Origin of the sequence: Flavobacterium sp. (assembly GCF_035299245.1) — a bacterium.
Lineage (GTDB): Bacteria > Bacteroidota > Bacteroidia > Flavobacteriales > Flavobacteriaceae > Flavobacterium.
Window position 1 is genome coordinate 1 of sequence record NZ_DATGWY010000009.1, and the last position, 57671, is coordinate 57671.

The following is a 57671-nucleotide window of genomic DNA, read 5'->3' on the forward strand; positions in this document are numbered from 1 at the left end:
GTTGTTCATGATTTATGTTGTAAGTTGTAAGTTGTAAGTTGTAAGTTGTAAGTTGTAAGTTGTAAGTTGTAAGTTGTAAGTTGTAAGTTGTAAGTTGTAAGTTGTAAGCTCGTTGTTGAACACAATGCAAATTTACAAAACAATAAGAGGAACAAGTGGTAAAGTAATGTTAAGTAAATGATTTACTTTTTGTAAAAATTATTATGATCTACGTATTCCCACACTTTATGAGGTAACATCGGCGCAACGTTCTTTTTGTTTTTGATGCTGTCGCGGATGAAGGTAGAAGAAAGTTCGATTACGGGTGCGCCAACGCGGTGAATTTTTGGATGATTGACGAATTGATTATCGATTTCACCTGAGTTCATACGAGGATAAACATAAATATCGTGGTATTCTAAAATCACTTCGTAGTTTTTCCACTTGTGGAGCGAGTTGAGGTTGTCTTCGCCCATGATTAACGCAAATTCATTTTTCGGATATTTGTCTTGCAAATGCGCTAAAGTAGTAACGGTATAATTGGGTTGCGGTAGTTTGAATTCGATGTCCGAAGCTTTGATTTTAGTATAATCCTCAGTAGCCAATTGCACCATGTACAAACGTTGGTAATCATCGAGTAGCGTATTCTTTTGTTTGTGCGGATTGTGCGGCGTTACAACCATCCAAATTTGATCCAAATCAGAATGTTCGGCCATGTGATTGGCAATGATCAAATGCCCAACGTGAATAGGGTTGAAAGTTCCGAAATAGAGGCCGATTTTCATCAATTGAAGTGATTAGTGAAAAGTAATTAGTGATTAGTTTTAAGCTTTACCTTTAGTTTTTGAGTGTTTTAGAAAATGAATTAATCATTTTAGATTCTTCGGTTATTAATGCTAAAATTTCGTTGTACAAATCAAAATCGGTAATGAATTCTAATTCTTTGGCAATAATAAGTTGAGTTTCCAATTCGTTTAATGATCCTCTTGAAATATCTAAAAAGTGGCTGAACGATTTATCTGTATTTCTGCCATAGCCTTCACTAATATTTGAAGGAATAGAAACTGCGGCTCTTTTTATTTGACTTGTTAAGGCATACAATTCTTCTTGAGGAAAGGTTTTAGCTAATCTATATACTCTTACGACTAAAACAATTCCTTTTTGCCAAATTATTAAATCTTTATATGAGTTTATGGCTCCCATTTTTGCTATTCACTTTTCACTATTTACTAATTACTCTTTTGAAACAAATTCTTTCACCAACTCATACGCTTCCGCTTTCGCTACATCCAAATCGTAATTTTTAATGATTTTGTCAAATTGTGGCGCTGTGGCCAATTCAACGTGGGCTTTGGCAATGCGCATATTGATTTTTTCATCGCTTTCGGTAGAGCGCTCTTTGAGTCGGCGTTTCAATTCATCTACACTTGGTGGTTTTACAAAAACAGCTAAGGTTTCTTCAGGAAATTTCGATTTGATGCGCAATCCACCAGCCACATCAATGTCGAAGATTACGTTTTTGCCTTTGGCCCAAATGCGTTCGACTTCGCTTTTTAAGGTTCCGTAGAAATTATCGCGGTAGACTTCTTCCCATTCGACAAAATCTTCTGCTTTGATGTGTTTTTTGAAATCGGCAATCGACATAAAATAATAGTCTTTTCCGTCTACTTCTTGTCCGCGTGGCTCGCGAGTTGCCGCCGAAACGGAGAATTCCAAATTCAAATCGGGTTGTGCTAATAAATGGCGTACTATGGTTGTTTTTCCCGAACCCGATGGTGCTGAAAAGACTAATAATTTTCCTTTGTTCATTGTAAATAGCTGTTAGCTGTTAGCTTATAGCTTGTAGCTTTTATAATACATTCAAAACTTGTTCCTTAATTTTCTCCAATTCATCCTTCATCATCACCACCAATTTTTGCATTTCAGAATGGTTTGATTTGGAACCCATCGTATTGATTTCTCTTCCCATTTCTTGAGTAATGAAACCTAATTTTCTACCATTGGCTTCGGTTCCTGCCAAAGTTTCGATGAAGTAATTGAGGTGATTTTCCAAACGGACTTTCTCTTCGGTGATGTCGTATTTTTCGAGGTAAAAAATCAATTCTTGCTCAAAACGATTTTCGTCAACGTTCATTTGAAGTTCGTCCAATGCAGTTCGTAAACGGTTTTTTACGGTATCAATTCGTTCAACATCATAAGCAACAGCATTGTTCATAAGTGTCATGATGTTGGCTATTCGATGTAAAAATTCTTTTTCCAATGAAACACCTTCATCAATTCGGAACTGAGCAATATTATCAATCGCTTCGTCAATTACAGCTTGAATCTGCTTCCATTCGTTTTCATCAATTTCGTCGCGTTCGGTTTTTAAAGCATCAGGCATTCGTACCGCCATTTTCATCAATTCAGTTTCATCGGCATTCGGAATTACCGCTTTCATTTGATTGATGTACCCTTTTACGATCGGAACATTTATTTTGGATGACGTTTCTTCGCCCGTAATTTCAATATAAAGTGAGAAATCAATTTTGCCGCGTTCCAGTCGTTGCGACAATTGATTGCGCAAGCCCAATTCCATTTCGCGATATATAGAAGGCATTCGGGTGTTTAAATCCAAACCTTTACTGTTGAGCGACTTGATTTCTACTGTAATTTTTTTGGTTGGTAATTGCAAACTTGCTTTCCCAAAACCCGTCATCGATTGTATCATTCGTGTATTTTAATTGACTTCAAATATATGAAATAGTGATTAGTGATTAGTAATTAGTGATTAGTAATTTAGGATTTTCAAAGCTAATTACTATTTACTATTCACTTTTTACTCTTTTCTGTGTTACTAAATAAACTCCAGTAAAGATCAAAATGGCCGAGAGTAATTTCACCCAACTCAGTTCGTCTTTTCCTAAACTGACAGCAAAAATAGTAGCGAATAAGGGTTGTAAATAAATAAAAACCGCCACAGTAGTTGGTTTTAATTCGCGCATGGAAACCAAATTGAGTAAATAGGTTAAGAATGTAGAAAAGATGACTACAAATCCTATTTTCCAGAAAATATCAGTGGGAATTTCGGGCCAATTTACGGCATTAAATTCACTCCATCCAAACGGCAATACCATCAAAAATCCAAAGGTGTAAATCCATTTTACAAAGGTGAATGCGTTGTATTTATCCATTAATTTTTTGACGATGATGAGGTAAAATCCATAGGAAATTGCATTGATGAACACCAACAAATTTCCTAAAGTAGCATTGGGTGCGTTGACCATCGATTTTCCGTATAAAATGAGTGTAATGGTTCCAGCCAAACCTAAAGCAATTCCGAGCACTTTGCGTTTTTGCATGCGCTCTTTCATGATAATCGACGATAAAATCAACACAATCATGGGTGTTGTTACCATCAAAACTGCACCCATGATGGGTGAAGTATAACTCAATCCTTTGAAGAAAGTCAGCATGTTCAACGCTACGCCAAAGAAAGCGGCGGCGATGATTCGTGGGAAATCCTGTAGTGAAATTTTTTCTTTCGGACCAAAGAAGGAAACCAACCAAAAAAGCAGCACCGAACCACCAACGCGCAACGAAATGAATCCAAAAGGTTCGATGTATTTTGGCATCACATCTTTGGCAATGGTAAACGTTACACCATAAATAATCGATACTAAAGTGGCGGCCAATAAAGCCCAATTTCTTTTCGACATTAACTCAACACTTTAATTACATCAGCTACATTTTTCTGACCATTTCCAATGTAAATTGTTCCATCAATGATAAAAACCGGTCGACTCAAAAAGGTATAATGTTCTAAAATGTATTTTTTGAAATCGGCTTCGGTCAATGATTTGTTTTTTAAATCCATTGACTTGTACAATTGTGCTTTTTTGCTGAACAATGCTTCGTAACTTCCCGATAATTGGTACATTTCTTCCAATTCCGCTTCTGTAATTGGGTTTTGACGAATGTCGTGGTATTCTAAATTCGCTGTTTTAGGTAACGATTTGATGATTTTTCTGCATGTGTCACATGATGCGAGATAGTATATTTTGTTGGCCATAATCATTGTTTTTTGCAAAAGTAAACTAATGAAACGAATATCTTTTGAAGCAATCGCTACTTTTCATGAAAATTGAGTTAAAGAAACTTTAATTTCTATAATCGATGGCGGTTTCATTTTTATTCTAATTAAATTTGACAAAAATTAACTACAATGAGCACGTTTACCCGAGAGATTTCGATTCGTTGGTCGGATTTAGATCCTAATTTTCACTTGCGACACAGCGCGTATTACGATTTTGGAGCGCAACACCGTATCGAGATTTTATCCCAGCAAGGATTGACAATGAAAATAATGCAAGAACAGCATTTTGGTCCGATTGCTTTTCGCGAAGAATGTGTTTTTAGAAAAGAAATTCACCTGAACGATACCATAACCATCACTACTAAAATTGGTAAAATGAGAGCCGATGCTTCGCGTTGGACGATTGTTCATGATTTTCATAATGCCGAAGGTGCTTTGTGCGCTAAAATCACTATTGACGGTGCGTGGATGGATACTCAACTTCGAAAATTAGCCGTTCCGACACCGCCAATTGCCTTACAAGTGATGGATTCCATTCCGAAAACCGATGATTTTATCTTATTATAATTATGGAAGCAACTTTTAAAATCTGGGAAACCAGTCGTAATGTGTACGCCAAATTTTTAGAGAAGTACACGTTAGAACAACTCAATACGATTCCAGAAGGTTTCAGCAATAACTTGGTGTGGAATTTAGGTCACATCATCGTAGTTCAACAAGCCTTAGTCTACCGATTATCGGGTTTGCCGATGAACATTTCAGATGAACTTTTTGAAACCTACAGAAACGGATCTAAACCAACAGGAACAACCACTCAAGCCGAAGTGGACGAACTCAGAACCCTTCTTTTTTCATTGGTAGAAAAAACCAAAGAAGATTACGCAGCAGGAAAGTTTGTATCGTATACTGATTACACTACCGGAACCGGATTTCACTTAGCTTCCACTAAAGAAGCTATGGAATTCAACAATTACCACGAAGCCATTCATTTAGGGTTTATGATGAATATTCGAAAATTCATTTAAGCATAAAAATAGAAACACCCCAAACCTAATTCCTATTTGGGGCGTTTCATTTCAAGAAGCAACCGATTCTTGTTTTTCTTTTTCAAGTCGGATGACCTGATTCAAGTTGAGTTTGATTATTTTTTTCTGATGCCAATACATTTTCAAGCGAAGTTTGGACAAGTCATAAATAATAATGACCACCAAAACCAAACTGGCCAGATAAAACATTTTGAAATTGAGATAGACATAAGTAAATCCAGCTGTAATCGCACCTATTAAATAGGAAGCGGTAATGTAAAGCAGCAGTTTTGCTCTTCCAATTAAGGCTTCGTTAGTGCGGAACTCTTTTTTGGTAAACATTGAAAACAGTATTCCCAAATCGGTTGTTGTACCAGTCAAGTGCGTGGTTTTGACCGAAAAATTAGAAATACTGGCAGTTAATCCGTTTTGTAAACCCATCGCAAACAACATTAAAGCCAGTAAAACATCGGTTTCTGCTAAGGTTTCTTTGTAGAACATTTCACCATAAACTCCAACACTAACCAAACAGATGATTTCCAATACCAATGGAATGGCATGAGCGAGGTAACTGTTTTTTTGGTTCATATGGATAACGAACAAATTGGATGTAAAGCTTCCTAGGAAGAAAAGTGCTATCCAAGAAAAAACAATGGCAATCTGATAGGCATTTCCTTTTACTATTTCAGAAGCTAAAATGGCATAGTGACCCGTGATATTGGACGAAAAAGCAAAGAAAAGCAACAGCGAACCAATATTTACCATGCCTGCAGCGAATGCCGACAAAGTTCCGAGTTTGATGTTGTCTGATAGTGATCGACTATTACTGTATTTCCTGAGCATATTAATTTATTTTTGTAAACGTTAGACGAGCAATTCCTCTGGTATGAGTGTCGGTGTCAAAGTTCAACACAAACCGATCGTCTGACAATTCGGTTAAACTGTAGTGTTCGGTATTGGAATCATCGTATTTGAGTTCGAGTATGTTTCCGCGACCTTTAATATTCCAAGCAATTTCTTTGGAATAGTTTTTTCCTTTAAGAATGAGTTTTCCATTGGGACAGAAAATCCATTTTTCGGCTTTGTGAATTACTAAATCCTGACCTACAACATCTTTTACATAATCAGTCACATTGTTGAAATCTTCTTTAGTTGTGTCGTTGATTTTATCAACCTTTTCATATTCCCAAACCAATTCTTTCCATTCACCTTCAAGGGTGATTTCGGGACTTTTGGCCATACTCAATAACGTAACGAACAAAAGAACCGCCAACCCAAAAAAGCTTGCATATCGAATTCCTATTTTCATGATTATTGTTTTTTATCCTATCGAAACTTGATTGATAAAGACTTCGGCAATTTTTCCTTTTTCTGGGATGGAAGGATGTAAACCCGAATCAATTTTGGTTACTTCTACTGCACATTTTTCGATGAATGGAACTAAATTGAAACTTCTTTTATTGGCAAAAGAGGGTTTTTGTTCCGATAGAAAAATGTGTTGCACTTTATTGCCTTCTAAATAATTATTGAAAGCCGACAGATTGTGACCTGTAAATAAATCTACACGCAATGAATTAATTTGAGAGTCAAATTTATTTTTTATCACTTCACACGCTTCCTCAAATTCAACATTGGTCAAAGAGTCAATTTGTTGCGATTTTGAATAAAAAAGCAAATCTCGGATGGAATCATTCAAATGAACACCGTGTGCCAGTATCACATCATAGGATTGTTGTGTGGTGCTGTTTGCTAATATGGATTTTAGCACATTTAATGATTGTACAGTAAAATCAGTTGGAATTAAAATCGTTGTTCTCATAGTTTTTATTTCTTTAATATTTACAGAAGCAAAACTATAAGTGCGAAATTAGAACCTTCTTAATTTAAGATTAGAATGTTATTAAAATAAACAGGCTGAGATTAAAATGAGATTAGAAAAGCTTAATAAAAGGTTAATTTACTGAAAAACAAGCTTATACTTCATCTGGTTTCCATGTGGGAATGGTTATTTGAACGGTTGTTCCTTGGTTTTGGATCGAGTTGACAAAAATTTTACCGTTGTGCATGCGGATGATGTTTCGAGTAAGCGGTAGACCAATTCCGTAGCCTTCGTAATTTTTGGTATTTGAAGCTCTAAAAAACGGATCGTAAATGTATTGAATTTCGTCTTCTGGAATTCCGATTCCGGTATCTTTTATAATGATGTACACAAAATCGTCAGACGCGCCAATCGAAACGGTTACAATTTTAAAATCAGAGTACTTACAACCATTACTTATGATGTTGCTGAACGCCAAATGAAGTAATTGAGTATTCCCAAAAACCTTCAGTTTCAAAGGGTTTTCAGGTAGTAATTCCATATCAAGATGAATTTTATTTTTGCTGTTCAAGCTTTCTAGGTTTTCTTTTACATCCCATAAGAGTTGATCAATTCTGACTTTTTCTTTCTTCTGAACCTTGCCATTAAAACCCGTTTGAGCGAGAAACAATAACGCTTTGGTTTTGTTATCTAGTTTTTCGGCTTCTTGTAAAATAATTTTTAGCGATTCAACGTAATCTTCTACTTGTCTGGGTTTTGACAGCACCACATCGGTTTCACCAATTATTGCAGTTAGCGGTGTTCGTAATTCGTGTGATGCATTACTGATAAAGTTGTTTTGTGTTTCAAACGAGGTTTCGATACGGTCCAACATATCGTTGAACGTCATGGTCAACTGATTGAGTTCGTCGTTGCTGTTGTTTTCATTCAAACGCAAGTGCAAATTTTCGGAACTGATTTCTTTTACTTTTTCGGTAATGACTGATATGGGTTTAAAAATGTTTTTGGTAAAATAAATAGCAATATACAATAATAGAATGGAGGCAATACCAATGGCAAAAAGCAATGTTTTAATAAGATTTTCGGCTTGATTGATTTCGAAATAGTTTTCAGCAGCGGTAATCACAATGAAATCGCCCGCTTTTGATTTGTAAAGAATGCCTTTGTATAAGTATTTTTCGGTAACAAACTCGGAACTTCCTTTTTGGATGGCTTCTCTAAAAAACGCTTCTTTTATGCCAATTTTTTTTGCTTCTTTGCTGATGTCGAGTTGTTGATTAATTGCAATAAAAAAATCCTTTTCGTGAGGCAATTTTTCAGACGATTCTTCAATTGGAATGGCGTTTTTATTATCTATTCTTTCCCGAGCGACTTTGTTGGCTCTGGCTTCTAATAATTTGAAAAGGTAGTTTTCGGAATAATTAGACACCGAATAATAGATGAACAAACTGAACAACAAAATGACCACCAAAAACGGAATAAGAAACAACAATGTGGTTCTCGAATTTCTCTTAATCTGCATAATTTATTCGTTTTCTTTCAAAACATATCCCATACCAATGATGGTGTGAATCATTTTTTCATCGGGTTTGGTGTCGATTTTTTTTCTGAGGTAATTCACATAAACATCAACTACATTGGTGCCTAAATCATAATTTACACCCCAAACCGCTTCAAGAATATCCATTCGAGAAAGTACTTTGTTTTTGTTTTTTATAAAGTAAAACAAAAGCTTGTATTCGGTAGAAGTAAGCGAAATTTCTTCATTGGCTCTGGTCACAGTTTTGGTGTAATCATTCAGTTCCAAATCACCAAAAACATAAGTGTTTTTATCTTTAGTATTGATTTCAGTACTGGTAATTTTTCCTTTAGATCTTCGAATGAGTGTTTTGATTCGAGCTACCAACTCGATGAATTTAAAGGGTTTAACAAGGTAATCATCAGCTCCATTTTCAAGTCCTAAAACAATGTTTTCTGATGTTCCAAGTGCGGTTAAAAAAAGTATGGGTACGAATTGATTTTCATCGCGAATGGCTTTGCAAACTTCCAAACCATTCATTTCAGGTAGCATGATGTCGAGTACAATTACATCAAAGGTGTTTTCTAAAGCCAATTGCAAGCCTGTTTTTCCCTCAAATGCTACAGTTACTTCAAAACCTTCTTCTGAAAGACCTTTTTTAATAAAAGAAACCACATGCGTTTCATCTTCAACCAAAAGTATTTTTTTCATGAATTAATTGAGCTATAAATTTCGAAAAGTAAGCCTGATACTGAATTTTAACATTAATCAATCCTGCAAATTAAAAAAAATCATTCGAAGTTAATACCTTTGTAACCTAATTTTAACTCAAAATGAAATTCAACACCAAAGTAATACACGGTGGGCAACACCACGAAAAAGTTACTGGAGCGGTAATGACTCCGGTTTTTCAAACATCAACGTATGCGCAATCTAGTCCAGGTCAGCCTGTTGGCGATTACGAGTATTCACGCGCCGCAAATCCAACACGTCAGGCATTAGAAGATGCTTTAGCTTCAATAGAAAATGGAGCACGTGGTTTGGCTTTTGCCTCGGGTTTGGCAGCCACCGATTGTTTGTTGCGTTTGTTCAAAGCGGGAGATGAAATCATTGCTATGGACGACTTATACGGTGGAACGTACCGTTTGTTTACGCGTTTATATAAAGACAGCGGTATCAAGTTCCACTTTGTGGATATGAACGATTTGGACAAGTTTCAGTCGCTCATTAACGAAAACACCAAATTGGTTTGGGTAGAAACGCCAACCAATCCGTTAATGAAATTGGCCGATATCGAAGCCATTGCTCAAATCACCAAAAAACACAATTTGCTTTTCGCTGTTGATAATACGTTTGCCACTCCGTATTTACAAAAGCCGTTAGATTTAGGTGCTGACATTGTTATGCATTCGGCTACAAAATATTTAGGTGGACATTCGGATGTAATTGCCGGAGCATTGATTATTAAAGACAAAGAGTTGGGTGATGAATTGCATTTCAAACAATTTGCAACTGGCGGAACACTTGGTCCAATGGACAGTTATTTGGTGTTACGCGGAATCAAAACCTTGCATTTACGTGTTCAAAGACATTGCGAAAACGGAATGAAAGTAGCCGAGTTTTTAAGCAATCATCCCGAAGTAGATCAAGTATTTTATCCGGGTTTGCCTAATCATCCGTTTCATGAAATTGCCAAAAAGCAAATGAAATCGTTTGGTGGAATGGTTTCTTTTACCTTCAAATCAGGACAAAAAGCAGATGCGATTTCTTTTTTAGAAAAATTAAAAGTATTCACATTGGCCGAATCACTTGGTGGAGTTGAATCGTTGGCCAATCATCCGGCTTTGATGACTCACGCTTCGATTCCGGAAGACAAACGCAAAGAAGTCGGAATCACAGACGATTTAGTTCGACTGAGCGTAGGTGTTGAAGATATTGACGATTTGCTTGCTGATTTAGAACAAGCCTTCAGATAAAAAAAATCCCGTTCGAGAAGAGCGGGATTTTTTGTTTTATTTTTTTATTTTAACTTTTAATTGATGTAGTAAATATAACCAAAATTCAACCAAACGTTCCAATCGTTGGCTTTGTTTTCGGTATAAATAGTTGGATCAGGATTCAAACCATCAACCCAGTTTGAAAAATAATACTGCCATCTTAAATCAACCATTAAATCAGATAATTCGGTTAATTTGTATCGTGTTCCAACACTTGATACCACTGACCAAGTTGAACTTCCATCGTTACGAACTGCATTAATGTATTTTGGATGCGTTACTGTAGGTAATGAACCCAAACCTGGACCCAATTCTGAATACGCTTCCGGATTGTAAAAACTAAACTGAGCTCCTAAACTAATAAATGGTGCCCAAGCTCCAATAGTTGCAGAGAAATCTCGAATACTGTAAGGGAAATACTCTAATTGCATTCCAATATTAGTAACAGAAGTACTACCTCTCATAGCTCTTAATTGTTGCGCTCCTAATGAGGTTTTAGAATCTTCAACCCATCTACCAAAATGTTGTAAATTGGTTTTATTATAAGAAAGTTCAGTTCTTAATTTGAAGTGATCGTTGAAATAAGTTTCAGGAGTATAACAGTTACACTCTGCTTTGTAGGAAAAGTTCAAGTAGTGAATTAATCCAATTCCATAACCCGTATTTCCTGCATTAGTAGACAAATCAGAACGTTCTCCGTAATCCGATTGAAAAGCTACTGGACCAATGATAGCTCCAACTTCGTGTGAAAAACCGAACTGAGCATTTACTTTATTTAGTGAGCTAAATAACAGTAAAAATAATACTATGATATATTTGGGCGTTTTCATATACTTATTTCATTTGCTGACAAATATATAAAAACATCATTCACTATTAAAATAATTTTAAAAATTACTTTAAAAACAGTAAAAAAAACTTTTTTCTAAATCAAACGCGTCTAAATTTTCACAATAGTTTAAAATTTCTTGTCAATCAAATAAAAATTTTGAGAAATTAAAAAAAATTATACTACTATTTTAATAAAATGTATATTTGTGCGATTTTACGAAAACGTTTTCTTAAACATTAAAAATATTATTTATGTCACAAAGTATTCATTCTTTTTTAGAGGCTGTATCTAAGAGAAATACAAATGAACCTGAGTTTTTACAAGCGGTAAAAGAAGTAGCTGAAACAGTTATTCCGTTTATCGAAGAAAATAAAAAATACCAAAACAAAATGCTTTTGGAGCGAATGGTTGAACCAGAAAGAGTAATCATGTTCAGAGTTACTTGGGTTGACGATGCAGGAAACACTCAAGTGAATAGAGGTTACAGAATCCAAATGAATTCAGCTATTGGTCCTTACAAAGGAGGAATTCGTTTCCATCCAACTGTAAATTTAAGTATTTTGAAATTCTTAGCTTTTGAACAAACTTTCAAAAATAGTTTGACTACTCTACCAATGGGCGGAGGAAAAGGAGGTTCTGATTTTGATCCTAAAGGAAAATCGGACAACGAAATCATGAAATTCTGTCAAAGTTTTATGACCGAATTATCGAAACATATCGGAGCAGATACTGACGTTCCTGCTGGAGATATCGGTGTTGGAGGAAGAGAAGTGGGTTATATGTTTGGTCAATACAAAAGATTGAGAAATGAATTTACTGGAGTTTTAACAGGAAAAGGAATCACTTTTGGAGGTTCATTAATTCGTCCAGAAGCAACAGGATACGGTGATGTATATTTTGCTCAAAGTATGTTGGCAACACGTGGTGATAGTTTCACCGGAAAAACGGTGGTTGTTTCGGGTTCAGGAAACGTGGCGCAATATGCTATTGAAAAAGCAACTCAATTGGGTGGAAAAGTAGTTACTGCTTCAGATTCATCAGGTTATATTTACGATGCAGATGGAATCAATGCGGAGAAATTGGCTTACATCATGGAAATTAAAAACGTAAACTACGGAAGAATTTCTGACTATGTGGCTAAATATCCAAGTGCTCAATTTGTTGCTGGAAAACGTCCTTGGGAAGTAAAATGTGATGTCGCATTACCGTGTGCTACTCAAAACGAATTAAACGGCGATGAAGCTAAAATGCTTGTTGACAACGGATGTTTTTGTGTAGCCGAAGGCGCTAATATGCCATCTACTCCAGAAGCAATTGAAGTATTCCACAAAGCAAAAATTTTATTTGCTCCAGGAAAAGCATCTAACGCTGGTGGTGTTGCTACTTCTGGTTTAGAAATGTCACAAAACTCGTTGCGTTTGAGCTGGACAAGAGAAGAAGTAGACGAAAGATTAAAAAGAATCATGTCTGACATTCACGAATCTTGCGTAAAATACGGTTCGGATGGTTCAGGTTACGTTGATTATGTAAAAGGCGCAAACGTAGCAGGTTTCGTAAAAGTAGCCGATGCAATGCTAGCACAAGGAATAGTGTAAACACGATTTACTTAAAATAGTAAAATCGCCTCAATAATTTTTGAGGCGATTTTTTTTGTTTAACAAAATAGTAAGGATGAATAACTCCGGGCTTTTACTATTTAAATTTCTATATATTTTTTAAAAGTATATGAAAAACCATTTAATTGCGTTTATACTATATTTGTACAATTATTTAATTTCCATGCTAAAAATTGCTAGAATTATTACTTTGTTATTGATTTCCATAGTAGGTTTTTCTCAAAAAAACCCACAATGGGAAGGCTATTTTTCGTATAATAACATCAAAGACATTTCCAATTCGTCAACTTCATTATATGCTGCCGCTGAAAATTCATTTTTTATAAAAAATTCGTCAACTAATACGCTCAGCACATTCAATTCAGTTGATGGATTTAAGCCCGACATTATTTCCTCTATTTATTACAGCGAACAAAAAAATATACTTTTTGTTGGGAATACTAATGGGTTGGTTTTGTTAGTTCTTTCAGATGGAAGAGTGCTGCAAAAAAGAGGAATTATCGATGAGGTTCCAGTAACTCCAACTCTCAAAAACATCAATAATTTCTACGAGTATCAAGATAAAATTTATATTTCTTGTGATTATGGAATTTCAGTTTTTGATTTGAATACTTTAGAATTTGGAGATACATTGATAATTGGCAATAATGGAAATTTTGCAAAAGTTTTTCAAACAACAGTAATTAATAATGAATTGTATGCTGTCACTCAATTTGATGGTCTAAAAAAAATAGACATTGCAAATCCCTTTATGGTTGATTACGATCAATGGCAAGTCTTTCATCCTGGTTTTTGGAATGGAATCGTAACGTTTCAGAATCAGTTGATAATTGCAAATTACGGGCTTTTATATCGATACGATGGTGCTCAGTTTATTTCTTTTTTAAATTCAAATGAAACCATAAATAAAGTTAGAATAAGTGGTAATTATCTTGTAATTCAAACCCTCAATAGGGTTTATGTATTTGATCAAACTTTGCAACAAATCGCTCAAGTTCAATCCAGTCAGATAACCGATTTGAATGTTACTTTTACTTCAGCAACTGTTTTGAATGAAACAATATACATTGGAACAGAAAATGATGGAGTAGTTGGTGTTCCCCTCAATAATCTTACTAGTTTTGAAATAGTAAAACCTGATGGACCCGAGCAAAATAATATTTTTAGAGTAAAAAAATCATCTACTGCACTATGGACGCTCTATGGTAAGTACAATCGAACCTATAATCCGTATTTTCCGCCTTTTGGTTTAGGACAATTTCCCATCAGTTTATACAAGAAAGAAGAAGGCTGGTCCATTTTACCTTACAACGATATTTTTCAAGCAAAATCACTCTCGTCTCTTGCATTCAATCCAAATAATGAAAACGAGGTTTATGTAAGTTCTTATTTTTCAGGATTGTTGAAAATAGAAAATGAAGAAGCAGACATTCTCTACAATACCACAAATACAGGGCAAAATGGTTTGCAATCGTTGACCTTAACACCACCGAATCCAACCTATATTGATATTAGAATAAATGGTCCCGTTTTCGACAAAAGTGGTAATCTTTGGATGACCAACAACATGGTTGATAAACCACTAAAAGTACTCCGTTCCAATGCACAATGGCAGTCGTATGATTTTACAGATATTATTCCAGAGGCAATAAACGAGAGTTATGCACCTTTAGTTATTGACAAAAATAACACCAAATGGTTGCCTTCATCTCGAAACGGTCTTATTGGTTTTAACGAAGGACTGAATAATAAATCAATAGTAATTAAAACGTCCACTGAAGGGAATTTACCAGATACTGACGTTCGTTGTGTAGCCATCGATGCCCGAAACCAATTGTGGATTGGTACAGCAAAAGGGCTTCGAATTATACAAAACGTTGATCAGTTTCTTTCTCAAGATGATATTCAAACTCGTTCCATAATCATTCTCGAAAATGATTTGGCTCAAGAGTTGTTTTATGAACAATTCATCTTAGATATAACTGTAGATGGCGCCAATAGAAAATGGGTTGCAATTGCCGATTCAGGTGTATATTTAGTCTCTTCAAACGGACAGGAAACCATTTATCATTTTACCAAAGAAGATTCTCCTTTACCTAGTAATAATGTTAACGATATAGAAATCGATTCGGTAACAGGTGAAGTTTTTTTTGCTACTGATAAAGGATTGGTCTCGTTCAAAGGATCAGCAACCAAACCAAGTGACGATTTAAGTGGAGTTTATGTATATCCAAATCCGGTTCGACCCGAATACGAAGGAACGGTAAAAATTAGCGGTTTGACTGATAAAGCCAATGTCAAGATCACCGATATTACAGGCAATTTGGTTCACGAAACCACAGCGCTTGGCGGAACCATCGAATGGGATACAACTGCTTTTGGGAAATACAAAGTAGCTTCGGGTGTGTACATGATTTTCATCGCCGCTCAAGACGGAATCGAAACCAAAGTTAAAAAAGTCATGATAGTACGTTAAATCAGTAAACTTCGTACTTCGCAAATCGTAAATTGTACTTCAAAAAATGTTGGTTAAAACAAAAGCAATCGTCATTTCTTCTCTCAAATACCAAGAAAAAAGTCTGATTGTAAAGTGTTTTACACAATCCGATGGACTCAAGAGCTATTTTGTACAAAGTGCCTTTTCATCCAAAAAAGCAACCCAAAAAATAGCTTATTTTCAGCCTTTAACCATTTTAGAAATTGAAGCCAGTCACAAAAATAAAGGTACTTTAGAGCATTTTAAAGAAATCAAATTAGCTGCGGCATATCAAACAATTAACACTGATATTGTAAAGAGTACCATCGTCATTTTTTTATCGGAAGTGCTTCATCATTCCATTCAAGAGGAAGAAAAAAACGAGCATTTATTTACCTTTTTAGAAACAGCGTTGCTTTGGCTCGATACGCATGAAGAAACAGCCAATTTTCACCTGATCTTATTATTAGAAATCACTAAATTTCTGGGTTTTTATCCTGATAATTCTGAAGTTGATTTTCCTTTTTTTGAAATGAATGAAGGGCAATTTTCTCCGCTTCACGGTATAAGTTGCCTATCGGAACACGAAACCCATTTGTTCAAAAAATTAATGAATCTCAAATTCGATTCTGATCAGAAGGTTTTTGCTGGAATCGAACGCCAAATTCTACTCAAAATCCTACTTGATTATTATTCTATTCACCTAGACGGATTCAAAAAACCAAAATCACTCGACGTTTTAAAGGAGGTTTTTTCTTAAAAACATAAAAAACACCCAAACTTTATCGATTTTTAGCAAAAGTCCATTCTCTTTATTCTATTTTCTATTCTCTTTTCTCAAAATTCATTACTTTCGCAAACTGATTTAAGAATACGACAAAATGAGTACAAAATTTACTGAATACAAAGGACTTGACTTGCCAACAGTTGCATCAGAAGTTCTTGATTTTTGGAAAAAAAACCACGTTTTTGAACAAAGTGTAACCTCACGCGAAGGCAATGAACCGTATGTGTTTTTCGAAGGACCACCATCAGCCAATGGTTTGCCCGGAATTCACCACGTAATGGCACGCGCGATTAAAGATATTTTTTGTCGTTATAAAACTCAAAAAGGCTACCAAGTAAAGCGTAAAGCAGGTTGGGATACGCATGGTCTGCCTGTTGAATTGGGAACCGAAAAAGAACTAGGCATCACCAAAGAAGACATCGGAAAAACCATCACTGTAGAAGAATACAACGAAGCGTGTAAACGAACCGTAATGCGCTACACTGATGTGTGGAACGACCTTACCGAAAAAATGGGTTATTGGGTGGATATGGAAGATCCATACGTAACCTACAAATCCAAATACATGGAAAGCGTTTGGTGGTTACTCAAACAAATCTACAACAAAGATTTGCTCTATAAAGGCTACACGATTCAACCGTATTCGCCTAAAGCAGGAACGGGTTTGTCTTCACACGAAGTCAATCAACCCGGAAGTTACCGTGATGTTACTGATACTACGGTTGTTGCTCAATTCAAAACTAAATCAGAAACGCTACCGAGCTTTTTGCGAGGTTTTGGTGATGTGCATATTTTGGCCTGGACGACAACTCCATGGACATTGCCAAGTAATACGGCTTTGACTGTTGGGCCCAAAATCGAGTATGTTTTAGTTAAAACCTTCAATCAATATACATTTGAACCTATAAATGTCATTTTGGCTAAAAATTTAGTCGGAAAACAATTCGGGAAAATCTTTTTTGAGTCGACAGAAGTGACTGATTATGAAAATTTCAAAGAAGGCGATAAAAAGATTCCGTTTCAAATTCTAACCGAATGCAAAGGTGCTGATTTAGTCGGAATCCGCTACGAACAATTGATGCCATTGGTGTTGCCGCATCAAAATCCAGAAAATGCTTTTAGAGTAATTTCGGGAGATTTCGTTACCACTGAAGACGGAACCGGAATTGTGCACACTGCTCCAACATTTGGTGCTGATGACGCCAAAGTAGCCAAGGAAGCCACACCTGAAGTTCCGCCCATGTTGGTGTTGGACGACAATGGTAATCCAGTTCCATTAGTTGATTTGCAAGGAAAATTCATTCAAGGTTTGGGCGATTTATCCGGAAAATATGTAAAGAATGAATATTATGATGCTGGAACTGCTCCTGAAAAATCAGTTGATGTTGAAATTGCAATTCGTTTAAAAGAAGAAAATAAAGCCTTTAAGGTAGAAAAATACGTTCACAGTTATCCTCACAGTTGGAGAACCGATGAGCCGCTTTTATATTATCCATTGGATTCATGGTTCATCAAAGTGACCGAAATCAAAGATCGTATGTTCGATTTGAATGATACCATCAACTGGAAGCCCAAAGCAACGGGTGAAGGTCGTTTCGGGAATTGGTTGAAAAACGCCAACGACTGGAATTTATCGCGTTCACGCTATTGGGGAATTCCGTTGCCTATCTGGCGAACAGAAGACAAAAATGAAGAGATTTTAATTGGTTCGGTAGAAGAATTATACAATGAAATCGAAAAGTCCATCGCAGCAGGTTTTCAAAATTCAAATCCGTTCCAAGGTTTTGAAATCGGAAACATGAGCGAGGAAAACTACGATTTGGTTGATTTACATAAAAATGTAGTTGATGCCATAACTTTAGTATCACCATCTGGAAAACCAATGAAGCGCGAAAGCGACTTGATTGATGTGTGGTTCGATTCGGGTGCGATGCCTTACGCTCAATGGCATTATCCGTTTGAAAACAAGGATAAGATTGATGAAAATAAAGATTTTCCGGCTGATTTTATTGCCGAAGGTGTGGATCAAACACGCGGTTGGTTTTACACTTTACACGCTATCGGAACTTTAGTTTTTGATAAAATTGCCTACAAAAATGTAGTGTCAAACGGTTTGGTTTTGGATAAAAACGGACAAAAAATGTCCAAACGTTTGGGCAATGCTGTTGATCCTTTCGAGACTTTAAAAGAATACGGTCCGGATGCAACGCGTTGGTACATGATTTCCAATGCCAATCCTTGGGACAATTTAAAATTTGATATCGAAGGTGTAGCAGAAGTGCGTAGAAAATTCTTCGGAACGTTGTACAACACGTATTCATTCTTCGCCTTATACGCAAACATTGATAATTTCAATTATGCAGAAGCAGAAGTTCCGTTGAACGAACGACCCGAAATTGATCGTTGGATTTTATCCGAATTGCATACTTTGATTAAAGTAGTTGATGAAGCGTATGCCGATTACGAACCCACCAAAGCAGCTCGTGCGATTTCTGATTTCGTACAAGAAAACTTGAGTAACTGGTACGTTCGTTTGTGCCGCAGAAGATTCTGGAAAGGCGAATACGGAACCGATAAAATCGCAGCGTATCAAACTTTGTATACTTGTTTGCTGAATGTGGCGAAACTTTCCGCTCCAATTGCTCCATTCTTTATGGACAAATTGTATTGCGATTTAGTCAATGCTACTGGAAGCGAGAGTTTTACTAGTGTTCACTTGGCAAAATTCCCCGTTTCAGTTGAAAACTTTGTTGATAAATCGCTCGAGAGCAAAATGATGAAAGCACAAACGGTTTCATCCTTAGTTTTATCGCTTCGAAAAAAGGAAATGATAAAAGTACGTCAACCGTTGCAAAAGGTTATGATTCCTGTGCTTGACGAGGTTCAGCGTGCTGAAATTGAAGCAGTTTCTGACCTGATTAAAGCGGAAGTAAACGTCAAAGAAGTACAACTTTTAGACGATGCTTCGGGTGTTTTGGTGAAGCAAATCAAGCCTAATTTTAAGACCTTAGGGCCGCGTTTTGGTAAAGATATGGGATTGATTTCCAAAGAAATACAAAACTTTTCTCCGGAACAAATCAACGAAATTGACGCTAAAGGAGAGCTATCGCTTGTTATTTCAGGAAATAGTATAACTTTAACATCCCAAGACGTAGAAATCACTTCGCAGGATATTCCTGGATGGTTGGTAGCCAATGCAAACGGAATTACCGTAGCTTTGGACATCACTATTTCGGAAGAATTGAAACAAGAGGGAATTGCCAGAGAATTGGTCAACCGAATCCAAAACATCAGAAAAGATTCTGGATTTGAAGTAACGGATAAAATAAAAGTGCAACTTCAACGTAGCGGTGAATTAGAACAGGCAATTAAAAATAATGAACACTATATCATGTCGGAAACACTAACCCAGGAGTTGGTTTTTGAAGACGAAGTGAAAAATGGTATAGAAATTGAATTCGACGACATAAAAACAATGATATTAATCTCAAAATAGAAAAAAGATGGTAGAAGAAAAAATGAGATACTCTGATGCTGATTTAGCTGAGTTCAAAGAATTAATCCTAAAAAAAATTGAAAAGGCTCAAGCCGATTTGGAATTGATAAAAAGTGCCTATATGAATGATTTAAACAACGGAACAGACGATACGTCGCCAACGTTTAAAGCATTTGAAGAAGGCAGCGAAACTATGTCGAAAGAAGCGAATTCACAATTGGCTATTCGTCAAGAAAAATTCATCCGCGATTTGAAAAATGCTCTATTCCGTGTTGAAAATAAAACCTACGGAGTTTGCAAAGTAACGGGTAAATTGATTTCAAAAGAGCGTCTTAAAATAGTTCCTCATGCTACTATGAGTATTGAAGCCAAAAACATGCAACGATAATATTCTTAAATAATACATAAAACGCTCCTGTTTAGGAGCGTTTTTTTTAAAAATAATTCTATTTTTGCTCTCAAATTGTTAAAAAATGAAACTAAGACACGCAACACTCATAATTTTCATCATTCTTTTAATTGATCAGTTTTCCAAAATTTATGTGAAAACTAATTTTATTTATGAAGAAGAATTTGAGGTTTTTTCGTGGTTCAAATTGCATTTTATAGAAAATGAAGGAATGGCTTGGGGAACCGAAATTCCTGGAGATTATGGTAAATTAATACTAACTGTTTTTAGAATTTTTGCCGTGTTTGGAATTGCGTATTGGTTGTATGATTCGGTACAAAAAGAAAAATCCAATTTTCTAATCACTGCTATTTCCTTAATTTTTGCAGGCGCTTTCGGAAACATCATCGATTCTGTTTTGTATGGTGTAATGTTCAATGATAGTCACGGTCAATTGGCCACTTTTTTCCCACCTGATCATTATTCTACTTGGTTTCATGGAAAAGTAGTTGATATGTTTTATTTCCCAATTTGGGAAGGACAATTGCCTTCTTGGCTTCCGGGTTGGGGCGGACAAAATTTCCGCTTTTTTAACGCTATTTTCAATGTAGCCGATTTTGCTATTTCAGTAGGTGTCGGAATCTTAATTGTATTCAACAAAAAAGCATTCACACTACCAGAAACGAGTAGATCAAGAATTTATTCGGATAAATTAGATTAATTTAGAAGGTGTAATTTTTATTGGGAGTTACACAAAAATCCAACTTCACATCGTTTTCAGTGACGTCAGAAATGACTTCTTCCGCTTCAAAAAAGGAAAGTCCAATTTTGATGACATCATCATTGCATTTGGATAAGAATTTGTCGTAAAATCCTTTTCCATAACCTACACGATGTCCTTCAGAATCAAACGCTAAAAGCGGAACAAAAACTACTTCAATTTTATTTACAGGAACTTCCAAACCATTTACGGGTTCAGGAATGTGATACGAGTTGGTTCTGAATTTGGTATTGTCAGTCAATAAAAAGTGCGTCATTTCAAATGTGTCAAAATCGCTTTTTGAAACCACAATTTCTTTGTCTTTTCCCGCTAAAATTTGGAGAATGAATTCAGTATCAATTTCGCGTTGTTCTTCAATGGTCAAAAACAAATGATAATAGGTTTTCTCCCAAACGTTCAATTGCAACATTCGATTGGCAATCGCCAAACTTTTGTCTACAATTGCATCTTCAGACAGTTGACTTCGTAAGTCTTTGTACTTTTTTCGCAGGTCTTTTTTAAGCATAAATTCCTTCCTTCAATTCGGCTATAAAAGTAGTTAAATGTTCCACTTCCACGTGATTCATCAGTACAATTTTGTACCATTTATTTTCATGGTTGTGCGTTTCCGGAACTAAATGGTATTTTTCGGCAATTTCCTTCAGAATGTATTCGGCACGAATCGTCACTATATTCATAAAAGGTTCTCTAAAGTACTTGATGTTCATTTGATCTAATTCGTTGCACAAAAACTGAGTGCGCATTTGCAACACACTTATTTTTTCAAACCATTTGTGTGGTCCATACGTGAATAAAATCATCCAAACCGCAATAGCATTCGCACCCGAACGACTCCCACATAAAGTCAAATCCATTCCTTCTACGTATTGCGCTTCTTCGGTTAGCACGTTTTCAATCAATCCTTTTCTACAAATAAAAATTCCCGTTCCGTATGGTGCTTGAAGCATTTTATGCGCATCAATGGTAATCGAACTGATTTTAGGATTGCTAAAATTAATCCTCGAATTTTCATTGCTGAACGGATAGACAAATCCGCCGTACGCTCCATCAATATGAATCTTATACTCTAAATTATAGTGTTCCAAAATTGTGATGTAATCATCCGGATCATCAACCGAACCAAACATGGTGGTTCCCATATTCGAAACGACAATGAAGTATTTTTTGCTGTTGTTTTTGGCTTTGACGATTATTTCTTCCAAAGCGACCAAATCAATGCAACGGTATTCAAAATCAACCGGAATTTTCAACCATTCTAAGCTCAATAAATTAGCTGCTTTCGGAATCGAATAATGTGTGTCTTCTGAAGCTAAAATCGCAATTTCATCCCAACTAGCATCACGGTTATATTTATAAAAGTTGCGGTACATCCAAATGGCTTGAATGTTGGCTTCGGTTCCACCAGGCGAAATATAACCGTCAAATGAATTGGGTTGGGCTTTAAAAACATCAACTGCCAAAACATTTAAGACTTCTTTTTCCAATTCATGCGTGCCTTTAAAAGCACTTTCTGAATTGCCCAACGTATGGCAACCAATGTGATTCGGATTGGATACAAAGGTTTGCAAAACGGGAGCATCTTTCAAAAAGTCGGCATCATAAAATACTTTCCCATCCAATTTTGACGCAGGATAACCCAAGGTTGAGTCTTTCGCAAAATTCACATTTTCGCTCAACGCACTTTGGATTTTATTTTTTCGTTCTTCTTTCGGTAATTTTTTCCAGTACATACTTCATCAATTTTCGGCAAAACTACTGTAACTGTCTAATTGAAAACATGATAAATGTTAGTTGCACTAATCAATTCCCGAATTTGGTTAATGAAGAATTTAAAGTTAAATTTGTTTAGAAAATAGTCTGTTAAAATCTGTTCAATCCGTTTAATCTGTGGCTGATTTTCAATATCATTCGCCTAGGCGAACAATATCAATCTCAAAAGACCGATAACTGATAACCGACAACCGTAATGACCATTCCATCACTAGAACTTCAACTGCAAACCTTGCCCGATAATCCGGGTGTGTATCAGTATTACGATAAAGATGGAAAAATCCTCTACGTAGGTAAAGCCAAAAACCTTAAAAAACGTGTTTCTTCTTACTTTAATAAAATCCATGACAACGGGAAAACCAATGTTTTGGTGAAGAAGATAGTCGAAATCAAACACATTGTGGTTTCTTCTGAACAAGATGCGCTTTTGTTGGAAAACAACCTGATTAAAAAGCTACAACCGCGCTACAACATCAACCTTAAAGACGACAAGACCTATCCGTGGATTTGCATCAAAAAAGAACCATTTTCCCGCATTTTTCCTACTCGTAGAATGGTGAAAGACGGTTCGGAATATTTTGGTCCGTATACCAATTTCAAAACCATCAATACATTGTTGGACTTAATTAAAGAATTGTATCCGTTGCGTACCTGTAATTACGATTTGAAAGAAAGCAACATTCAATCGGGAAAGTTTAAAGTGTGTTTGGAATTCCACATTGGCAATTGCAAAGGTCCGTGTGAAGGTCATGAATTACTCGAAAACTACCAACGTCAAGTGGATGCGATTCGCCAAATTCTAAAAGGAAATTTCAAGGACAGTTTGCGTGATTTTAAGGCGAAAATGAACGAATTTGCTGCGAATATGCAATTTGAAGAAGCGCAGAAAATCAAAGAAAAAATAGAGGTTTTAGAGAATTATCAATCGCGTTCAACCGTGTTGAACCCGAAGATTTCCAATATTGATGTGTTTTCTATTGTTTCGGATGAATCAATGGCGTACGTTAATTTTCTGCAAATTGCTCACGGTGCAATCATTCGCTCGTATACGTTGGAAATGAAGAAAAAACTGGATGAAACCGATGAAGAATTACTCGAATTAGGCGTAGTTGAACTTCGCGAACGTTTTCATCTGAATACCAAAGAAATTATTTTGCCTTTTCCACTCGATTTAGGTGAAAATATAAAAATTACAGTTCCGCAATTGGGCGACAAAAAGCAAATTCTCGAATTGTCTGAGCGCAATGCCAAATACTATCGTTTGGATCAATTAAAACAAATTCAGATTGTAGATCCAGAGCGTCATACCAATCGGATTATGGCCCAGATGCAAAAAGATTTGCGTCTTTCGGTTGAGCCACGACACATCGAATGTTTTGATAATTCCAACATTCAAGGAACCAATCCGGTTTCGGCTTGCGTGGTTTTTAAAGACGGAAAGCCATCCAAAAAAGACTACCGACATTTCAATATCAAAACCGTCGAAGTTCCGAATGACTTTGCATCGATGGAAGAAGTAGTATACAGAAGATACAAAAGGCTTTTAGACGAAAATCTATCCTTGCCACAACTCATCATCATCGATGGAGGAAAAGGTCAGTTGTCATCGGCATTAAAAAGTATTGATGAATTAGGTTTGCGCGGAAAAGTCGCCATCATAGGCATAGCCAAACGATTGGAAGAATTGTTTTATCCGGGCGATTCGGTTCCGTTATACCTTGATAAAAAATCAGAAACACTCAAAATTATTCAACAATTACGCAACGAAGCGCACCGATTTGGAATTACCTTCCATCGGGATAAAAGAAGTAAATCAGCACTAAATTCATCCATAGAAACCATACCAGGAATTGGCGAAAAAACGATGTTAACACTCATAAAGCACTTCAAAAGTGTTAAAAGATTGAAATTAGCGACCGAAAAAGAAATTTCTGACGTAGTTGGTGTAGCAAAAGCCAAAAAAATTTCCGAATTTTACAAGGAAATCAAATGAATTTATTTTGAAGCGAATGTTTCGGGCATACTTGCCAACCATTTTCCCGCTTTTCTCTCCAAATTTTTTCTTTCCGAAAAAGAAAGAAAAAAGTTTTCCGTTTCAATCGGGGCTAGATAGCATTCGTCTTTTGTGTTTGCTTTCTGCCTTCTTACTTCTGCCTTCTGCTTCCTCTGCTCAAGACACCATCAAACGTCCCAAAATCGGTGTAGTTTTAAGTGGTGGTGGTGCCAAAGGATTTGCGCACATCGGAGTGTTAAAAGTTTTGGAACAAGCTGGTGTAAAGATTGATTACATTGGCGGAACCAGTATGGGAGCAGTGGTGGGCGGTTTATATGCTACAGGCTACAGCGCTACTCAAATCGATTCGATTTTCAAAGCCACCAATTTTGATGAATTACTGCAAGATTACATTCCACGTACATCTAAAAACTTCTACGAAAAGCAAAATGACGAGCGGTATGCTATTTCATTGCCTTTCAGAAAATTCAGTTTAGGCGTTCCAATTGCCTTATCAAAAGGAATGTACAATTACAACTTACTGGCAAAACTGACTCACAAGGTACGTCACGTTAGAGATTTTAATCAGTTGTCCATTCCGTTTGTTTGTATAGCGACCGATATTGAATCAGGAAAAGAAGTCATCATGCACTCGGGTTATTTGGCTCAAGCAATGTTGGCAAGTTCGGCATTTCCAACCTTGTTTTCTCCAGTGGAAATCAACGGAAGATTGTTGATTGATGGAGGTGTTTCGAATAATTATCCCGTTGAAGAAATCAGAAAAATGGGCGCTGATATTATTATTGGTGTTGATGTTCAGGACGATTTAAAAGACCGAAACGCACTTAATGATGCGACTCGAATTTTAGTTCAGATTTCCAATCTTCAAATGATTGAAAGTATGAAAGATAAAATTCTTAAAACCGATATGTACATCAAACCCGACATTTCGAAATTTACTGTGATTTCGTTTGATCAAGGTGAAGAAATCATCAAACGTGGTGAGGAAGCCGCTTTTGCTTGTTATGAAAAGATAAAATCCTATGCAAAAGGTAATTATCAATTGAATGGATTAAAAACACAGGTAGACAGCTTAAACATTAACAAGATAATTGTTAACGATTTAAAGAATTACACCGCTTCGTATGTAATTGGTACACTCGGTTTCAAACAAAATTCAAAAATTTGTTATGATGACTTAAAAAAAGGAATTAACACTCTGAATGCCACTCAAAACTTCAGTACGATTAGTTATACGATAGAAAAAAACGAAAATGGAGGTGACGATTTACACATTGATTTAACCGAAATCAAAACCAAATCGTTTTTAAAATTCGGACTACATTATGATGGTTTGTATAAAAGTGCCGTTTTAGTGAATTTGACGCAAAAAAAATCGCTGTTTCGAAACGACGTATTGTCTGTAGATTTTGCTTTAGGCGATAATTTTAGGTACGATTTGGATTACTATGTTGATAATGGATTTTATTTTAGTTTCGGAATAAAATCACGGTACAATCAATTCAACCGTAATGTTTCAACCGATTTTAATAACGGAAGTATATTGAATCAATTTGCCATCAACAGAATCAATATTGATTTTTCTGATTTGACCAATCAAGTGTATTTACAAACCTTATTTTTTCAAAAATTCTTAATTGGTGGCGGAGTTGAGTTGAAACACATATCGATAGAGTCTAGAACCTTGCAAGACAGTAAAACTGTTTTTGAAGACAGTGATTATCTCAGTCTTTTTGGTTGTGTCAAATACGATTCGTTCGACAATAAATACTTTCCCAAAAAAGGGTGGTTTTTTAATGGTGATATTCATACGTATTTGTATTCGACTAATTTCACCAATCAATTCAATCGGTTTTCAATAATGAAGGGTGAAGCAGGAATTACGCGAACATTTTATAAAAGATTCAATGTCAAATTCACTTCCGAAGCTGGGTTTTCATTTGGAGAAAGCAGTGTTCATTTTCTGGATTTTGTTTTGGGCGGTTACGGATTCAACCCTATCAACAATTTCAAGCATTTTTATGGCTATGATTTTATCAGTTTAGCTGGAGACAGTTATATAAAATCAGCTGCAACGGTTGATGTTGAATTTTATAAAAAAAACCACTTGAATTTTTCCGCCAATTATGCCAATGTTGAAAATAAACTCTTTAGTACAGGAAATTGGTTGTCAACGCCAACGTATTCAGGATATGCCGTTGGTTATGGTTTAGAAACTGTACTTGGACCAATAGAGCTAAAATATTCTTGGTCACCCGAATTACCCAAAGGCTTCACGTGGATTAGTGTAGGATTTTGGTTTTAGCAATCGTTTTTTTTGCGATATTTGTAATACATAATTTAAAAATAGAAAAATGTTTGGACTATTAGCGTTAATTATTGCTTTTGCAGCAGGTGTAATTGTGGGCAAAGTTTTGTCTAAAGATAAAAAACTGTAATGATTTTTTACGATAAGGCAATAGTAGATAAGTTTTTATACTCACTCATCAAGAGAAATCCTGAATGAGCACTACTTCTTTTTGATAAATAAAAAGTTATTACCAACTTTTAATCGTTGAATTTAAATAAAAAGAAAATGCCAATTTATCATAAATTAGGGAACATTCCACACAAACGCCATACACAATTCCGAAAACCCAACGGAGATTTGTATTATGAGCAGTTGTTTGGAACAGTTGGTTTTGACGGAATGTCAACCAATTCCTACCACGAACAGCGTCCGACTCAAGTAAAAGAAATCCGCTCGCAATACAGTGTAGCTCCAAAAATTGCTAAAACCAATAACATTCAATCGTATAAGTTGAGAGGTTTTGAAGTTGCACCACAAGATGATTTTTTAGAAAGCAGAAAAATCGTTTTGACCAATTCCGATTTACATATTGTTTTAGCGGCACCCAGAAAATCAACCACCGATTACTTTTATAAAAATACCGATTCGGATGAAATGATTTTCATTCATCAAGGTTCGGGAAAATTGAGAACCATCTACGGGAATCTCGATTTTAAATACGGTGATTATTTGATTGTTCCGCGCGGAATGATTTATAAAATCGATTTTGACACCGAAGACAATCGCTTGTTTATTGTTGAATCGCATTCACCAATTTATACTCCAAAACAATACCGAAACTGGTTCGGTCAATTATTAGAACATTCTCCGTTTTGCGAAAGAGACATTCGTCGCCCACAAGAATTGGAAACCTACAACGAAAAAGGAGAGTTCATCATTAAAGTTAAAAAGAAAGATGAAATTTTTGAAATGGTCTATGCGACGCATCCTTTTGATGTGATTGGATACGACGGTTTTAATTATCCGTATGCCTTTTCCATTCACGATTTCGAACCTATAACAGGTCGAATTCACCTTCCACCACCCGTTCATCAAACTTTTGAGGCAAAAACATTCGTAGTATGCTCATTTGTGCCAAGACTTTACGATTATCATCCGCTATCAATACCAGCGCCATACAATCATAGCAATATTGACTCTGATGAGGTTTTATACTATGTTGATGGTGATTTCATGAGCCGAAATGATGTAAAACCAGGAAATATTTCGTTGCATCCAGCTGGAATTCCACACGGACCACATCCTGGCGCGGCAGAACGCAGTATTGGTAAAAAAGAAACATTAGAATTAGCCGTAATGGTGGATACGTTCAAACCTTTAATGGTAACAGAAGAAGCAATGAAAATTGCTGATGAAACGTATTTTCAATCGTGGTTAGAAGAATAAATTAATAAATAAATTTAAAATGTATAAAAAATTATCCGCCGATCCCAACGCTCTTATATTTGGAATTATCAGTTTAGTGATTGTCTTTTTAGGATGCTGTTGTGGACTTTTTGTTATTGTGAGTTTCACCTTGTCAATAGTCGGTCTTGTGCTGGCTAATAAAAGTTTGAGAGAATACAACAACGCACCCGATCAATACAACTTTACTAGTAAAAACAATGTTTTTATAGCTAAAGTGCTCAATATTATTGCGTTGGTATTGTCGTCGTTGATTTTGGTGTTTTATGTTCTATATTTTGCTTTTTTTGGTACTCTTTTGTCGACAGCGGCAATGAAAGATATTTTTACTAAAGGGAAAATGGAAGAATTTAGACAAATGCAAGACAGCATAAGAGAAGTCACTTTAGACAGTATAAACGAGGAAAATGAGTTATACATTGACACTCTAAATGTAGAATCAGAAAAAGAATAAATTATGTCAAAAGAAATAAAATCCGTTGAATACGGACTCGAAAAAATATTTGAAGGAGCTCAAGATTTCCTTCCACTGTTAGGAACCGATTATGTAGAGTTTTATGTGGGAAATGCCAAACAATCTGCTCATTTCTACAAAACGGCGTTTGGTTTTCAATCACACGCTTACAAAGGACTTGAAACAGGTTCTAGAGATTCGGTTAGCTATGTGTTAAAACAAGACAAAATACGGTTGGTGTTAACAACACCATTAACCAGCAGTTCGCCAATCAATGATCACTTAAGAAAACACGGTGATGGGGTGAAAGTAATTGCTCTTTGGGTGGATGATGCTCATTCAGCTTGGGAAGAAACCACCAAACGCGGTGCTAAGTCATTTATGGAACCTACAGTAGAAAAAGACGAACATGGTGAAGTAGTGCGTTCCGGAATTTACACTTACGGAGAAACAGTGCACGTTTTTGTTGAAAGAAAAAATTACAATGGTGCCTTTTTACCCGGTTTTGTTGAATGGAAATCAGACTACAATCCTGAGCCACTCGGACTAAAATACATCGATCACATGGTAGGAAATGTAGGTTGGGGCGAAATGAACCAATGGGTAAAATGGTACGAAGACGTAATGGGATTTGAAAATTTCCTTTCGTTTGACGATACTCAAATCCACACCGAATATTCTGCTTTGATGAGTAAAGTAATGAGTAACGGAAACGGTCGAATTAAATTCCCAATTAACGAGCCAGCCAAAGGAAACAAAAAATCGCAGATTGAAGAATACATCGACTTTTATGAAGGTCCAGGAGTGCAACATTTAGCGGTTGCGACTGATGATATTATCACAACTGTTGCCGGATTAAAAGCACGTGGAGTAGAATTTTTACCACCACCACCGCAAGCCTATTACGATGACATTCCACGCAGATTAGGCGTTCATATGGACATGATGAAAGAAGACATCAAAGAATTACAAAAACTTTCCATTTTAGTTGATGCCGATGAAGACGGTTATTTATTGCAAATTTTTACAAAGCCAATTGAAGATCGTCCTACACTTTTCTTTGAAATAATTCAAAGAATGGGAGCTAAAGGATTCGGTGCGGGTAATTTTAAAGCGCTTTTTGAGTCTATTGAGCGAGAGCAAGCTTTGAGAGGAACGTTATAAAAAACCAAAAATATTAAACAAAAACCAAAATACAACGTTGTAGTAATGCAATTTTTGATAAAAATGTGTTAAAGTTTGTTTTTTGATGAGAATAATTCAAAAAGCGTTGTATATTTGCACCATCAAAAAGAGAAGGAGTGGTTTCCTTTAATTTTTATATAAGTTTTTCATAATTTATAGTTTTTGGTTGGTTAATAGCATAAAAACTCAGTCATTTTATTGACTGAGTTTTTTTGTTTTAATACATTTGGAACAAAAATTGTATTACAGTTATTAAATCAATAAATTTTAAAAATGAAAAAGATTATTTTAATAGGGTTGTTTTTTTTGACTGTAAGTTTTGACCAAGTTGATTTGGCGCAAAAACAGCCTGCTTTTGATACAGGAGAATATTTCAAATTCAGAATACATTATGGTTTAGTAACTGCTGGATACGCCACTTTGGAAGTAAAAGAAGGAACTAAAAACAATAAAAAAGTCTACCATGCAGTAGGGAAAGGCTATACTACAGGTATGACCAAGTTCTTTTTCAAAGTAGAAGATAATTACGAAAGTTATTTTGATAAAACAACTGGAAAACCTTATCAATACGTTAGAAAGATTGATGAAGGAGGTTATACAAAAAATCAAGAAGGATTTTTTAATCAAGACAAAAATACTATCTTAGTAAAAGATTATAAAAACAAAACGGAAAACTCATTTACAACACCTGAAAATGTTCAAGACATCGTTTCTACCTTTTATTATCTAAGAAATCATCCTAATATTGATAAACTAAAAGTGGGTGAATCAATCATGGTAGATATGTTTTTTGATGATGAGACATTTAAATTCAAGCTAAAATTTATTGGTACTGAAGATTTAAAAACTAAATTTGGAGTCGTAAAAAGCATGATTTTTAGACCACTTGTGCAATCAGGTAGGGTTTTTAAAGAAGAGGAAAGTTTAACAGTCTGGATATCAGACGATGAAAATAAAATCCCACTCAGAATCAAAGCTAGTTTAGCCGTTGGATCGCTAAAGGCAGATTTAGAATCATATAAAGGACTTAAAAATCCTTTCTATATAAAAGTACAAAAATAATGACCACCGAAACCAACCAACTATTAGAACAATTAGAACAAAAATTTGATGCCATAAATCAAAAAACAGATACACACTTAGAAGGACTACTTTGGTCTAAACCCATAACCTATTGGGATTATATTCAAACCGACGCCTTACTAAATTTACAAACCCAAAGAACCATTTTGCCCGACGAAATGGTTTTTATTATGTACCATCAGGTCAACGAATTGTTGTTTAAAATGATACTTTGGGAGATCAAACAAGTATGTTATTCAGAAACTATTAAAACTAAATTTTTTGCCGAACGGTTAACCCGAATTTCAAGGTATTTTGACATGCTCACCACATCTTTTGATATCATGGGCGACGGGATGGAAGTTGAACAGTACATGAAATTCAGAAACACCTTAACTCCAGCCAGTGGTTTTCAAAGTGCGCAATACCGAATGATCGAATTCGCTTCAACCGATTTGATTAATTTAATTGATTACCGTTTCCGCGCTACCATCGACAGAAACACACCGTACTCTCACGCTTTCGAACATTTGTATTGGCAAGCTGCTGGGAAAGATTATCATACAGGTGAAAAATCATTTTTAATTTTAGAATTCGAACGAAAATATAAAGACGAGTTTTTGCGTTTTATGGAAGAGTACAATACCATCAACATCTGGCAAAAATTCAAACAATTACCTCTTGAAGATCAAAAGAATACCGATTTAGTGGCTGCCATGCGTCATTACGACAAAACGGTAAACATCACTTGGGTTATGGGTCATTTAAATGCCGCAAAAAAATACATAGAAAGCGGACACGGATCAGGCGAAGCAACGGGCGGAAGCGATTGGAAAAAATACATGCATCCAAAATACCAACGACGCATTTTCTTCCCAGAATTATGGTCGGAAGAAGAATTAAAAAATTGGGGTGAAGACTGTTAAAAAAAGCACATTTGAAAAAACTGTCCATCTTATTACTATTATCATTAACTCTTTTTTCATGTAAAAAAGCGGAAGAAGAGGTTTGGGTTGACGAAATCGAACCAGTCAAACCCATAGTCGATTTTGGAATCAACTTTGCCGATTATAATGTAGACCAAGATACAGTTCAATACTATGATAATCTAACTCGAATTTTAACCCGACAAAATTTATCTTCTAAAAAAGTAAATCAGATTATTGAAAAAGTCAAAGATTCACTCAATCTGAAACTCATAAAAAGACACAAAGCCTTCACTTTTTTTCGTTCCAAAGACCGGTTCAACAAAGTACAACTATTTGTTTTTCAACCCGATCAACTCAATTATGTTTTGGTTGATTTAAGAGACTCAATAGTAGTTTATAAACGAACACGACCGCTTACTTTTAAAGTTCGAACTATAGCAGGTACATTGAGTAGTTCGCTGTCCGAAACACTGAAAAAAGAGAATATTGATATTTCTCTTAAAAAACGATTAATTAAAGTATACGCTTGGTCCATCGACTTTTTTAAATCCAAAAAAGGAGACAAATTTGCCGTCAGCTTTACCGAACGTTACATCAACGACACGATTTACGACGGAATTGATAGTTTGCGATGCGCCTTCTTTGAATATAAAGGCAAAAAAATCTATGCTTTCCCGTTCATTCAAGACAGTATTAAAGGAAAAACCGATTACTATGATGAACAAGGAAATGCACTGCGTAATTTTTTCTTGAAAGCTCCTTTGAAGGTAGTCAACATTACTTCAAAATACACTCTTAAGCGGTTTCATCCAGTACAACAAATCTGGAAACCACATTTTGGAACTGACTATGCAGCACCAACTGGAACACCTATTATGACAACCGCTACAGGTGTGGTTGAAATGGCAGGATACACCGCTGGAAATGGAAATTTCGTAAAGGTTAAACACGACAAAACCTATTCTACTCAATACCTTCACATGTCCAAAATTTTGGTAAAACGCGGGCAATCAGTCAAACAAGGTGACGTCATAGGGAAAGTAGGAAGTACTGGCTTGGCTTCTGGTCCGCACGTATGTTACCGATTCTGGAAAAACGGAAAGGAGGTAGATGCCTTAAAGCTAAAACTTCCTAATTCAGAACCAATGGATGCGCTTAACAAACCAAGATACATTAAATACATTACTCCATTAAAACGAGAATTGGATAGTGTTGCGGCGGTAAAATTCAACGAACCATTGCCGGCAAAAATTCAAAAACCAGCTCAAAAACCAGCTCAAAAACCAGCTCAACCCTCGGGTAAACCACAACCCAAAGCCAAAACTGTCGCAAAACCCAAAACAAAAAAGAAATAAAAACCACAGTTTTGTCGAGTTTTATTTTAATAACCTAAACAATAATGTAATTTTGCGGTTCAAAAAATAAAACCAATGGCACTTTCTAAAATAAACCCAACTACAACTTCTGCTTGGCAAAAATTAAATCTTCATTATGCAACAATGCAACATAATTCCATTAAAGATTTATTTGTAAATGATGTTAAAAGAGCCGAAAACTTTCACATTCAGTGGAATGATTTCCTAATTGATTATTCTAAAAATAATATCACTCAAGAAACGGTTGATTTGCTTTTAGAATTGGCTCAAGAAGTAGGTTTGAAACAAGCCATTTCCGACTATTTTAATGGTGAACGAATCAATCAAACCGAAGATAGAGCGGTGCTTCATACGGCTTTACGTTCGCCTGAAAATGCGACTGTTTTAGTGGATGGGAAGAATGTAATGCCCGAAGTTTTTGCCGTTAAAAATCAAATCAAAAAATTTTCAGAAGCGATTATCTCTGGTCAGAAAAAAGGATATACAGGTAAAAATTTTACTGATGTAGTAAATATTGGAATTGGAGGTTCAGATCTTGGCCCAGCGATGGTGGTTGAAGCTCTACAGTTTTATAAAAATCATTTGAACGTTCATTTTGTTTCCAATGTTGATGGTGATCATGTAAACGAAGTCATCAAAAAATTAAACCCCGAAACGACCTTATTTGTAATTGTTTCTAAAACATTTACTACTCAAGAAACGTTATCAAATTCAGAAACTATTCGTTCTTGGTTTTTGCAAACAGCAACTCAAAATGACGTTTCTAAACACTTTGTGGCAGTTTCAACCAATATTCAGAAAGTAACCGAATTCGGAATTGATGCTGAAAACATCTTTCCAATGTGGGATTGGGTTGGCGGACGGTTTTCGTTGTGGAGCGCAGTCGGACTTTCAATAAGCCTAGCTGTTGGATACGCTAATTTTGATGAATTATTGAGCGGCGCCAATGAAATGGACAATCATTTTAAAACGGCCGATTTTAATAAAAATGCACCAGTTGTTTTAGCCTTACTGAGCGTTTGGTACAATAATTTTTTTGGTGCTGAAAGTGAAGCCTTGATTCCGTATACTCAATATTTGCAAAAATTAGCGCCTTATCTTCAACAAGGAATCATGGAAAGCAACGGAAAAAGTGTTGGTCGTGATGGAAAAACCGTAAATTATCAAACCGGAACTATTATTTGGGGTGAGCCAGGAACCAATTCACAACATGCTTTTTTTCAGTTGATTCATCAAGGAACTAAATTAATTCCAACTGATTTTATTGGGTTTGTTGAGCCTTTGTACGGAAACGAAGACCATCATAACAAATTGATGTCTAACTTTTTCGCTCAAACCGAAGCATTGCTCAATGGTAAAACCGAGGCGCAAGTGAAGCAAGAATTTGAAAAACAAGGTGTTTCAAAAGTAAAAGCAGATTATCTCTTACCTTTCAAAGTATTTACTGGAAATAAACCAACCAATACTATTTTAATTCAAAAACTAACCCCAAGAACTCTTGGTGCATTGGTGGCGCTATACGAGCACAAAATCTTCGTACAAGGTATAATTTGGAATATTTTCAGTTATGACCAATGGGGAGTTGAATTGGGGAAACAATTAGCCAATTCAATTTTAAAAGAAATTGAATCAAACGAAGTTGGATCTCACGATAATTCGACGCAGTTTTTATTAAATTATTTCCTACAGTCAAAAAAATAATTTTTCCTCAAAGAATACAGTAAAGTAGCTGTTTTTGTTATATTGTTGAATAATTTTTAAAAAACAGCCGTATTTCTCTGATACATTGAGAATTGTTTAATATTTTTCCAATTGTTAACGTTTTCTTAACACTTGTCCGTCAATTTATTGAGAAATTTGCGGAAAATTTTAACGTAAACAAAAATGAAAAATTTAAGAACTAATTTACTAACAGGTTTGTTTTTTCTTATCACAACAATTGCCTTCTCTCAAGGGAAAATTAAAGGAGTTGTAGTAGATAGCGAATTAAACGGATCTTTACCAGGTGTAAACGTTGTAGTGAAAGGCTCAACCACTGGAACTACAACTGACATGGATGGAAAATTTACGATTAATTCTACATCTGCTTCAGGACAAATCGTTTTAACATACATCGGTTTCAAAACACAAACCATCAACTTTACAGTTAAAAATGGTGAAACAGTTGATTTGGGAACGATTACTCTATCTTCAGATTCTAATCAATTAGATGAAGTAGTTGTTAAAAGTACTGTTATTGACGTTGCTAAAGACAGAAAAACTCCAGTTGCAGTATCTACTATAAAAGCTTCAGAAATTGTACAAAAATTAGGTAACCAAGAGTTTCCAGAAATTTTAAACAACACACCTTCTGTATACGCTACAAAATCGGGTGGTGGTTTTGGTGATTCCAGAATTAATATTAGAGGTTTTTCTCAAGAGAATATTGCGGTTATGATTAACGGTATGCCAGTAAACGATATGGAAAACAGTCGTGTTTTCTGGAGTAACTGGGCAGGTTTATCAGATGTAACTTCATCTATGCAAGTACAAAGAGGTTTAGGTTCTTCTAAATTAGCAATTTCTTCTGTTGGAGGAACTATCAATATAGTAACTAAATCATCTGATTTGAAACAAGGAGGAACCATGTATGTGGGTACTGCAAATGATAATTACCTAAAAACTCAAATGTCGTATGCAACAGGTAAAATGAAAAACGGGTTTTCTGCGTCTTTCTTATTGAGCCAAACCAGAGGTGATGGTTATGTTGATGCTACTCGTTTTGAAAGTGCTAACTATTTTGTAGCTTTAGGATATGAAATCAATCCTAAAAACGACATTCAGTTTACTTTTACGGGTGCACCACAATGGCACGATCAACGTTCTACTGCTCCAACATTAAATCAATATTTGAATTACAGCAGCAACGGTGAGCCAAACATCAAATACAATTCAGATTGGGGTTATTTGAATGGAAGTGAGTTCAATTTTAGAACTAACTATTACCACAAACCAGTAATGTCGATTAACTGGGATTCTAAATTCTCAGATAAAATGAAACTTTCAACCGTAATCTATGGTTCTTGGGGAAGAGGTGGAGGAACTAATGGTGCTGGTGCAGTTAGAGGAAATCGTTTCTTTGCAGATAATCTTAGAACTTCTGATGGATACATTAATGTTGATTTAATTCAAGCTTGGAACTCAGGACAAACAGTTAGTATTCCCGGAACTACTGGAACTTCAACTAGAGGTTTGACCAACGGACAATACATCAGTAGTACTTCAACTTCAAATAATTTAACTAACGGTATTTCTAAAATATCTTCGATTAATTCACACAACTGGTACGGTGGTGTAACTAATTTAAATACGAAGTTAACCGATAGATTAACTTTAGATTTTGGATTGGATTTCAGAACCTACAGAGGTATTCACTATCAAAATGTGAACGAACTTTTAGGCTCAACAGGATTTTTAGATAATACTCCCATTGCTAACGGTATTGCTTCAAACGGAAACATCAATGATCCAGGAAGAATATTATACGGGACCTACGAAAGCAACCCAAGTTTCAATCCATTTTTCAATGTAGACCACCAACAAAAAGTATCGTACAATAACGATGGTTTAGTAAATTGGTACGGTGCATTTACTCAATTAGAATATTCTACAGAAAAATTAACTGCTTTTGTTCAAGGAGCTATTTCTCAACAAGGATTCAAAAGAGAAGATTACTTTAAATATTATGAGTCTGACCCATTAGCTTCTACCGATTATGAAAACATCTTAGGTGGAAACGTAAAATTAGGAGCTAACTACAACATCAACAAAAACCACAATGTTTTTGTAAACACAGGATTCTATTCAAAACAACCTTTCTTTAATGCTGTATATCCAAACAACGCTTCTAAAGTAAATGGAAATTTAGTAAATGAAAAAATCATGGGTATTGAATTAGGTTACGGTTTCCGTTCTTCAAAATTCAATGCTAATGTAAACTTATACCACACTTCTTGGAAAGACAGATACCAAAGATCTAATGATAATGCTACTGATAATCCTGGTGGATACTACGATTTCTCTGGAATTGAAGAAGTACACACAGGTATCGAAGTAGATATGAACGCCAAAGTAACTAACTTTATCAAAGTGAACGGTATGTTTTCTATTGGAGATTGGTCATACAAAGGAAATAGCGTAAGTAACCGCTACGATCAATTCAACACTCCAATTGTAGGTGGAACAGAAACTACATTATATTTAGATGGTGTAAAAGTAGGTGATGCAGCACAATTAACGGCTTCTGTAGGAACTACAATTGACGTTGTAAAAGGATTAAGTGTTGATGCGAACTACCGATTTGTAGATCGATTATACGCTTCAATTTCTCCAGGAAACTTTACTAACGAAATTAATAGAGGTTCGCTAGAATTACCAAATTATGGTTTAATGGATTCAGGTTTGACCTATACTATGAATGTTGGAAAAGGTAAATCAGATTCTGTAATTTTCAGATTAAATGTAAACAACGTTTTAGACGAAATTTATATTGCTGAAGCAAGAACAAATACTTTTGCAAGAACAAGAGAAACGTTTGCAACAGACGACGCTTACAACACTTATTTAACTAACGGTGTTTATGATGGCATCGACAGAACCAATCAAGTTTTCTTCGGTTTCGGTAGAACATGGAACTTCGGTGTAACATATAAGTTCTAATACAAGTTTAGTTTAAAATTAATTTTCAAAACCCTCATTCATTTCGGATGAGGGTTTTTTGTACTTTTTTACTATATTTGTTTCAATCAAATAAACTAATTCATGTACCATTTCATCCAAAAGTTTCATTCAGGTTGGGCGTATTTAGCTCTTTTACTTTTAGTTATCGCTGTTTTTAATTCCTTTTCAGGATGGTTTTCCAAAAGAGAATTTGCCTCAAAAGACAAAAAAATAGCCCTTTTTGCACTCATCGCCACTCACCTTCAGTTGGTTATTGGATTCCTATTGTACTTTGTTTCTCCAAAAGGATTGGATAGTCTTGGTTCTATGGAAGATTCAGCATTGCGACTTACCGCATTAGAACATCCGATAGTAAACATCTTAGCTATTGTTTTAATCACTATCGGTTGGTCTCGTCACAAAAAAGCAATAGCTAGTGATTTAAAGTTCAAATCTATTTTTGTATTCTACATGTTGGGACTCGTTTTAGTACTGGTTAGAATACCTTGGCAAGCTTGGTTCAGTATTTGATAAGTAAGTCCTGAAAAGGACTTTTTTTATCCCTTAAATACTATTTTTATGAAGAAAAAAAATATTTCAATCGTATCGTTTCTGTCTGTATTCATCATTGCAATGCTAATGATGAATCCAATTTTGGCACAGAAACCCAAAACCGACACTATAAAAAAGGCAACTGCTACAAAAATCATTGAAGTCACTACTGCCGATGATATTATTGACAGTTTGGTTGAGCCAAAACTCAAACTCAAATTACATAAAGAAAACGCAGTTGCATCCTATTATGCTGATAAATTCAACAACAGAAAAACAGCAAGTGGAGCCAAATACGATCACAACAAATTCACTGCAGCGCACAAAAAATTCCCATTCGGAACCAAGTTAAAAGTTACCAATCCTTCCAATAAAAAATCGGTAGTGGTGACAGTAAACGATCGCGGTCCATTTGTGAAAGGAAGGGAAATTGATTTGTCTAAAAAAGCATTCATGATGATTGCCTCAAACAAAGGCTCGGGAATTCAAAAAGTAACCATCGAAATCATCGAAGAATAATTACCAAGTAGTAAACGGACAATTACTCAAATAAGCATTGTAATAGCGTTGGTCATTTGTAACTTCTTTTCCTAGCCAATTGGGCTTTTCAAATGCTTCGTTTTCGTCACTAAGCTCTATTTCGGCCATTACCAAACCTTCGTTGACACCGTAAAAAACATCTACCTCAAACAAATGTTTACCCTTTTGTATATGGTAACGCGTTTTCTTAATCACACCATTTTCACACAACAAAAGCAATTGTTTCGCCTCATCAACTGCAATTTCTTTTTCCCATTCAAATCGTGATGCACCACTTTCACTCGATTTTCCTTTGATCGTCAGGAATCCTTTATTGCCTTTCACTCGAACTCGTACTGTGCGCTCCGGATTCGAATTCAAATACCCTTGAGCAATCTCAAATTGTACTTCTGATTCATCCCTAAAATCATTCGATGTAACCAAAAATTTACGTTCTATTTCTATCATTTTATTTTTTTGAAGCTATTTCCTGCCATTCGCTGTATCTCCGATTGGTAAAAACTACAGGCAAAGCCTTTTTTTTTTACCATCGGAGGATGCCGCTTCTGTCAGGGCTAGATATCCCAAATATAATTAAATTTGCAGTATGCAAGAACCTAAACTTCGTAAAATAATCCATGTAGATATGGACGCATTCTACGCTTCGGTCGAGCAAATGGACAATCCCGAACTCAAAGGAAAACCCATTGCTGTTGGCGGAAGTGAAGTGCGTGGAGTCGTTTCTGCAGCCAGTTACGAAGCCCGAAAATTTGGAGTCAGAAGTGCCGTCAGTGGAGTTCAAGCCAAAAAATTGTGTCCGGATTTAATTTTTGTTCGCCCGCGTTTTGATCGCTACAAAGAAATTTCGAAGAAAATCCGCAAAATTTTTCACGATTATACCGATTTAGTTGAACCGCTTTCACTTGATGAAGCGTATCTCGACGTTACGCAAAACAAAAAAGGAAATCCAAGTGCTTCATTGATAGCGCAAGAAATTCGACAACGTATTTTTGAAGAAGTCGGTCTAACCGCATCAGCCGGAATTTCCATCAATAAATTTGTGGCCAAAGTAGCCAGCGATTACAACAAACCCAACGGTCAAAAAACAGTAAGTCCAAACGAAGTTGAAGAATTTTTAGAAAACCTCGACGTTAAAAAATTCTATGGCATCGGAAAAGTCACTACTGAAAAAATGTACCAATTGGGCATTTTCACGGGCAAAGATCTAAAATCAAAAACCAAAGAATACCTCGAAGAACATTTCGGAAAAAGCGGCGGATTTTACTATTACATCGTGCGCGGCATTCACAATAGTGAAGTAAAACCCAATCGAACCACTAAATCAGTCGCAGCCGAGCATACCTTCAACGAAAATTTGACTTCGGAAATTTTCATGGAAAAAAAACTGGAACGAATCGCCGAAGAACTCGAAAAACGTCTCAAACGCTATTCCATTTCAGGGAAAACCGTCACCTTAAAAATAAAATACTCCGATTTTACACAACAAACCCGCAGTAAAACATTGCCGTATTTCATTTCGGATAAAGGCTTGCTATTTGAAACTGCCAAAGAATTACTCTACCAAGAACGATTAAAAGACTCGGTTCGATTACTCGGCATTTCGCTCAATAACCTCAATACCGAAGTAAAAAAAACTGTCGTAGTTCAGTTGAAGTTTGACTTTTAATTGGGAGTAAAACCCAATTTTATTCCGTACTTTTACCATCAATTTTTTATAATTCATGGAGAAGATAATTTCCTATCCTATTTCGGTAGTGTATTATTTGTGTTTCGGACTTTCATTAGTGATTTTTCACCCGATTCAATGGATTTGTTTTAATCTATTTGGCTATCAAGCACACAAAGTCAGCGTTGATTATCTGAATTTATTTTTGGTGCGTTGTACCAATATTTTGGGAACAACCTATTCGTTTAAAAATAAAGAAAGTATTCCCGAAAATGTTCCAATAATTTTTGTTGCCAATCACCAAAGCTTGTTTGATATCATCGGAATCATTTGGTATTTACGAAAACACCACGCCAAATTTGTCAGTAAAAAAGAGTTAGGAAAAGGAATTCCGAGTGTTTCATACAATTTACGGCATGGTGGTTCCGTTCTTATTGATAGAAAAGACCCAAAACAAGCCATTCCGGTCATCAAAGGTTTGGCTGAATACATAGAAAAGCACAAAAGAAGTGCGGTCATTTTTCCAGAAGGCACGCGAAGCAAAACAGGTAAACCCAAAGAATTTGCTCAAAGCGGATTGAAAATTCTTTGCAAATTTGCTCCATCAGCAGTGGTGGTGCCAATTACCATCAACAATTCATGGAAAATGGTAAAATTTGGCGCCTTTCCGATGGGATTGGGAACCAAAATGGAGTTCATCATTCACGAGGCTATTCCTGTGAAAGAATATTCTTTTGAAGAGTTGATGCAAAAAACAGAATCAGCAGTCGTACAATCACTAAAATATTAAAATGTATTTTCAAAGTGTATTCAAAATCTAAAATCTAAAATCTAAAGTCTAAAATTTAAACTATAATGTCTATAAAAAACATCCGTCTAGAAGTCATGCAATTTCTAGAAAAAAACGTCGATAGTTTTGTTGACCAATTTTTAATTCCAGTGGATAAAATTTGGCAACCTAGCGACTTACTGCCCAATTCTGAAAGTGAAAATTTTATTGAAGAAGTGAAAGAATTGCGCGAAATTGCCAAAGAATTACCTTATGATTTTTGGGTAGTTCTGGTGGGCGACACTATTACTGAAGAAGCACTTCCAACTTACGAATCATGGTTGATGGAAGTAGAAGGCGTAGATAACGAAGGAAGAAATGGTTGGTCGCGTTGGGTGCGTGAATGGACCGGAGAAGAAAACCGTCACGGCGATTTACTCAACAAGTATTTGTATTTATCAGGCCGCGTAAACATGCGCGAAGTAGAAGTGACTACACATCACTTAATCAATGATGGTTTTGACATCGGAACCGGAAAAGACCCGTATAAAAACTTTGTATATACGAGTTTTCAAGAATTAGCAACTTATGTTTCTCACAATCGTGTGTCGCAAATTGCTAAGGAATTTGGGGATAAGAAATTGTCAAAATTATGCAAGTTGATTGCAGGTGACGAAATGCGTCATCATCATGCATACAGTGAATTTGTAAATCAAATTTTCAAAGTAGATCCAAGCGAAATGATGTTGGCGTTTCAATACATGATGAAACAAAAAATTACAATGCCGGCGCATTTTTTAAGAGAATCAGGGCAAAAAATCAGTACTGCTTTTGAAGAATTTTCCAATTCTGCACAAAAAATAGGCGTTTATACCGCTAGCGATTATGTTGATATTCTTCAGAAATTAATTGATAAGTGGGACATTTCAAAAGTCAGCAATCTCACTGATGAAGCCGAAAAAGCACGTGATTATTTAATGAAATTGCCCTCGAGAATGGCGAAAATTTCAGAGCGATTAGTGCTTCCAGATGAAACTAAAATTTTCAAATGGGTAGAACCTGCTTTGATTAAGTAATTAAATAAAAAGAATAGAATACAAACCTAAATCCTTTCTGAAAAGAGAGGATTTTTTTAACTTCAAATTCATGTCATTGATTGATAACACCATAGTATTTGTAAAAGAAAAACTCCAAAATGCTGAGGCCGGACACGATTGGTTTCACATTGAACGAGTGTATAAAAACGCATTGCTCATTGCTTCAGACGAAGAATGCGATTTGACGATTGTAAAATTAGGAGCATTGCTTCATGACATTGCCGACAGTAAGTTCAATGACGGCGATGAAACGGTTGGGCCAAAAGTAGCGCGAGCGTTTTTAGAATCTCAAAATGCTTCAGAAGAAACAATTGTTCACGTAATCAGTATCATCGAAAATATATCGTTCAAAGGCGGTAATTTTGAAAAGAAATTTACGTCAAAAGAACTCGAAATTGTTCAAGATGCCGACCGTTTGGATGCGTTGGGTGCGATTGGAATTGCGCGAACGTTCAACTACGGCGGATTCAAAAATCGTCAGTTGTACAATCCAGCGATTCCTCCAAAATTAAACATGAGCAAGGAAGAATACAAAAACAGTGAATCGCCTACACTCAATCATTTTTACGAGAAGTTACTGTTGTTGAAAGACAAAATGAATACTCCAACGGGTAAAAAACTAGCCGAACAACGCCATAAGTTTATGGAGCATTTCTTGGCTCAGTTTTATGCCGAATGGGATGGAGAAATATAAAAAAAGGCACTTTAAAGAAGTGCCTTTTTTGTACATTATAATGTAACTTTAAGTAGTTGCTTTTTCTTTCCTTTTCGTCCTACAAAATAGACTGAGTTTCCAGAAATCGCTCCGTCAGAAACCATAAACGGAACTTCATTGTCTTTATCGTCTAACAATTCTTGGTAATCAAAATCACCATTCGGGGTAATTTTAATCACATTAAAGTTTGATTTTTTGGTACTTGTTTGTCCAAATTGAATACGATCTTTACTTAATTTTTTCACTTTTTCACCTGTGTTGATAAAGAAGAAAGTGTCATCGCCTTTTACAGTTGATGTATACGAAATGTACGATTCGTCTCCACTAGTAGCTTGTCTTTTGTTGATGTTTCTTGCCCAAACGATATCTCCTGCTGAACTGATTTTTGCACTTACAATGTCATCGTAATGATAAATGGTTCGTGTTTGCATGCCGCCATTTGGAGAAGAATAAGTGTGAACAGTAATGTAAAATTCTTCAGCATTGAAAACAATTTCGTTGTTAGGTGTAATCAATAATTGACGGAACGAAAGGTTTTTCAACTCTTTGTCTTTGTCTTTTCCGTATTTGTCAATCATGAATTGCTCGGTAAACGGATTGAATTTGGTTTTCTTAATTTCTAAGGTTTTTGGATCCAATTCGAAATAACTAATTCCTTTGTAACGGTTGTCATTTTTATCCGAATAAAAACCAATACAAGTTAGACGATCTTGAAAAATAATGGTTTTTAATGAACGAGAATAATGTTCTTCAGTATCAAAAACCTGAGTTTTCTCTGAATCTTTTGTGATTTGAGTCAACTCAAACTGATAGCGACCACCATCTTTTTTCTTTTTCTTTTCGTCGGTAAATACTTTCCCTAAAAGATACAAAGTGTTTCCGTCTTTAGACACATCAATGTTCTCGTAAATGAATTTTCTGTCCTTAATGTCTCTTTTAAAAGTATGGTCAATTTTTTTGTTTAAAGCAGAATCAAATAAATACAGTTTGTGAGTTTCACTTTTTTTGTCTTTAATATCCACCGTAACTGCAAAAGCAGTTTTATCTTCATTAATGATCATCGAAGCGCCCGAATCTTTGTCAAAACCGCCACCCGACAGAAAACTAAATTGTTTGATTTCTTCACTGTTCAATCGAAATAATTCTTTTGATTTGAAATTGAAATCATTCATGTTCGATGTCAAAGCACTACAAATGTACGCTCCTTGACTTTTATCGTAAACAAAATCAATTAAAGAAACATCGTTACCATTTGTAATCACTCCTATAACAGAACTTTGTTTAATGACTTCTGAGTATTTCATTTCATATTCAAATTCTTTAATCAGTTTTAAATTGGAATCGTAGTGTTCGAAGTAGTAGCCCATACCTGAAGAGAAAACGCCTCCGCGGTACCAACGAACAATGAAAACGCCACCGTTTCCATCTTCTTCAACCAAGACAATGTTAGAATATTTGTATTCGTCTTTGAATACTTCGCTTTTTGTGGTTTTACAATTTATTTCCTGAGCGGATGACACAACAGAAAAGAGCGCAACGAACAATGCCATTGCCAAAAATTTAATTTTCATTTAAAAGGGTTTTAGAGGTTATTAGTTTTTGTTTTTATTTTCCAGTGAAATTGGCTTTTCTTTTCTCTAAAAATGCCGTTGTTCCTTCTTTGAAATCTTCGGTACCAAAGCATTTTCCAAACGATTTGATTTCAGTTTTAAATCCGTCTACACCGTCTTTAAAATTGGCATTTACCGCTTTTATGGCTTGTCCGATAGCAACAGGAGAGTTTCGTAAAATTTTAGTAGCAATTCCCTTTGTGAATTCTAAAAGTTCAGCTTGCGGCACTACATGATTCACTAATCCATACGATTTTGCCGTTTCAGCATCGATCATTCCGGCGGTCATGATTAATTCCATTGCTCTTCCTTTTCCTACTAATTGTGGCAAACGTTGCGTTCCTCCGTAACCCGGAATAACACCTAAAGAAACTTCAGGTAATCCCATTTTGGCATTATCAGAAGCCACTCTAAAATGACACGACATAGCCAATTCCAATCCGCCACCCAATGCAAAACCATTTACAGCAGCTAGTACAGGTGTACGTAAATTTTCGACAAAATCAAATAATAATTCCTGACCTTGTTGTGCCAATTGCGCACCTTCTTCAACTGAAAAATGAGCAAATTCAGAAATATCCGCACCCGCAACAAATGCTTTTTCACCTTCGCCTGTGATGATGATTGCTCTAATCTCGGTGTTGGCATCCAATTGTTCAAAGGCGTTGTGCAATTCTTGGATGGTTGCTACATTCAAAGCATTTAATTTTGATGGACGATTGATAGTAATCTGTCCGATTCCGTTTTCAGAAGTTACGATGATGTTTTCGAAGCTCATGGTTTATTTTTCAATTAGCGGAATTGAAACGGTAAATGTAGTTCCTTTTCCGAGTTCAGTTTCAAAAGTAATAGTTCCTTTGTAATTTTCAATAATATTTTTGATAATTCCGAGACCTAATCCCATTCCACTTGTTTTGGTGGTGAATTTAGGCTCAAAAACATGTTCTCTGTTTTCAAATTCTATACCAGTTCCGTTGTCTTCAACTTGAATTAAAACATGTTCGTTTTCTTCCTTCACCGAAACTAAAACACGTTTAAATTCTTGGTTTTCGGGGATGGATTGGATAGCATTTTTTACCAAATTCGTAATGATTCGAATCAGTTGAGTACGATCTAATTTGGCAATAATTTCTTCTTTATTACTTTCAAACTGTATGAAATCTTCGTTGAAAATATCCAAAGCCAATTCGACTACATCCACTACATTCAAACTTTCATTTTGTTGTGCAGGCATTGAAGCAAAATTCGAAAACGCAGAAGCAACCGAACTCATGGTATCAATTTGCTGAATGAGTGTTTTGGTATAATCGTCTAGTTTTTGTTTCAGATTTGGATCCTCAGCATCAAATTTTCGTTGGAAACTTTGAACGGTCAGTCGCATTGGTGTCAGTGGGTTTTTAATTTCGTGTGCGACTTGTTTTGCCATTTCACGCCATGCTTGCTCGCGTTCGCTTTGAGCCAACATGGTGGCGCTTTCTTCTAATTTATCTACCATTGCATTATAAGCATTGATTAGCGAATTAATTTCTCGACTGTTGGCTTCTATAACAATTTTTTCGTTTTTCTGGTTCAAACTCGTTTCATTGATTTTATCCGAAATGGTTTTCAGTGATTTGGTGATGTAACTCGCCAAGAAATACGCCAAAGCAAAGGCTACAATCAACATGAATGAATATACTTGACTTAGGCGAATTAAAAATGCACGAAGTTCTTCTTCATAGTAATCATCGTCATCTACATAAGGCAAATTCAGAATTCCCAGCGGTTTGAATTTGTCGTCTTTAATTTGGCTGAACGAAGAGCGATTTTTGATTCCGTCTACGCTTTTTACATCAACATAACGCTTTTCAATTGAGGATTGAACGAGCTTTAAGATGTAATTCGGAATGGGCGGCGAAACACTGTCTACCGAAAAAGAGGCTTTGGAAGAAATAAGTAATTTACCTTTTAGGTTGTAAATATTGAGATTGAGATTGTGAATGTCGGCTAATTCGTGAATTTCGTCTTTAAAAATCAGCGGTAAATTGTTCTCAGTTAATGGATACGTGGTGTTGGAAAGCACATAGTTTATGTGTTCTTTAATGGCTGTTTCCTTGCGTTCCAATCGTTCTTGATGATAACCACGCGCTTCGTTTTTGAACTGAATAATCGAAATCGAAGCCATCAAAACCGAAGCGACTAATATCAAAACAATCATAGATAGGAAAATCCTAATTCGAAGAGATAGCGCTTTTATTTTGAAGAAGTTAAACATGTTTTGTAGTCTCAGTCTCAGTTTTTAGTCTCAGTTTTGAAAACGGCAACGGCGACTGAAAGCTTATTTTTTCTCACGTATTCGTTTGTAAAATTTAAATCCAAGCATTATCAAAATTGAAAATAAAATTATTCCAACAACACCATAAATCCAGTTGAATTCATTTTTTAAAATTACTAAAAAAACCACTGCAAACAATATAATTGTCGCACCTTCATTCCATAGGCGCATAAAATTGGACGAGTAGTTGAATTGGTCGTTTTGCAATTGCGAATAAATTTGATGGCATTTAAAGTGGTACAAAAACAACGCCAAAACGAATCCCAATTTTACATGCATCCACGGCATTTGTAGCCAACTTGGCATTAAAACTAACAACCAAACCGCAAAAAGTGTAGCCAAAACGGCACTTGGCCACGCAATGATGAACCACAGACGATACGTCATTATTTTGTATTGTTGAAGCAAAATTTCGCGTTCGGGCGATGGTTTTTCGTTGGCTTCAATTTGGTAGACAAACAAACGAACAATGTAAAACAAACCAGCAAACCATGTGATAACAAAGATGAGATGAAGTGATTTGATGTAGTTGTAGTATTCCATTAGTTGTTTTTAATTTTTCCTTCTAAAAAAAGAATTATTTTATCAAAGTGAACAGCTCCGACTTCTTCTTTATTCAAAAAGAAATTGCCAATTAAATTATCTCTTAACTCTAAAATTAAATCATTTTCAATAATTCTATATTTTGAAAAGGAACTCCAATTAATTTTTAAATCAAATTTGAAGTCGGAATAACAAAATTGTTCTTCTTTGAACTCCCAAACGCAAAGTTTGTTGTTTGAAGAATAGTTTAAAATATGCTTTTCAACATCAACATTAAAAAGAGTTTTGTTTTTTTTATAGTAACGATAGTTTGTGAAATATAAATAAAGCATCAGCAATCCAATCAATAAAAAGAAATAGCCGAGACTACTTTTGCCATAAATTATTGTTATTCCAATCAAAACAAATGGGATGATATAAAATAACCGTTTATTATTTTTTGATACAAAGTCATTCCAATACAGCTCAAAGTATTTCTTGGATTGTTCTCTTGATATCTTTTCATCGAATGTAATTTCAAAACGCATCGTGTAAAATCTATTTTTTCCAATCATTAATCCAATTAGCCACAACGCCACACCATTCGTCTTCATCATTCAAACACGGAACGGCAAAAAACTCTTCACCTCCATTTTCTTTGAATTCTTCGTTGGCACGCATGGCAATTTCTTCTAAAGTTTCCAGACAATCTGAAACGAAAGCCGGAGTAACAACAGCTAATTTTTTAATTCCTTTTTCGGGCATTTTATTGATTTCAACATCGGTGTAAGGTGTTAACCATTTGTCACCAGCCAATCGCGATTGAAACGTTTGACTGTACTTTCCTTCGGGAATTCCGAGTAATTCAACTACTTGTCGAGTGGTTTCGTAACATTGATGACGGTAACAAAATTCATGCGCTGGCGAAGCCGTTACACAACATTTTCCATCGATGGTACAATGTGATTTAGTCACATCGGTTTTGCGAATGTGGCGTTTTGGAATTCCGTGGTACGAAAACAATAAATGGTCGTATTCAAATCCTTCCAAGTGTTTTTTAATCGAATGGGCTAATGCTTGAATAAAGTCGGGTTTGTTATAAAACGCTGGAACTTTAGTGATGGTCATTTCTGGGAAATGTTTTTGTTGCAATTCATCAGCCAACGCCCAAATAGTAGTTGTTGAAGCCATTGCATATTGTGGATAAAGTGCCAAAAGCATTACTTCGGTTACGCCTTTATCTTTCAATTCTTGCAATCCTTTTTGGATGGTCATTGAGCCGTAACGCATCGCTAAAGCTACTGGAATGTCCACTTTTTGTGCCACTTTTTTGTGCATTTTCTTGGAAATGACAATCAGAGGCGAACCTTCATCCGTCCAGATTTGCGCATACGCATGAGCCGATTTTTTTGGACGCGTTTGCAAAATAATTCCGCGTACCAATAAAGCTCTTAATAAAAAAGGAACATCAATTACGTATTTATCCATTAAAAATTCATCTAAATACGGCTTTACATCTTTGGCAGTTGGACTTTCAGGCGAACCTAAATTTACGAGTAATACTCCTTTCATAGTTTGTGTTTTTTGTATTTTATCAACCCTCGAAGGGTTTCAAACCCTTCGAGGGTTGGGTTTGTAAAAGTAGTTAAACTTCTTTTTTGACTTATTGAGTTAACAATTTTTTATTTATTGTTGGATATACGAAATAAATTGAATTAGGTATTTGGATTCATCGACATCAAGTATTTTTTGGGTGTAGTGGCAAATTTTTTCTTGAATGCCGCAATAAAATGACTTCCGGTACTGTAGCCAATTTTGAGTCCGACCTCGTTTACATTATAAGAGCCACTGTCTAATAATTGGCGCGCATAATCCATTTTATAATCGAATAAAAACCCGTAGACTGTATCACCGTAAATTTGTTTGAAACCCATTTTTAGTTTTTTCAAACTCAAGCCTACTTGTTCGGCCAATTCTTCCAAACCTGGTGGTTCAGCCATATTGGCTATGATAATTTCTTTGGCTTTTTTGATTTTCATTACGTTGTCTTCGTCGATTAAAAACGGACATTGTTCGGCATTCGGATCTTCAGAACGATTGAAATACAAACTCAACAATTCGTAGCCTTTTCCTTTATAATATAAGTTTTTGATGGACGGATTTAGATTGTAATGAAACAATTGACTCAGTACAATGGCCATCGACGGACTAATATCAGACTCTTTATAGTACTTACGATCTTTGTTTTCTTCACTCAAAAACGGAATGTGTTCGGATTCGGTGGAAAATAATCCGTGGAATTTTTTTATCGATATTAATACCGAAATCACCCAAGTATTAGGAGCCAATTCTAAATCCAAAGGCAACTCTTTTTGCGGATTATAAAACAATAATGCTTTTTCATCACGCAAATCAATGGCATAATTTCCTTCATTAAAGACAAATTTTGTTTTTCCTTTGATGCCAAAATGAAATTGTATAAGTCCTTGATTTACGGGATGTTTCACGTGGAAATTTTCATTTCCATCGTTTTGAAAACGAATTAAAGTAAAATCATTTTCAATTGTTATAACTTCTTTAGAACCCATAGCGACATTTTTTCGTATATAAGTTGTGAGCAAGTGGTTTTTGTTATTTAGAATTAATCTACATAACATTGTTTCAAACACTTGATTTCATTACAAATTTATAACAAATAACGCTATAAAGTCAAATTCGATATAAAAAATCGCTCAGCGACACAAAAAGTACTTCTAGCGTTGTTTTTATAAAAAGGATAGTAATAGTTTTGTTGAACTTTTAGGAAAGAGCAAATATGGAAAATTTTAACATGCCAAAACACACTTCGTTTTATGCGTTGGGCTTAAGTTACAAAAAGGCGGATGCATCAATCAGAGGAAAATTCAGTTTAGACGCACAAGCGAAAGCCACTTTACTCATACAAGCCGAAGCCGAAGGAATCGAATCGTTAATCGTTACTTCTACCTGTAATCGAACTGAAATTTACGGTTTTGCTCAACATCCATACCAATTAATTAAACTTTTGTGTGCTAATAGTCAAGGAACTGTAGAAGAATTCCAAGAAGTAGCCTACATCTATAAAAATCAAGACGCGATTCACCATATGTTTCGTGTTGGAACAGGATTGGACAGTCAAATTTTAGGTGATTTTGAAATCATCAGCCAAATAAAAATGGCGTTCAATGAGAGTAAATCCAACGGTTTAGTAAACTCTTATATGGAGCGTTTGATAAATTCAGTTATTCAAGCCAGTAAAAGAATCAAAACAGAAACTGAGATTTCGTCAGGTGCCACTTCGGTTTCATTTGCATCGGTTCAATACATCATTAAAAATATCGAAAATATTTCTAATAAAAATATTTTACTTTTTGGAACTGGTAAAATCGGAAGAAACACCTGTGAAAATTTGGTAAAACACACCAAGCACGAGCAAATTACTTTGATCAATAGAACCAAAGATAAGGCAGAAAAATTAGCTCAAAAATTGGATTTGATTGTTAAAGATTATGCCGATTTACAACTCGAATTACAAAAAGCAGATGTAGTAGTGGTTGCAACTGGAGCACAAAACCCAACGGTTGACAAAACCATACTTAATCTAAAAAAACCACTTTTAATTTTAGATTTATCGATTCCGAGAAATGTAAACGAAAATGTTCGCGATATTGAAGGTGTTACCCTAATTCACCTTGATCATTTATCTCAGATTACGGATGAAACTTTAGAAAATCGCAAACTCTACATTCCACACGCTGAAGCAATTATTCATGAAATTCAAGAAGAATTTATCGCTTGGGCCAAAAACAGAAAATTTGCTCCGACCATTCAAGCTTTAAAAGAGAAGTTGAACTCCATCAAAGAAGGAGAATTGAACTTTCAACGCAAAAAAATGTCTAACTTTGACGAAGAGCAAGCCGAGTTAATCAGCAACCGAATCATTCAAAAAATCACCAATCATTTCGTGAATCACTTAAAAGACGGTGAATCAATGGAAGAAGGTATTGAATGGATTGAAAAAGTGTTTCAGTTAGAACAAGAGAAATCATTTTTCTAAAAACTTTGCGTTTCTGCGACTTAGCGAGAAATTAAAAATCCACAAACAAAGTGACCAAAAAAACAATACGTATTGGAACTCGTGATAGTGAACTCGCATTATGGCAAGCACACACTGTTCAAAAACAACTCAACGATTTAGGTTATACTACAGAGATTGTTGCGGTAAAATCACAAGGTGATATCATTTTAGACAAACCGCTTTACGAATTGGGTATTACGGGTATTTTTACCAAAACCTTAGACATCGCCATGATTAACGGTCAGGTTGATATCGCAGTTCATTCTATGAAAGACGTGCCCACTGCTTTACCTAACGGAATTGTTCAAGGTGCTGTTTTAGAACGTGCCAATGTTTTGGATATTTTAGTTCACAAAGGAAATTTAGATTTTCTTCAAACCGAAGCTACAATTGCAACCGGAAGTTTGCGTCGCCAAGCACAATGGTGGAACAAATTCCCAAATCATACAGTGGTTGATTTACGCGGAAATGTCAATACACGCATGCAAAAACTCAATGATAACGATTGGAACGGAGCCGTTTTTGCCGCTGCCGGATTGGAACGAATTAACCTGAAACCAGAGAATTATATCAATTTGGATTGGATGATTCCAGCGCCAGCTCAGGGTGCAATGGTAGTTGTGGCTATGGCTGATGATGAATTCACTTTAGACGCTTTGTCGCAACTCAATCACATCGAAACTGAAATTTGTACGTATATAGAGCGACAATTTTTAAAAACTCTGGAAGGCGGATGTACCGCTCCTATTGGTGCTATCGCAAAATACAACGAACAAGAAGACACCATTGATTTTAAAGGTGTTTTGCTTTCCATCGATGGAAAAGAAAAATTAGAAATTAATAAAGTGGTTGATTTATCCGAATGGAAAAAATTAGGATTTAATTCCGCTCAGGAAATTTTAAAGAAGGGTGGTGCCGAATTGATGATGAAAATTAAAAAGACCTTGAAAAAATAATGCCGCACAGAATCAAAATATTATCTACAAAAAAACTTTTGCCAGCTCAAAAACGACTTTTGGCTGAAGCACGATTTGCCCTTTCGCAATCGGATTTTATCGAAACTCGGCCGATTGATTTTAGTCTAGACCAAGTGAATGACAATCTTATTTTTACCAGTCAAAATGGTATACAAAGTGTTATTAATCATCCGAAATTTAATGAGATAAAAAATAAAAATGTTTTTTGCGTAGGTCAAAAGTCAAAAGAATTATTAGCTAAAAATGGATGTAATGTAATTGCCTATGCAGAAAATGCTGCCGATTTAGCCGAAGTTATTTCGTTAGTGTATTCGCATGAAAGTTTTACGTTTTTCAGCGGAAACCTTCGTCGGGATATCCTGCCATTGACACTCAAAAAAGCAAAAGTTGACTTCAACGAAATTCAAGTGTATGAAACAGTATTAACTCCCAAAAAGAACACTATTAAGCAACGCGGACTTTTATTTTTTAGTCCATCTGGAGTAGACAGTTATCTAAAAAAAAATACAATCACCGATGAAGTGTGTTTTTGTATTGGACAAACCACCGCAAAAGCATTAATTCAAAAAAGAGTAAATAGAATTGTAATGGCATCTCATCCCACAATTGAAGACCTTATTACAGTGGTAGTAGAATATTATCAACCCTAAAATTTTCATTAGGTTTAAAATAAAATATAAAAATGATTAAAAACGACTTATTTCTTCGCGCTTTAAATAACGAAACAGTTGAACGTCCACCCGTTTGGATGATGCGCCAAGCCGGAAGGTATTTACCCGAATTCAGAGCATTGCGTGACAAATACGACTTTTTCACTCGTTGTGAAACGCCCGAATTAGCAGCAGAAATTACAGTACAACCCATTCGAATTGTTCAACCGGATGCTGCAATTTTATTCTCAGACATTTTAGTTGTGCCACGCGCTATGGGCATTCACGTTGAATTAAAAGACAATCTTGGTCCAATTATTCCCAATCCAATTCGTACTATGGAACAAGTCAATCAAGTGTTTGTTCCAAATATTCAAGAAACTTTGGGTTATGTTATGGATGCGGTAAAATTGACCAAAGAAATGCTGAACGATGAGGTTCCATTGATTGGTTTTGCGGGTTCACCTTGGACGATTTTCTGTTATGCAGTAGAAGGAAAAGGTTCGAAAAGTTTTGATACCGCTAAAGGTTTTTGTTTTTCAAATCCAGTAGCAGCTCATACTTTATTACAAAAAATCACTGATACAACTATTTTATATCTAAAAGAGAAAGTAAAAGCAGGTTGCAACGCGATTCAGATTTTTGATTCGTGGGGCGGAATGCTTTCTCCTGTCGATTATCAAGAATTCTCATGGAACTACATCAACCAAATTGTAGAAGCTTTAGCGGAAGACACCAAGGTTATCGTTTTTGGAAAAGGATGTTGGTTTGCATTGAATGATATGGCCAAATCCAAAGCGTCTGCTTTAGGTGTAGATTGGACTTGTTCAGCCCGAAACGCACGTTATTTATCAGGAGGAAGAATTACATTACAAGGAAATTTCGATCCATCAAGATTATTATCTCCAATTCCTACCATCAAAAAAATGGTACACGAAATGATCAACGAATTCGGAAAAGACAATTATATCGTCAACTTAGGTCACGGAATTTTACCGAATATTCCTGTTGATCATGCTAAGGCATTTGTAGAGGCAGTTAAAGAGTATAAACAATAGCTGAGCTGACAGCTTTTAGCTAATAGCTTTTATGAAAGATAAATTTCTAACCTACATCCAAAACCTCCAGAATCAAATCACTTCTAAATTAGAGGAAGTCGATGGTGTGGCAAAATTCCGTGAAGACGTTTGGGAACGACCAGAAGGCGGTGGCGGACGAACTCGCGTCATCGAAAACGGAACTGTTTTTGAAAAAGGCGGAGTGAATATTTCGGCCGTTCATGGCAAATTACCCGATTCGATGCAGAAATTGTTCAACGTAGGTGAAGCCGATTTTTTTGCCTGCGGATTGAGTTTGGTCATTCATCCTAAAAGTCCGATGGTGCCAACCGTTCACGCCAATTGGCGCTATTTCGAAATGTACGATTACAACGGAAATGTAATCAACAGTTGGTTCGGTGGCGGACAAGATCTAACGCCGTATTATTTATTCGAAGAAGACGCACAACATTTTCACCAAACGTGTAAAACAGCTTGCGACAAACACAATCCCGAATTCTATCCAAAATTTAAAACACAATGCGATAACTATTTCTGGAATGCACACCGCAACGAAGCTCGAGGTATCGGCGGATTGTTCTTCGATTATTGCAAAGCCAGCGATGATTTTTCGATGGAAGATTGGTACAATTTTGTAACCGAAGTCGGCGATAGTTTTTTAGAAGCGTATGTCCCCATTGTAGAAAAAAGAAAAAAATTGCCTTATACAGAAGCTCAAAGAACTTGGCAAGAAATCCGTCGTGGTCGTTACGTGGAATTCAATTTGGTACACGATAAAGGAACCCTTTTCGGACTCAAAACCAACGGCCGAATCGAAAGTATATTGATGAGTTTACCGCCACATGTGCAATGGCATTATGATCATCATCCTTTAGAAGGAAGCGAAGAAGAAAAATTAATTCAAGTATTAGAAAAACCAGTTGATTGGCTTTAAGCCTTCAGCAATTAGCTATAAGCCATTAAAAATTATATAAGCCATGAGAGATTACAAAAAATTTACAGTATGGGAGAAATCACATAATTTGACATTACAAATATATAATGCAACCATTAAGTATCCCAAAGAAGAAATTTTTGGTTTAATTAGCCAAATGAAACGATCTTCAAGTTCAATACCAACAAATATTGCAGAAGGTTGTGGAAGAAACTCAGATAAAGATTTTTGCAGATTTTTATATTTTGCATATGGTTCAGCAAATGAACTAGAATATCAGTTATTGTTGAGTATTGATTTAAAGTTTATTGAAAATGAAGAAGGTCAAAAACTTTTGTTTCAAAACGAAGAAATAAAAAAAATGCTAAACGGATTAATAACAAAGCTACATGCTGACAGCTAATCGCTGAAAGCTAACCACTATTATAAAGTTAAAAATATGTTTCCATTACAAAGAAATCGTCGTTTAAGAGTCAACGAATCCATTCGTTCGTTGGTACGCGAAACTACATTAAGTCCGAGTGATTTTATGTTTCCAATGTTCATCGCAGAGGGCGAAAATATCAAAGTTGAAATTCCATCCATGCCCGGAATTTTCCGTCGTTCTATCGATTTAACTGTCGAAGAAGTAAAAGAACTTTTCGCACTCGGAATTCGAGCGGTAAACATCTACGTAAAAGTAGACGAAAGTCTCAAAGACAACACCGGAAAAGAAGCGTGGAATCCCAACGGACTCATGCAACGTGCCATCAAAGCAATTAAAGCCGCTTGTCCTGAAATGATTGTAATGCCCGACGTGGCACTCGATCCGTATTCGATTTACGGTCATGATGGAATAATAGAAAACGGTGACATTGCCAACGATGCCACCAACGACGCTCTGGTAAAAATGGCCATTTCTCACGCGCAAGCTGGAGCCGATTTTGTAGCGCCAAGCGACATGATGGACGGACGCGTTTTGCGTTTACGCCAAGGTTTAGACGCAGCAGGTTTTCACAATGTCGGAATCATGAGTTATTCAGCCAAATACGCATCTGCATTTTATGGACCGTTTCGTGATGCATTAGATTCTGCACCAAGAGAAGCCGATGTTGTGGTGCCAAAAGACAAAAAAACCTACCAAATGGATTTTGCTAATCGCATCGAAGCGGTAAAAGAAGCGTTAATGGATGTAGAAGAAGGCGCCGATATGGTCATGGTAAAACCCGGAATTGCCTATTTGGACATCGTTCGCGAAGTCAAAAATGCGGTAAATGTTCCCGTTACCGTTTTTCATGTTTCAGGTGAATACGCCATGATCAAAGCCGCTTCAGAAAGAGGTTGGCTCGACCACGACAAAATCATGATGGAACAACTCATGTGCATCAAAAGAGCGGGTGCGAGTTTAATTTCGACCTATTTTGCCAAAGAAGCAGCGATTCTTTTGAATCAGTAGCGAATGGCTTGGGCTTTTTTTGTAATCCATGTTCCTGCTGCCTTTCCAAAACTTTTTTAATTGCCACGGGTTAAAACCCATGGGAATTAAAAAAAGGTTTTTCCCTTGCATCAGGGCTAGAAAAACAACTTTAGGCTACTAAATCACTGATAAAAATCATAGTTAACCTTAAAATAGACTGCTACCTTTGGGTAGAATTTAAAAATAATACAATGAAAACGTCTTTTAAACTGTTCTTATTTTCTGCTTTTACATTTTTAGTAACGAGTTGCGGAGGCAAAAAAGAAGACCAAGATTTTGGAACAAAACCAACTACTAACGAAGAAAAAAGCACAACTGATGATGCTTTTCCATTAGCTGAAAAAGGGAAAGAGATTTTCGAAGGCAAAGGAACGTGCTTCACCTGTCACAAAAAAGACGTGAAAATTGTTGGACCCAGCATCCAAGACATTGTAAAAATATACAAAGAAAAAAACGGCAGTATAGTAACTTTCTTAAAAGGTGAAGCAGAACCTTTGGTTGATCCTTCTCAATACGAAGTGATGAAAGCCAATTTTGCCATCACCAAAACCATGACCGACGAAGAACTCCAATCGCTCGAGCAATACATGCAAAGCGAAGGAAAATAATACTTGTATTCACTTTAAAATCACAAAGACAGAAATTAGTTTTTTTGGCTTTGTGATTTTTTTTATCTTTCGGCA

55 protein-coding genes are annotated in these 57671 nt (G+C 35.7%); 33 read left to right on the forward strand and 22 right to left on the reverse strand.

The genetic code is table 11. The annotated features are described in order from the left end of the window. Positions 1-182: 182 nt before the first annotated feature. The 6 genes from nadD to VK161_RS06165 form a co-directional block, all read right to left on the reverse strand. On the reverse strand, positions 183-764 hold the full coding sequence (gene nadD, locus VK161_RS06140) for a nicotinate (nicotinamide) nucleotide adenylyltransferase (RefSeq protein WP_324213885.1): 582 nt from the start codon (positions 762-764) through the stop codon (positions 183-185). A 52-nt stretch (positions 765-816) separates the two neighbouring features. Next, on the reverse strand, positions 817-1182 hold the full coding sequence (locus VK161_RS06145) for a four helix bundle protein (RefSeq protein WP_324213886.1): 366 nt from the start codon (positions 1180-1182) through the stop codon (positions 817-819). A 30-nt stretch (positions 1183-1212) separates the two neighbouring features. Beyond that, positions 1213-1788 (reverse strand): guanylate kinase, encoded by a 576-nt coding sequence (gene gmk, locus VK161_RS06150; protein WP_324213887.1) that lies wholly within the window; start codon positions 1786-1788, stop codon positions 1213-1215. Between the two features lie 40 nt (positions 1789-1828). Continuing rightward, on the reverse strand, positions 1829-2689 hold the full coding sequence (locus tag VK161_RS06155; RefSeq protein WP_324213888.1) for a YicC/YloC family endoribonuclease: 861 nt from the start codon (positions 2687-2689) through the stop codon (positions 1829-1831). 97 nt (positions 2690-2786) lie between these two features. Beyond that, complete coding sequence (locus VK161_RS06160) at positions 2787-3677, reverse strand: DMT family transporter (RefSeq protein ID WP_324213889.1); 891 nt, start codon at positions 3675-3677, stop codon at positions 2787-2789. Continuing rightward, positions 3677-4030, reverse strand: coding sequence for an arsenate reductase family protein (locus VK161_RS06165; RefSeq protein WP_324213890.1), 354 nt, complete (start codon positions 4028-4030; stop codon positions 3677-3679). Before VK161_RS06165 ends, VK161_RS06160 begins: the two co-directional genes overlap by 1 nt. Positions 4031-4183: 153 nt before the next feature. Between VK161_RS06165 and VK161_RS06170 the strand changes: the two genes are divergently transcribed. Then, a complete protein-coding gene (locus VK161_RS06170; protein WP_324213891.1) occupies positions 4184-4621 on the forward strand; it encodes an acyl-CoA thioesterase in 438 nt (145 codons plus the stop codon). Between the two features lie 2 nt (positions 4622-4623). Then, positions 4624-5079 carry a DinB family protein gene (locus tag VK161_RS06175; protein ID WP_324213892.1) on the forward strand — a complete coding sequence of 152 codons (456 nt, stop codon included), beginning with the start codon at positions 4624-4626 and terminating at the stop codon, positions 5077-5079. A gap of 51 nt (positions 5080-5130) precedes the next feature. Here the strand turns inward: VK161_RS06175 and VK161_RS06180 are convergent, their stop codons facing one another. The 5 genes from VK161_RS06180 to VK161_RS06200 form a co-directional block, all read right to left on the reverse strand. Then, the gene (locus VK161_RS06180; RefSeq protein WP_324213893.1) at positions 5131-5922 is read right to left on the reverse strand and encodes a YoaK family protein; all 792 of its coding nucleotides are present in this window, start codon (positions 5920-5922) and stop codon (positions 5131-5133) included. A gap of 1 nt (position 5923) precedes the next feature. Continuing rightward, positions 5924-6388, reverse strand: coding sequence for a hypothetical protein (locus tag VK161_RS06185; RefSeq protein ID WP_324213894.1), 465 nt, complete (start codon positions 6386-6388; stop codon positions 5924-5926). Between the two features lie 12 nt (positions 6389-6400). After that, on the reverse strand, positions 6401-6898 hold the full coding sequence (locus VK161_RS06190; RefSeq protein ID WP_324213895.1) for a hypothetical protein: 498 nt from the start codon (positions 6896-6898) through the stop codon (positions 6401-6403). 154 nt (positions 6899-7052) lie between these two features. Further along, positions 7053-8420 (reverse strand): HAMP domain-containing sensor histidine kinase, encoded by a 1368-nt coding sequence (locus tag VK161_RS06195; RefSeq protein WP_324213896.1) that lies wholly within the window; start codon positions 8418-8420, stop codon positions 7053-7055. Between the two features lie 3 nt (positions 8421-8423). Beyond that, a complete protein-coding gene (locus VK161_RS06200) occupies positions 8424-9128 on the reverse strand; it encodes a response regulator transcription factor (RefSeq protein ID WP_324213897.1) in 705 nt (234 codons plus the stop codon). A 122-nt stretch (positions 9129-9250) separates the two neighbouring features. Between VK161_RS06200 and VK161_RS06205 the strand changes: the two genes are divergently transcribed. Further along, positions 9251-10393, forward strand: a complete 1143-nt coding sequence (locus tag VK161_RS06205) for a cystathionine gamma-synthase (protein ID WP_324213898.1) — start codon at positions 9251-9253, stop codon at positions 10391-10393. 56 nt (positions 10394-10449) lie between these two features. Here VK161_RS06205 and VK161_RS06210 read toward each other — a convergent pair whose 3' ends face one another. Further along, positions 10450-11244, reverse strand: a complete 795-nt coding sequence (locus tag VK161_RS06210) for a THC0290_0291 family protein (RefSeq protein ID WP_324213899.1) — start codon at positions 11242-11244, stop codon at positions 10450-10452. A gap of 253 nt (positions 11245-11497) precedes the next feature. On the opposite strand from VK161_RS06210, the gene gdhA reads away from it, so the two are divergent. The 6 genes from gdhA to VK161_RS06240 all read left to right on the forward strand — a co-directional run bounded on the left by gdhA (position 11498) and on the right by VK161_RS06240 (position 20730). Continuing rightward, a complete protein-coding gene (gene gdhA, locus VK161_RS06215; protein ID WP_324213900.1) occupies positions 11498-12841 on the forward strand; it encodes an NADP-specific glutamate dehydrogenase in 1344 nt (447 codons plus the stop codon). 130 nt (positions 12842-12971) lie between these two features. Then, on the forward strand, positions 12972-15338 hold the full coding sequence (locus tag VK161_RS06220; protein ID WP_324213901.1) for a T9SS type A sorting domain-containing protein: 2367 nt from the start codon (positions 12972-12974) through the stop codon (positions 15336-15338). A 46-nt stretch (positions 15339-15384) separates the two neighbouring features. Then, positions 15385-16098: a DNA repair protein RecO gene (recO, locus tag VK161_RS06225; protein ID WP_324213902.1), complete on the forward strand. Its 714-nt coding sequence runs from the start codon at positions 15385-15387 to the stop codon at positions 16096-16098. A 121-nt stretch (positions 16099-16219) separates the two neighbouring features. Beyond that, a complete protein-coding gene (ileS, locus tag VK161_RS06230) occupies positions 16220-19621 on the forward strand; it encodes an isoleucine--tRNA ligase (RefSeq protein WP_324213903.1) in 3402 nt (1133 codons plus the stop codon). A 7-nt stretch (positions 19622-19628) separates the two neighbouring features. Continuing rightward, the gene (locus tag VK161_RS06235) at positions 19629-20009 is read left to right on the forward strand and encodes a TraR/DksA family transcriptional regulator (protein ID WP_324213904.1); all 381 of its coding nucleotides are present in this window, start codon (positions 19629-19631) and stop codon (positions 20007-20009) included. 85 nt (positions 20010-20094) lie between these two features. Further along, positions 20095-20730, forward strand: a complete 636-nt coding sequence (locus VK161_RS06240) for a lipoprotein signal peptidase (protein ID WP_324213905.1) — start codon at positions 20095-20097, stop codon at positions 20728-20730. A gap of 1 nt (position 20731) precedes the next feature. Here VK161_RS06240 and VK161_RS06245 read toward each other — a convergent pair whose 3' ends face one another. Together VK161_RS06245 and VK161_RS06250 are read right to left on the reverse strand one after the other, a co-directional pair. Continuing rightward, on the reverse strand, positions 20732-21295 hold the full coding sequence (locus tag VK161_RS06245; protein ID WP_324213906.1) for a 5-formyltetrahydrofolate cyclo-ligase: 564 nt from the start codon (positions 21293-21295) through the stop codon (positions 20732-20734). Further along, positions 21288-22520, reverse strand: a complete 1233-nt coding sequence (locus VK161_RS06250) for a pyridoxal phosphate-dependent decarboxylase family protein (protein ID WP_324213907.1) — start codon at positions 22518-22520, stop codon at positions 21288-21290. The genes VK161_RS06245 and VK161_RS06250 overlap by 8 nt, the downstream gene beginning before the upstream one ends. A gap of 236 nt (positions 22521-22756) precedes the next feature. Here VK161_RS06250 and uvrC point away from each other — a divergent pair, with 236 nt between their 5' ends. The 12 genes from uvrC to VK161_RS06310 all read left to right on the forward strand — a co-directional run bounded on the left by uvrC (position 22757) and on the right by VK161_RS06310 (position 39103). Beyond that, a complete protein-coding gene (gene uvrC / locus VK161_RS06255; RefSeq protein WP_324213908.1) occupies positions 22757-24553 on the forward strand; it encodes an excinuclease ABC subunit UvrC in 1797 nt (598 codons plus the stop codon). 16 nt (positions 24554-24569) lie between these two features. Then, a complete protein-coding gene (locus VK161_RS06260) occupies positions 24570-26879 on the forward strand; it encodes a patatin-like phospholipase family protein (protein WP_324213909.1) in 2310 nt (769 codons plus the stop codon). A gap of 270 nt (positions 26880-27149) precedes the next feature. Continuing rightward, positions 27150-28310 carry a homogentisate 1,2-dioxygenase gene (locus VK161_RS06265; RefSeq protein WP_324213910.1) on the forward strand — a complete coding sequence of 387 codons (1161 nt, stop codon included), beginning with the start codon at positions 27150-27152 and terminating at the stop codon, positions 28308-28310. A gap of 19 nt (positions 28311-28329) precedes the next feature. Next, a complete protein-coding gene (locus tag VK161_RS06270; RefSeq protein ID WP_324213911.1) occupies positions 28330-28782 on the forward strand; it encodes a CCC motif membrane protein in 453 nt (150 codons plus the stop codon). A gap of 3 nt (positions 28783-28785) precedes the next feature. Further along, positions 28786-29946: a 4-hydroxyphenylpyruvate dioxygenase gene (hppD, locus tag VK161_RS06275; RefSeq protein ID WP_324213912.1), complete on the forward strand. Its 1161-nt coding sequence runs from the start codon at positions 28786-28788 to the stop codon at positions 29944-29946. A 294-nt stretch (positions 29947-30240) separates the two neighbouring features. Beyond that, complete coding sequence (locus tag VK161_RS06280; RefSeq protein ID WP_324213913.1) at positions 30241-31029, forward strand: DUF3108 domain-containing protein; 789 nt, start codon at positions 30241-30243, stop codon at positions 31027-31029. After that, a complete protein-coding gene (locus VK161_RS06285) occupies positions 31029-31955 on the forward strand; it encodes a tryptophan 2,3-dioxygenase family protein (RefSeq protein WP_324213914.1) in 927 nt (308 codons plus the stop codon). The genes VK161_RS06280 and VK161_RS06285 overlap by 1 nt, the downstream gene beginning before the upstream one ends. Before the next feature lie 11 nt (positions 31956-31966). Continuing rightward, positions 31967-33313 (forward strand): M23 family metallopeptidase, encoded by a 1347-nt coding sequence (locus tag VK161_RS06290; protein WP_324213915.1) that lies wholly within the window; start codon positions 31967-31969, stop codon positions 33311-33313. 75 nt (positions 33314-33388) lie between these two features. Continuing rightward, entirely contained in the window at positions 33389-35035 is a 1647-nt protein-coding gene (gene pgi / locus VK161_RS06295) for a glucose-6-phosphate isomerase (protein ID WP_324213916.1), read from the forward strand. Positions 35036-35218: 183 nt separating this feature from the next. After that, positions 35219-38032 carry a TonB-dependent receptor gene (locus tag VK161_RS06300; protein WP_324213917.1) on the forward strand — a complete coding sequence of 938 codons (2814 nt, stop codon included), beginning with the start codon at positions 35219-35221 and terminating at the stop codon, positions 38030-38032. A gap of 102 nt (positions 38033-38134) precedes the next feature. Further along, on the forward strand, positions 38135-38563 hold the full coding sequence (locus VK161_RS06305) for a hypothetical protein (RefSeq protein WP_324213918.1): 429 nt from the start codon (positions 38135-38137) through the stop codon (positions 38561-38563). Positions 38564-38611: 48 nt separating this feature from the next. Continuing rightward, positions 38612-39103, forward strand: coding sequence for a septal ring lytic transglycosylase RlpA family protein (locus VK161_RS06310; RefSeq protein ID WP_324213919.1), 492 nt, complete (start codon positions 38612-38614; stop codon positions 39101-39103). Here VK161_RS06310 and VK161_RS06315 read toward each other — a convergent pair whose 3' ends face one another. After that, the gene (locus VK161_RS06315) at positions 39104-39571 is read right to left on the reverse strand and encodes a CYTH domain-containing protein (protein ID WP_324213920.1); all 468 of its coding nucleotides are present in this window, start codon (positions 39569-39571) and stop codon (positions 39104-39106) included. Between the two features lie 139 nt (positions 39572-39710). On the opposite strand from VK161_RS06315, the gene dinB reads away from it, so the two are divergent. The 4 genes from dinB to VK161_RS06335 all read left to right on the forward strand — a co-directional run bounded on the left by dinB (position 39711) and on the right by VK161_RS06335 (position 43350). Next, positions 39711-40790, forward strand: coding sequence for a DNA polymerase IV (gene dinB, locus VK161_RS06320; protein ID WP_324213921.1), 1080 nt, complete (start codon positions 39711-39713; stop codon positions 40788-40790). Between the two features lie 55 nt (positions 40791-40845). Next, positions 40846-41580, forward strand: a complete 735-nt coding sequence (locus VK161_RS06325) for a lysophospholipid acyltransferase family protein (protein WP_324213922.1) — start codon at positions 40846-40848, stop codon at positions 41578-41580. Positions 41581-41645: 65 nt separating this feature from the next. Next, positions 41646-42635 (forward strand): acyl-ACP desaturase, encoded by a 990-nt coding sequence (locus tag VK161_RS06330; RefSeq protein ID WP_324213923.1) that lies wholly within the window; start codon positions 41646-41648, stop codon positions 42633-42635. A 70-nt stretch (positions 42636-42705) separates the two neighbouring features. Beyond that, entirely contained in the window at positions 42706-43350 is a 645-nt protein-coding gene (locus tag VK161_RS06335; protein ID WP_324213924.1) for an HD domain-containing protein, read from the forward strand. A gap of 35 nt (positions 43351-43385) precedes the next feature. Here VK161_RS06335 and VK161_RS06340 read toward each other — a convergent pair whose 3' ends face one another. The 7 genes from VK161_RS06340 to VK161_RS06370 form a co-directional block, all read right to left on the reverse strand. Next, positions 43386-44942 carry a hypothetical protein gene (locus VK161_RS06340; protein ID WP_324213925.1) on the reverse strand — a complete coding sequence of 519 codons (1557 nt, stop codon included), beginning with the start codon at positions 44940-44942 and terminating at the stop codon, positions 43386-43388. Positions 44943-44976: 34 nt separating this feature from the next. Then, positions 44977-45759, reverse strand: coding sequence for an enoyl-CoA hydratase/isomerase family protein (locus VK161_RS06345; protein ID WP_324213926.1), 783 nt, complete (start codon positions 45757-45759; stop codon positions 44977-44979). A 3-nt stretch (positions 45760-45762) separates the two neighbouring features. Further along, positions 45763-47178: a sensor histidine kinase gene (locus VK161_RS06350; RefSeq protein ID WP_324213927.1), complete on the reverse strand. Its 1416-nt coding sequence runs from the start codon at positions 47176-47178 to the stop codon at positions 45763-45765. Positions 47179-47298: 120 nt separating this feature from the next. Continuing rightward, the gene (locus tag VK161_RS06355; RefSeq protein ID WP_324213928.1) at positions 47299-47838 is read right to left on the reverse strand and encodes a CopD family protein; all 540 of its coding nucleotides are present in this window, start codon (positions 47836-47838) and stop codon (positions 47299-47301) included. Further along, positions 47838-48392 (reverse strand): hypothetical protein, encoded by a 555-nt coding sequence (locus VK161_RS06360; RefSeq protein WP_324213929.1) that lies wholly within the window; start codon positions 48390-48392, stop codon positions 47838-47840. Before VK161_RS06360 ends, VK161_RS06355 begins: the two co-directional genes overlap by 1 nt. Continuing rightward, the gene (hemH, locus tag VK161_RS06365) at positions 48376-49389 is read right to left on the reverse strand and encodes a ferrochelatase (protein ID WP_324213930.1); all 1014 of its coding nucleotides are present in this window, start codon (positions 49387-49389) and stop codon (positions 48376-48378) included. The genes VK161_RS06360 and hemH overlap by 17 nt, the downstream gene beginning before the upstream one ends. A gap of 143 nt (positions 49390-49532) precedes the next feature. After that, entirely contained in the window at positions 49533-50405 is an 873-nt protein-coding gene (locus tag VK161_RS06370; protein ID WP_324213931.1) for an AraC family transcriptional regulator, read from the reverse strand. A gap of 227 nt (positions 50406-50632) precedes the next feature. On the opposite strand from VK161_RS06370, the gene hemA reads away from it, so the two are divergent. From hemA to VK161_RS06410, 8 genes are all read left to right on the forward strand, one after another. Next, complete coding sequence (gene hemA / locus VK161_RS06375; protein ID WP_324213932.1) at positions 50633-51892, forward strand: glutamyl-tRNA reductase; 1260 nt, start codon at positions 50633-50635, stop codon at positions 51890-51892. A gap of 50 nt (positions 51893-51942) precedes the next feature. After that, positions 51943-52869 carry a hydroxymethylbilane synthase gene (gene hemC, locus VK161_RS06380; protein WP_324213933.1) on the forward strand — a complete coding sequence of 309 codons (927 nt, stop codon included), beginning with the start codon at positions 51943-51945 and terminating at the stop codon, positions 52867-52869. After that, a complete protein-coding gene (locus VK161_RS06385) occupies positions 52869-53540 on the forward strand; it encodes a uroporphyrinogen-III synthase (RefSeq protein ID WP_324213934.1) in 672 nt (223 codons plus the stop codon). Before hemC ends, VK161_RS06385 begins: the two co-directional genes overlap by 1 nt. A gap of 32 nt (positions 53541-53572) precedes the next feature. Further along, entirely contained in the window at positions 53573-54598 is a 1026-nt protein-coding gene (hemE, locus tag VK161_RS06390) for a uroporphyrinogen decarboxylase (protein WP_324213935.1), read from the forward strand. 31 nt (positions 54599-54629) lie between these two features. Next, the gene (gene hemF / locus VK161_RS06395) at positions 54630-55532 is read left to right on the forward strand and encodes an oxygen-dependent coproporphyrinogen oxidase (RefSeq protein WP_324213936.1); all 903 of its coding nucleotides are present in this window, start codon (positions 54630-54632) and stop codon (positions 55530-55532) included. A gap of 43 nt (positions 55533-55575) precedes the next feature. After that, positions 55576-55935 (forward strand): four helix bundle protein, encoded by a 360-nt coding sequence (locus tag VK161_RS06400; RefSeq protein ID WP_324213937.1) that lies wholly within the window; start codon positions 55576-55578, stop codon positions 55933-55935. Between the two features lie 36 nt (positions 55936-55971). Further along, the gene (gene hemB / locus VK161_RS06405; RefSeq protein WP_324213938.1) at positions 55972-56967 is read left to right on the forward strand and encodes a porphobilinogen synthase; all 996 of its coding nucleotides are present in this window, start codon (positions 55972-55974) and stop codon (positions 56965-56967) included. Between the two features lie 212 nt (positions 56968-57179). Further along, positions 57180-57596 carry a c-type cytochrome gene (locus VK161_RS06410; RefSeq protein WP_324213939.1) on the forward strand — a complete coding sequence of 139 codons (417 nt, stop codon included), beginning with the start codon at positions 57180-57182 and terminating at the stop codon, positions 57594-57596. Positions 57597-57671 lie beyond the last annotated feature (75 nt).

Excerpts from the sequence above, each read along its gene's own strand:
- nadD (WP_324213885.1), bottom strand. The coding sequence starts at position 764 with ATGAAAATCGGCCTCTATTTCGGAACTTTCAACCCTATTCACGTTGGG.
- VK161_RS06145 (WP_324213886.1), bottom strand. The coding sequence starts at position 1,182 with ATGGGAGCCATAAACTCATATAAAGATTTAATAATTTGGCAAAAAGGA.
- gmk (WP_324213887.1), bottom strand. The coding sequence starts at position 1,788 with ATGAACAAAGGAAAATTATTAGTCTTTTCAGCACCATCGGGTTCGGGA.
- VK161_RS06155 (WP_324213888.1), bottom strand. The coding sequence starts at position 2,689 with ATGATACAATCGATGACGGGTTTTGGGAAAGCAAGTTTGCAATTACCA.
- VK161_RS06160 (WP_324213889.1), bottom strand. The coding sequence starts at position 3,677 with ATGTCGAAAAGAAATTGGGCTTTATTGGCCGCCACTTTAGTATCGATT.
- VK161_RS06165 (WP_324213890.1), bottom strand. The coding sequence starts at position 4,030 with ATGGCCAACAAAATATACTATCTCGCATCATGTGACACATGCAGAAAA.
- VK161_RS06170 (WP_324213891.1), top strand. The coding sequence starts at position 4,184 with ATGAGCACGTTTACCCGAGAGATTTCGATTCGTTGGTCGGATTTAGAT.
- VK161_RS06175 (WP_324213892.1), top strand. The coding sequence starts at position 4,624 with ATGGAAGCAACTTTTAAAATCTGGGAAACCAGTCGTAATGTGTACGCC.
- VK161_RS06180 (WP_324213893.1), bottom strand. The coding sequence starts at position 5,922 with ATGCTCAGGAAATACAGTAATAGTCGATCACTATCAGACAACATCAAA.
- VK161_RS06185 (WP_324213894.1), bottom strand. The coding sequence starts at position 6,388 with ATGAAAATAGGAATTCGATATGCAAGCTTTTTTGGGTTGGCGGTTCTT.
- VK161_RS06190 (WP_324213895.1), bottom strand. The coding sequence starts at position 6,898 with ATGAGAACAACGATTTTAATTCCAACTGATTTTACTGTACAATCATTA.
- VK161_RS06195 (WP_324213896.1), bottom strand. The coding sequence starts at position 8,420 with ATGCAGATTAAGAGAAATTCGAGAACCACATTGTTGTTTCTTATTCCG.
- VK161_RS06200 (WP_324213897.1), bottom strand. The coding sequence starts at position 9,128 with ATGAAAAAAATACTTTTGGTTGAAGATGAAACGCATGTGGTTTCTTTT.
- VK161_RS06205 (WP_324213898.1), top strand. The coding sequence starts at position 9,251 with ATGAAATTCAACACCAAAGTAATACACGGTGGGCAACACCACGAAAAA.
- VK161_RS06210 (WP_324213899.1), bottom strand. The coding sequence starts at position 11,244 with ATGAAAACGCCCAAATATATCATAGTATTATTTTTACTGTTATTTAGC.
- gdhA (WP_324213900.1), top strand. The coding sequence starts at position 11,498 with ATGTCACAAAGTATTCATTCTTTTTTAGAGGCTGTATCTAAGAGAAAT.
- VK161_RS06220 (WP_324213901.1), top strand. The coding sequence starts at position 12,972 with ATGAAAAACCATTTAATTGCGTTTATACTATATTTGTACAATTATTTA.
- recO (WP_324213902.1), top strand. The coding sequence starts at position 15,385 with ATGTTGGTTAAAACAAAAGCAATCGTCATTTCTTCTCTCAAATACCAA.
- ileS (WP_324213903.1), top strand. The coding sequence starts at position 16,220 with ATGAGTACAAAATTTACTGAATACAAAGGACTTGACTTGCCAACAGTT.
- VK161_RS06235 (WP_324213904.1), top strand. The coding sequence starts at position 19,629 with ATGGTAGAAGAAAAAATGAGATACTCTGATGCTGATTTAGCTGAGTTC.
- VK161_RS06240 (WP_324213905.1), top strand. The coding sequence starts at position 20,095 with ATGAAACTAAGACACGCAACACTCATAATTTTCATCATTCTTTTAATT.
- VK161_RS06245 (WP_324213906.1), bottom strand. The coding sequence starts at position 21,295 with ATGCTTAAAAAAGACCTGCGAAAAAAGTACAAAGACTTACGAAGTCAA.
- VK161_RS06250 (WP_324213907.1), bottom strand. The coding sequence starts at position 22,520 with ATGTACTGGAAAAAATTACCGAAAGAAGAACGAAAAAATAAAATCCAA.
- uvrC (WP_324213908.1), top strand. The coding sequence starts at position 22,757 with ATGACCATTCCATCACTAGAACTTCAACTGCAAACCTTGCCCGATAAT.
- VK161_RS06260 (WP_324213909.1), top strand. The coding sequence starts at position 24,570 with ATGTTTCGGGCATACTTGCCAACCATTTTCCCGCTTTTCTCTCCAAAT.
- VK161_RS06265 (WP_324213910.1), top strand. The coding sequence starts at position 27,150 with ATGCCAATTTATCATAAATTAGGGAACATTCCACACAAACGCCATACA.
- VK161_RS06270 (WP_324213911.1), top strand. The coding sequence starts at position 28,330 with ATGTATAAAAAATTATCCGCCGATCCCAACGCTCTTATATTTGGAATT.
- hppD (WP_324213912.1), top strand. The coding sequence starts at position 28,786 with ATGTCAAAAGAAATAAAATCCGTTGAATACGGACTCGAAAAAATATTT.
- VK161_RS06280 (WP_324213913.1), top strand. The coding sequence starts at position 30,241 with ATGAAAAAGATTATTTTAATAGGGTTGTTTTTTTTGACTGTAAGTTTT.
- VK161_RS06285 (WP_324213914.1), top strand. The coding sequence starts at position 31,029 with ATGACCACCGAAACCAACCAACTATTAGAACAATTAGAACAAAAATTT.
- pgi (WP_324213916.1), top strand. The coding sequence starts at position 33,389 with ATGGCACTTTCTAAAATAAACCCAACTACAACTTCTGCTTGGCAAAAA.
- VK161_RS06300 (WP_324213917.1), top strand. The coding sequence starts at position 35,219 with ATGAAAAATTTAAGAACTAATTTACTAACAGGTTTGTTTTTTCTTATC.
- VK161_RS06305 (WP_324213918.1), top strand. The coding sequence starts at position 38,135 with ATGTACCATTTCATCCAAAAGTTTCATTCAGGTTGGGCGTATTTAGCT.
- VK161_RS06310 (WP_324213919.1), top strand. The coding sequence starts at position 38,612 with ATGAAGAAAAAAAATATTTCAATCGTATCGTTTCTGTCTGTATTCATC.
- VK161_RS06315 (WP_324213920.1), bottom strand. The coding sequence starts at position 39,571 with ATGATAGAAATAGAACGTAAATTTTTGGTTACATCGAATGATTTTAGG.
- dinB (WP_324213921.1), top strand. The coding sequence starts at position 39,711 with ATGCAAGAACCTAAACTTCGTAAAATAATCCATGTAGATATGGACGCA.
- VK161_RS06325 (WP_324213922.1), top strand. The coding sequence starts at position 40,846 with ATGGAGAAGATAATTTCCTATCCTATTTCGGTAGTGTATTATTTGTGT.
- VK161_RS06330 (WP_324213923.1), top strand. The coding sequence starts at position 41,646 with ATGTCTATAAAAAACATCCGTCTAGAAGTCATGCAATTTCTAGAAAAA.
- VK161_RS06335 (WP_324213924.1), top strand. The coding sequence starts at position 42,706 with ATGTCATTGATTGATAACACCATAGTATTTGTAAAAGAAAAACTCCAA.
- VK161_RS06340 (WP_324213925.1), bottom strand. The coding sequence starts at position 44,942 with ATGAAAATTAAATTTTTGGCAATGGCATTGTTCGTTGCGCTCTTTTCT.
- VK161_RS06345 (WP_324213926.1), bottom strand. The coding sequence starts at position 45,759 with ATGAGCTTCGAAAACATCATCGTAACTTCTGAAAACGGAATCGGACAG.
- VK161_RS06350 (WP_324213927.1), bottom strand. The coding sequence starts at position 47,178 with ATGATTGTTTTGATATTAGTCGCTTCGGTTTTGATGGCTTCGATTTCG.
- VK161_RS06355 (WP_324213928.1), bottom strand. The coding sequence starts at position 47,838 with ATGGAATACTACAACTACATCAAATCACTTCATCTCATCTTTGTTATC.
- VK161_RS06360 (WP_324213929.1), bottom strand. The coding sequence starts at position 48,392 with ATGATTGGAAAAAATAGATTTTACACGATGCGTTTTGAAATTACATTC.
- hemH (WP_324213930.1), bottom strand. The coding sequence starts at position 49,389 with ATGAAAGGAGTATTACTCGTAAATTTAGGTTCGCCTGAAAGTCCAACT.
- VK161_RS06370 (WP_324213931.1), bottom strand. The coding sequence starts at position 50,405 with ATGGGTTCTAAAGAAGTTATAACAATTGAAAATGATTTTACTTTAATT.
- hemA (WP_324213932.1), top strand. The coding sequence starts at position 50,633 with ATGGAAAATTTTAACATGCCAAAACACACTTCGTTTTATGCGTTGGGC.
- VK161_RS06385 (WP_324213934.1), top strand. The coding sequence starts at position 52,869 with ATGCCGCACAGAATCAAAATATTATCTACAAAAAAACTTTTGCCAGCT.
- hemE (WP_324213935.1), top strand. The coding sequence starts at position 53,573 with ATGATTAAAAACGACTTATTTCTTCGCGCTTTAAATAACGAAACAGTT.
- hemF (WP_324213936.1), top strand. The coding sequence starts at position 54,630 with ATGAAAGATAAATTTCTAACCTACATCCAAAACCTCCAGAATCAAATC.
- VK161_RS06400 (WP_324213937.1), top strand. The coding sequence starts at position 55,576 with ATGAGAGATTACAAAAAATTTACAGTATGGGAGAAATCACATAATTTG.
- hemB (WP_324213938.1), top strand. The coding sequence starts at position 55,972 with ATGTTTCCATTACAAAGAAATCGTCGTTTAAGAGTCAACGAATCCATT.
- VK161_RS06410 (WP_324213939.1), top strand. The coding sequence starts at position 57,180 with ATGAAAACGTCTTTTAAACTGTTCTTATTTTCTGCTTTTACATTTTTA.